This window comes from Olsenella sp. KH1P3 (assembly GCF_900167315.1).
Lineage (GTDB): Bacteria > Actinomycetota > Coriobacteriia > Coriobacteriales > Atopobiaceae > Olsenella_J > Olsenella_J umbonata_A.
Genome location: NZ_FUWQ01000006.1, coordinates 55846 through 113516 on the forward strand (window position 1 = coordinate 55846; position 57671 = coordinate 113516).

52 protein-coding genes, 1 other RNA gene and 2 pseudogenes (2 of these 55 only partly in view) are annotated in these 57671 nt (G+C 63.0%); 10 read left to right on the forward strand and 45 right to left on the reverse strand.

Translation table 11 applies throughout. The features are described from left to right. The 6 genes and pseudogenes from B5D13_RS07705 to B5D13_RS08805 form a co-directional block, all read left to right on the forward strand. A protein-coding gene (locus B5D13_RS07705) for a flavodoxin family protein (protein ID WP_078687744.1) crosses the window boundary here: on the forward strand, positions 1-32 show its 3' portion. It extends 502 nt beyond the left edge of the window; 32 of the gene's 534 nt are visible here — the last part of the coding sequence; its start codon lies off the left edge, out of view; its stop codon occupies positions 30-32. Positions 33-48: 16 nt separating this feature from the next. Next, on the forward strand, positions 49-588 hold the full coding sequence (locus B5D13_RS07710; protein WP_078687745.1) for a cyclophilin-like fold protein: 540 nt from the start codon (positions 49-51) through the stop codon (positions 586-588). Between the two features lie 24 nt (positions 589-612). Then, a complete protein-coding gene (locus B5D13_RS07715) occupies positions 613-1590 on the forward strand; it encodes an alpha/beta hydrolase (protein WP_234970823.1) in 978 nt (325 codons plus the stop codon). 667 nt (positions 1591-2257) lie between these two features. Continuing rightward, positions 2258-2659: an Abi family protein gene (locus B5D13_RS08745; RefSeq protein WP_200802634.1), complete on the forward strand. Its 402-nt coding sequence runs from the start codon at positions 2258-2260 to the stop codon at positions 2657-2659. A gap of 78 nt (positions 2660-2737) precedes the next feature. Beyond that, positions 2738-3124: a hypothetical protein gene (locus tag B5D13_RS08750; RefSeq protein ID WP_200802635.1), complete on the forward strand. Its 387-nt coding sequence runs from the start codon at positions 2738-2740 to the stop codon at positions 3122-3124. A 419-nt stretch (positions 3125-3543) separates the two neighbouring features. Further along, positions 3544-4271: pseudogene (locus B5D13_RS08805) on the forward strand (YjdF family protein). On the opposite strand, the gene B5D13_RS08655 reads toward B5D13_RS08805, so the two are convergent. From B5D13_RS08655 to B5D13_RS07735, 4 genes and pseudogenes are all read right to left on the reverse strand, one after another. Continuing rightward, on the reverse strand, positions 4207-5316 hold the full coding sequence (locus B5D13_RS08655) for an AAA family ATPase (protein WP_090991488.1): 1110 nt from the start codon (positions 5314-5316) through the stop codon (positions 4207-4209). The pseudogene B5D13_RS08805 and the gene B5D13_RS08655 overlap by 65 nt on opposite strands. A gap of 1 nt (position 5317) precedes the next feature. After that, the gene (locus tag B5D13_RS07730) at positions 5318-6097 is read right to left on the reverse strand and encodes a DUF6414 family protein (protein WP_143327768.1); all 780 of its coding nucleotides are present in this window, start codon (positions 6095-6097) and stop codon (positions 5318-5320) included. An 80-nt stretch (positions 6098-6177) separates the two neighbouring features. After that, positions 6178-6447: pseudogene (locus B5D13_RS08810) on the reverse strand (cell filamentation protein Fic); the annotation flags it as partial. A 350-nt stretch (positions 6448-6797) separates the two neighbouring features. Further along, positions 6798-7481 (reverse strand): hypothetical protein, encoded by a 684-nt coding sequence (locus tag B5D13_RS07735; RefSeq protein ID WP_143786730.1) that lies wholly within the window; start codon positions 7479-7481, stop codon positions 6798-6800. Between the two features lie 1307 nt (positions 7482-8788). Here B5D13_RS07735 and B5D13_RS07740 point away from each other — a divergent pair. Next, entirely contained in the window at positions 8789-9541 is a 753-nt protein-coding gene (locus tag B5D13_RS07740) for an AbiTii domain-containing protein (protein WP_078687748.1), read from the forward strand. 349 nt (positions 9542-9890) lie between these two features. On the opposite strand, the gene guaA is transcribed toward B5D13_RS07740, so the two are convergent. Further along, positions 9891-11480 (reverse strand): glutamine-hydrolyzing GMP synthase, encoded by a 1590-nt coding sequence (gene guaA / locus B5D13_RS07745; protein WP_078687749.1) that lies wholly within the window; start codon positions 11478-11480, stop codon positions 9891-9893. Positions 11481-11857: 377 nt separating this feature from the next. Here guaA and B5D13_RS07750 point away from each other — a divergent pair, with 377 nt between their 5' ends. After that, positions 11858-13345 (forward strand): LCP family protein, encoded by a 1488-nt coding sequence (locus B5D13_RS07750; protein WP_180363892.1) that lies wholly within the window; start codon positions 11858-11860, stop codon positions 13343-13345. Positions 13346-13587: 242 nt separating this feature from the next. Here the strand turns inward: B5D13_RS07750 and ychF are convergent, their stop codons facing one another. From ychF to B5D13_RS07870, 24 genes are all read right to left on the reverse strand, one after another. After that, positions 13588-14649, reverse strand: coding sequence for a redox-regulated ATPase YchF (ychF, locus tag B5D13_RS07755; protein WP_078687751.1), 1062 nt, complete (start codon positions 14647-14649; stop codon positions 13588-13590). Positions 14650-14703: 54 nt separating this feature from the next. Next, positions 14704-15984, reverse strand: coding sequence for a 4Fe-4S dicluster domain-containing protein (locus B5D13_RS07760; protein ID WP_078687752.1), 1281 nt, complete (start codon positions 15982-15984; stop codon positions 14704-14706). Between the two features lie 223 nt (positions 15985-16207). Next, the gene (groL, locus tag B5D13_RS07765; RefSeq protein ID WP_078687753.1) at positions 16208-17845 is read right to left on the reverse strand and encodes a chaperonin GroEL; all 1638 of its coding nucleotides are present in this window, start codon (positions 17843-17845) and stop codon (positions 16208-16210) included. Between the two features lie 70 nt (positions 17846-17915). Further along, positions 17916-18206 (reverse strand): co-chaperone GroES, encoded by a 291-nt coding sequence (groES, locus tag B5D13_RS07770; protein ID WP_078687754.1) that lies wholly within the window; start codon positions 18204-18206, stop codon positions 17916-17918. Between the two features lie 203 nt (positions 18207-18409). After that, a complete protein-coding gene (locus tag B5D13_RS07775) occupies positions 18410-20338 on the reverse strand; it encodes an NAD(+) synthase (RefSeq protein ID WP_078687755.1) in 1929 nt (642 codons plus the stop codon). 90 nt (positions 20339-20428) lie between these two features. Beyond that, positions 20429-22051 carry an amidohydrolase gene (locus tag B5D13_RS07780; RefSeq protein ID WP_078687756.1) on the reverse strand — a complete coding sequence of 541 codons (1623 nt, stop codon included), beginning with the start codon at positions 22049-22051 and terminating at the stop codon, positions 20429-20431. Between the two features lie 11 nt (positions 22052-22062). Then, positions 22063-23493, reverse strand: a complete 1431-nt coding sequence (locus B5D13_RS07785) for a M20/M25/M40 family metallo-hydrolase (RefSeq protein WP_078687757.1) — start codon at positions 23491-23493, stop codon at positions 22063-22065. A gap of 10 nt (positions 23494-23503) precedes the next feature. Beyond that, on the reverse strand, positions 23504-24280 hold the full coding sequence (locus B5D13_RS07790) for an amino acid ABC transporter ATP-binding protein (protein WP_304528589.1): 777 nt from the start codon (positions 24278-24280) through the stop codon (positions 23504-23506). Between the two features lie 12 nt (positions 24281-24292). Beyond that, positions 24293-25597, reverse strand: a complete 1305-nt coding sequence (locus B5D13_RS07795; protein ID WP_078687758.1) for an amino acid ABC transporter permease — start codon at positions 25595-25597, stop codon at positions 24293-24295. Positions 25598-25704: 107 nt separating this feature from the next. Beyond that, positions 25705-26661, reverse strand: a complete 957-nt coding sequence (locus tag B5D13_RS07800; protein WP_078687759.1) for a transporter substrate-binding domain-containing protein — start codon at positions 26659-26661, stop codon at positions 25705-25707. Positions 26662-26943: 282 nt separating this feature from the next. After that, positions 26944-29406, reverse strand: a complete 2463-nt coding sequence (tsaD, locus tag B5D13_RS07805; RefSeq protein ID WP_090991487.1) for a tRNA (adenosine(37)-N6)-threonylcarbamoyltransferase complex transferase subunit TsaD — start codon at positions 29404-29406, stop codon at positions 26944-26946. Positions 29407-29502: 96 nt separating this feature from the next. Continuing rightward, entirely contained in the window at positions 29503-30024 is a 522-nt protein-coding gene (gene tsaE, locus B5D13_RS07810; protein ID WP_078687761.1) for a tRNA (adenosine(37)-N6)-threonylcarbamoyltransferase complex ATPase subunit type 1 TsaE, read from the reverse strand. After that, on the reverse strand, positions 30021-30638 hold the full coding sequence (locus B5D13_RS07815; RefSeq protein WP_078687762.1) for a uracil-DNA glycosylase: 618 nt from the start codon (positions 30636-30638) through the stop codon (positions 30021-30023). The genes tsaE and B5D13_RS07815 overlap by 4 nt, the downstream gene beginning before the upstream one ends. Positions 30639-30647: 9 nt before the next feature. Next, positions 30648-31808 (reverse strand): alanine racemase, encoded by a 1161-nt coding sequence (gene alr / locus B5D13_RS07820; protein WP_078687763.1) that lies wholly within the window; start codon positions 31806-31808, stop codon positions 30648-30650. Positions 31809-31828: 20 nt separating this feature from the next. Next, positions 31829-33442 (reverse strand): NAD(P)H-hydrate dehydratase, encoded by a 1614-nt coding sequence (locus tag B5D13_RS07825; RefSeq protein WP_078687764.1) that lies wholly within the window; start codon positions 33440-33442, stop codon positions 31829-31831. After that, positions 33442-34020, reverse strand: a complete 579-nt coding sequence (gene acpS / locus B5D13_RS07830) for a holo-ACP synthase (RefSeq protein WP_078687765.1) — start codon at positions 34018-34020, stop codon at positions 33442-33444. The genes B5D13_RS07825 and acpS overlap by 1 nt, the downstream gene beginning before the upstream one ends. A gap of 9 nt (positions 34021-34029) precedes the next feature. After that, on the reverse strand, positions 34030-35877 hold the full coding sequence (glmS, locus tag B5D13_RS07835) for a glutamine--fructose-6-phosphate transaminase (isomerizing) (RefSeq protein ID WP_078687766.1): 1848 nt from the start codon (positions 35875-35877) through the stop codon (positions 34030-34032). Between the two features lie 194 nt (positions 35878-36071). Beyond that, a complete protein-coding gene (gene glmM / locus B5D13_RS07840; protein ID WP_078687767.1) occupies positions 36072-37409 on the reverse strand; it encodes a phosphoglucosamine mutase in 1338 nt (445 codons plus the stop codon). Between the two features lie 137 nt (positions 37410-37546). Continuing rightward, complete coding sequence (rpsI, locus tag B5D13_RS07845; protein ID WP_078687768.1) at positions 37547-37942, reverse strand: 30S ribosomal protein S9; 396 nt, start codon at positions 37940-37942, stop codon at positions 37547-37549. Positions 37943-37945: 3 nt separating this feature from the next. Beyond that, the gene (gene rplM, locus B5D13_RS07850) at positions 37946-38386 is read right to left on the reverse strand and encodes a 50S ribosomal protein L13 (RefSeq protein WP_078687769.1); all 441 of its coding nucleotides are present in this window, start codon (positions 38384-38386) and stop codon (positions 37946-37948) included. 185 nt (positions 38387-38571) lie between these two features. After that, positions 38572-39468, reverse strand: coding sequence for a patatin-like phospholipase family protein (locus B5D13_RS07855; protein ID WP_078687770.1), 897 nt, complete (start codon positions 39466-39468; stop codon positions 38572-38574). A 117-nt stretch (positions 39469-39585) separates the two neighbouring features. After that, positions 39586-40767, reverse strand: a complete 1182-nt coding sequence (locus B5D13_RS07860; RefSeq protein WP_078687771.1) for an ABC transporter permease — start codon at positions 40765-40767, stop codon at positions 39586-39588. Continuing rightward, a complete protein-coding gene (locus tag B5D13_RS07865) occupies positions 40754-41929 on the reverse strand; it encodes an ABC transporter permease (RefSeq protein WP_078687772.1) in 1176 nt (391 codons plus the stop codon). The genes B5D13_RS07860 and B5D13_RS07865 overlap by 14 nt, the downstream gene beginning before the upstream one ends. Before the next feature lie 12 nt (positions 41930-41941). Beyond that, a complete protein-coding gene (locus tag B5D13_RS07870) occupies positions 41942-42892 on the reverse strand; it encodes an ABC transporter ATP-binding protein (RefSeq protein ID WP_078687773.1) in 951 nt (316 codons plus the stop codon). Between the two features lie 139 nt (positions 42893-43031). Here B5D13_RS07870 and B5D13_RS07875 point away from each other — a divergent pair, with 139 nt between their 5' ends. Together B5D13_RS07875 and B5D13_RS07880 are read left to right on the forward strand one after the other, a co-directional pair. Then, entirely contained in the window at positions 43032-44135 is a 1104-nt protein-coding gene (locus B5D13_RS07875) for a sensor histidine kinase (RefSeq protein WP_078687774.1), read from the forward strand. Further along, the gene (locus B5D13_RS07880; RefSeq protein ID WP_078687775.1) at positions 44132-44764 is read left to right on the forward strand and encodes a response regulator; all 633 of its coding nucleotides are present in this window, start codon (positions 44132-44134) and stop codon (positions 44762-44764) included. The genes B5D13_RS07875 and B5D13_RS07880 overlap by 4 nt, the downstream gene beginning before the upstream one ends. Here the strand turns inward: B5D13_RS07880 and B5D13_RS07885 are convergent. The 16 genes from B5D13_RS07885 to secA form a co-directional block, all read right to left on the reverse strand. Then, positions 44761-45141: a class I SAM-dependent methyltransferase gene (locus B5D13_RS07885; RefSeq protein ID WP_078687776.1), complete on the reverse strand. Its 381-nt coding sequence runs from the start codon at positions 45139-45141 to the stop codon at positions 44761-44763. The two genes, B5D13_RS07880 and B5D13_RS07885, sit on opposite strands and share 4 nt — an antisense overlap. 260 nt (positions 45142-45401) lie before the next feature. Next, positions 45402-45763, reverse strand: a transfer-messenger RNA (tmRNA) gene (gene ssrA, locus B5D13_RS07890). A gap of 109 nt (positions 45764-45872) precedes the next feature. After that, positions 45873-46604 carry a YoaK family protein gene (locus B5D13_RS07895; RefSeq protein WP_078687777.1) on the reverse strand — a complete coding sequence of 244 codons (732 nt, stop codon included), beginning with the start codon at positions 46602-46604 and terminating at the stop codon, positions 45873-45875. 158 nt (positions 46605-46762) lie between these two features. Continuing rightward, positions 46763-46900, reverse strand: coding sequence for a rubredoxin-like domain-containing protein (locus B5D13_RS07900; RefSeq protein WP_078687778.1), 138 nt, complete (start codon positions 46898-46900; stop codon positions 46763-46765). 63 nt (positions 46901-46963) lie between these two features. Next, positions 46964-47467, reverse strand: coding sequence for a flavin reductase family protein (locus tag B5D13_RS07905; protein ID WP_078687779.1), 504 nt, complete (start codon positions 47465-47467; stop codon positions 46964-46966). Between the two features lie 152 nt (positions 47468-47619). Next, positions 47620-48087 (reverse strand): SsrA-binding protein SmpB, encoded by a 468-nt coding sequence (gene smpB / locus B5D13_RS07910; protein ID WP_078687780.1) that lies wholly within the window; start codon positions 48085-48087, stop codon positions 47620-47622. Continuing rightward, positions 48080-48964: a hypothetical protein gene (locus B5D13_RS07915; protein ID WP_078687781.1), complete on the reverse strand. Its 885-nt coding sequence runs from the start codon at positions 48962-48964 to the stop codon at positions 48080-48082. Before B5D13_RS07915 ends, smpB begins: the two co-directional genes overlap by 8 nt. A 129-nt stretch (positions 48965-49093) precedes the next feature. Then, a complete protein-coding gene (locus B5D13_RS07920) occupies positions 49094-51133 on the reverse strand; it encodes a ribonuclease R family protein (RefSeq protein ID WP_078687782.1) in 2040 nt (679 codons plus the stop codon). Positions 51134-51220: 87 nt separating this feature from the next. Further along, positions 51221-52147, reverse strand: coding sequence for a permease-like cell division protein FtsX (gene ftsX / locus B5D13_RS07925; protein WP_078687783.1), 927 nt, complete (start codon positions 52145-52147; stop codon positions 51221-51223). Then, positions 52134-53255 (reverse strand): cell division ATP-binding protein FtsE, encoded by a 1122-nt coding sequence (ftsE, locus tag B5D13_RS07930; protein WP_090991485.1) that lies wholly within the window; start codon positions 53253-53255, stop codon positions 52134-52136. The genes ftsX and ftsE overlap by 14 nt, the downstream gene beginning before the upstream one ends. A gap of 164 nt (positions 53256-53419) precedes the next feature. Then, positions 53420-54100, reverse strand: coding sequence for a transaldolase family protein (locus tag B5D13_RS07935; RefSeq protein ID WP_078687784.1), 681 nt, complete (start codon positions 54098-54100; stop codon positions 53420-53422). A gap of 234 nt (positions 54101-54334) precedes the next feature. Continuing rightward, positions 54335-54631: a PTS sugar transporter subunit IIB gene (locus B5D13_RS07940; RefSeq protein WP_078687785.1), complete on the reverse strand. Its 297-nt coding sequence runs from the start codon at positions 54629-54631 to the stop codon at positions 54335-54337. After that, complete coding sequence (locus B5D13_RS07945; RefSeq protein WP_078687786.1) at positions 54631-55089, reverse strand: PTS sugar transporter subunit IIA; 459 nt, start codon at positions 55087-55089, stop codon at positions 54631-54633. The genes B5D13_RS07940 and B5D13_RS07945 overlap by 1 nt, the downstream gene beginning before the upstream one ends. 160 nt (positions 55090-55249) lie before the next feature. Further along, a complete protein-coding gene (locus B5D13_RS07950; protein WP_078687787.1) occupies positions 55250-56128 on the reverse strand; it encodes a YitT family protein in 879 nt (292 codons plus the stop codon). After that, complete coding sequence (gene prfB / locus B5D13_RS07955) at positions 56125-57240, reverse strand: peptide chain release factor 2 (protein WP_078687788.1); 1116 nt, start codon at positions 57238-57240, stop codon at positions 56125-56127. Before prfB ends, B5D13_RS07950 begins: the two co-directional genes overlap by 4 nt. Positions 57241-57245: 5 nt before the next feature. Continuing rightward, positions 57246-57671, reverse strand: partial view of a preprotein translocase subunit SecA gene (secA, locus tag B5D13_RS07960; RefSeq protein WP_078687789.1) — the 3' portion only. It continues 2322 nt past the right edge of the window; only the last 426 of its 2748 coding nucleotides appear in the window; its start codon lies beyond the right edge, outside the window; it ends in the stop codon at positions 57246-57248.

A 57671-nucleotide genomic window follows, 5' to 3' on the forward strand; every position in this document is an offset into this window, starting at 1 on the left:
TCGGGCGCTCGCTTTCCGAGCGGGTCGGATAGATTAGGGGGCGCTTTCATGAGAAACACAGCGATTGCAGCCGCCATCGGGTTGACCCTGCTACTCGCGGGATGCGCGGGCGCCGGAAGCTCGCTTGCGGGCTCTTCCGGGTCTCAATCCGCTCCGCAGGAGCCCGCCACCGCGATGTCAGCGCGGCAATCCGATGCTGCAAGCGACATGCAAGAAGACAACGATGAGGAGACCACCGAGATGAAGCTGAATATCGCCGGAACCGACGTGGCCGTCGCGTGGGAGGACAACCAGGCCGTGGCGGAACTCAAGGCGCTCGCCGCTGACGGCCCGGTCACAGTCGAGCTGCACAGGTACGGTGGCTTCGAGCAGGTGGGGCCGCTCGGTACGAGCCTCACCTCAAGCGATGTGCAGATAACGACCGAGTCCGGCGACATCGTGCTCTATGCAGGCGACCAGATCTCCATCTTTTATGGACCGAATTCATGGTCCTATACCAGGCTCGGCCACATCACCAACAAGACAGTAGATGAGATGACCGACCTGCTCGCAAACGGCGACGTGAACATAACGATAACGACTATATAGGGAATCAAGAGAAAAGGCGCGGCAATGATGAAGACAGAAGAACTCGAGCTCGTACAGAAATGGGACAAGGTTTTCCCGCAAGACGAACGTGTCGACCATTGCAAGGTGACGTTCGCGAACCGCTACGGCATCACGCTGGCAGCGGACCTCTACAAGCCGAAAGGTGCAGAGGGCAAGCTACCCGCAATCGCAGTCAGCGGACCCTTCGGTGCGGTTAAGGAGCAATCGAGCGGGCTGTACGCCCAGGAGATGGCGGCACGGGGCTTTCTGACGATAGCCTTCGACCCATCGTTCACCGGTGAGAGCGGCGGCGAGCCGCGCCGCATGGCATCCCCCGACATCAACACCGAGGATTTCTGCGCGGCGGTGGACTACCTGAGCTGCCGCGGCGACGTCGATCTCGAGCGCATCGGCATCATCGGCATCTGCGGCTGGGGCGGCATGGCGATCAACGCCGCCGCACTCGACCCGCGCATCAAGGCGACGGCCGCCATGACCATGTACGACATGACCCGCGTCACCCGCGAGGGCTACTTCGGCAGCGCTGACAGCAAGGAGGCTCGCGATGAGCAACGCGCCGCCTGGGCCGCACAGCGCACGGCGGAATACGCGTCGGGAAACTACGAGCGCGCAGGTGGCGTGGTCGACCCCCTGCCCGAGGACTCGCCTCAGTTCGTGAAGGACTATCACACCTACTACAAGACTGCGCGTGGCTATCACGAGCGCTCGGGCAACTCGACCGATGGCTGGAACGTGACCGGAACCGTCTCGTTCATGAACCAGCCCATCCTGGCGATGGCGGGAGAGATCGACACCCCGGTTTTGCTCGTCCATGGCGAGAATGCGCACTCGCGCTACTTCAGCGAGGGGGCGTTCGAGCTGCTGCGCGGTGACAACAAGGAGCTCATGATCATCGACGGCGCCAGCCACGTCGACCTCTACGACAACTTCGACGCCATCCCCTTCGGAAAGCTGCAGTCGTTCTTCGACAGGAACCTATAGAACAATCTTGTAAGAGCTTATACGGGCTTAAGAAACCCCTCTGCTCAACGTTGATGAGCAGAGGGGTTTACTGTGTTTAGCTGGGGTAATAGGCTCTTATAGCCGCCGAGCGTCATTCCCACTCGGTGGCAGCGTTTCTGCCGTCTCGTCATTCCAGTTGCGCCCAGTTTTCGGTGCCGTCTCGAATCGAGTGTCGCCAGGTAACGCCATGTCGTGCTTCGTCGGCCTCGGGGACAAAAGCTGGGACAACTTCAAAAACTTTTTTCAAACTCAGGACGTTGAGTTTTGTTTTTGTCCCAAAGGCCGCGATTGGCTGCCTTTGGAGGCTCGATAGCGCCGAAAACGCCCGTTTTGAAACTCAAACGCCCTTTAGTCTGCAAGCCGCCAGCTGCAATCGCAAGTGAATTAACGCGGGTGGCTTGCGCACCGCTCGCAAAACCCCAGGTCGCAGGTCTTCGCCATTCGTGAACAAAGTGAGTAGTCTCAGGTGGCTTGCTTATGAGTTGGCGAACGGGTCTTCAGGGTTCAGAGCAAACATGCCGGTAGAATAGGATTCTCAAATCAATGACAGGAGATTGACGATGGCAGACGGCCAAAACAGGAAGCCCATCCTCACAATAGAGCAGCAAATCATGCACCTGAAGCAGAGGGGCGTCTCCTTCGAGCTGTGCGCCGAAGCGGAACCGCACGCATCCTGGCCGGCCAAGACCACTATTTCAGACTCGCTGCCTACCGCGTGCTGTTCCCCAAACGCGTGGGCAGGCCGCGAGACGGCCAATACGCCGGGCTCGACTTCGGGCACCTTGTCGACCTCGCCGCCATCGATCGCGAGCTTCGCGGCTTCCTGCTGCCCCTGACTCTCGATGTGGAGAGCTCCGCGAAGACCAGACTAATCGAGCGCATTACCGAGAAGCCGGGCGAGGATGGCTACTCGATCCTTTCCGACTACCTCGCCGCCCTCAACCACGGCGACCGCAACCGCAGGGAAGGCGAGCTCAGGCGTCTGCAGAAAGATGCCTGCCTGGGACCGCTCGTCTCGAGATACCCGATTGGCGAGATGCCGGCGTGAGTGTTTCTTGAACTTTCGTCCTTCGGCGCCTTCGCCGACTTTTACCTCTTCTGCGCCAATCGGTGGGGCAATTCCGGGATGAGGGACGAACACTACATGCTCAGGCGCGCGAACTCGCTGCGAAACGCCGCAGCGCATTCGAGCGCCATCGTGAACGGGTTTGACTCTCCGTTGAGCGCACCGCAGCTGAGGTACCCGGCACCGTTGGCCGCGGCTCGCGGCGAAATCGGCATGTCCAAGCGCCTCAGGCGCTCGAAGATGCGCAATCCGCGCATCCTGCAGATGGCCGTTCTAGCTTACGCCTACTCCAGATTCGTTCCCAGGGAGAAAGCGGAGGGAACCCCCGAGAGGCTACTCGCACTTGCCGATAGATCCAAGCTTCACGGCGACTGGTACGCGAGCAGCACCTCAATAACCTCGTCGCACGACTTCATCGCGAGGGTCTTCGAGGCTTGGCTCAGGTAGCCCCTCTTTCCAGCAGCGCGGGTATCACCGTTCACGATCAATGCGCGTGCACCCAAATACCCGCGGGATTGACAATGGGGCGTTTAGCTGCATAATAGCTACTTATTAGAAACCCTCGGGTTTGCGGGGCAGGATCGTGAAAGCGATTCTGCCCTATTTTTTCCTCTGTCTACTCCAAATCAAGTAGTTCGAAGATAGCCTGTAGGTGTCCTCATGGGCGCCTTTTATCTTCAGGGAATCAGTCGCTCGTTCATGAACGCAGCCATCGGCCGCTTCATGAACGAGCGACCGGCTTGACCTAGATCGAACCGCCTTCATCCCCGTCGGGTAGTCGTGGGCGTGCGGGAGTCCGCATCAGTAACCTGCCTCCTTGGTTGTCCCTTCACTGCATGGTCATCTACATAAAGGAGAAACCAGCCATGCAGATCAGTGTGTCGTCCACCCTGACCGTATATCACGACGGCCAATTCTGGGTCGGACTGGCGGAGCATGTCGAGGACGGCAGATACGGCGCCGCCCGCATCGTCTTCGGCGCGGAGCCGTCCGATGAGGAGATCCTGCGATCGTTACAAGCGAATGGGAGAAGCTCTCGTTCTTCGGCGATGAGTCCACTGAAACAAGCAATCCCGCGAAGAACCCCAAGCGGCGCGCCCGCGAGGCGGCGAAAGCCCTTAAACGGCCCGCGGTGAGCACCAAGGCGCAGCAGGCTCTCGCGGCACAGCGGGAAGCAATGAAGCGGGAGTCGGCTCAAGCAAGAAGCCAGCGTCGCGCGGATGAGGCGGAGACGCGCTTCGAGCGGCGAGAAAACTCCTGGAGGATTCCAAACACCTCCAGGAGTTTTCTTGTTTGGCTACGCGGCGGTTTTGACGCTTGCGATATTACGCTAGTTGTGCGTCGCTTCGACGTCACAGAAGCATGCGGGGTAATTCAGGCAAAGCGAAGGGTCTTCACCTTGACTAGTAGGTTGCTAATGGCTCGCGCTTATGTCCGAGCAGTTGAAAGTGGAAAGTCAAGTGGCGCTTATCGCACATTATCGGGAAGGCGCTTTCCGTATGCCTTTCGGTTGTACAACCAAAGCGATATTACTTGCATGGGTCGCTTTCATATAAAAGACTTTCTATGGTTGAGCGGACAGCAGCTTGAATAGTTCTTCCGTTTGATTCGGCGACGAGAATCTTCCTTGCCGCCAGCTGCATCACTTTTTGGCGATCCATGTCCGTGCCGCTGATAACCGATGACAACTGCTTGTCTGTTTCTATTTCTAAGATCTTTAATAAATCATTCGGAGAGAAGTCTTCGAAATAAACACTCTTATCAATTCTGAAATATATTGGATCCCCTAAGTTTTTCTTAATTTCTTCTTCACTAAGGAAGTTGCAAGTCAGCACGATTAGAAGGCCACTTATGTCAACTTCGTAGGTTGTGTCGATGAAAGTTGGGCTGTCGAACAAGGAATAGAATGCTGATCGATACGACGCTCCGCATTTGTCCATCTCGTCGAAAAATAAAAGGTTTGATTCACGTTCGTTTAGTTCGTACCCTAAAGAGTTGACGTTAGGTCTTCCTCCAAAAAGATAATCCGAATTCGCAAGGGAAAATTCTTCGAACATCGAAAGGTGGCGCTCTATCATCTTTCCGTCAAAGAACGTATCTGCTATTGCTTTTGCGGTTTCGGTTTTTCCCAAGCTGCTATTTCCATATAGCATTAATACGTAAGGCTTATTTCGCTTGGTGTTTGCCAAGTAATTTAGCGTTTTGGCTATTTCCTCCAAGGCATTGTCCTGCCCGACGATTTGCCGCTTGACGTCTTCGATCTTTCTTTGGACATCGGATATTCCCGCCAGAGAGGATCTCGGTTCTTCGATTATATTTAGGTCGCAACTCCCGGCTTCATGCTCGCGCCGTATGTAGCGAAGAAGAACGCTGGTCGGGTTGTGTATGTATATGCATGCATCACTTTCCGTAACGTCTTCAATTAAACCACCAAGACGAGCATGGGCGCTTTCTGCGATTCCATGGTAGTGGTTGTTCCGCACAATGAGGGAGCTTACTTCTCCGATTGATTTTCCGGCGTTTCTTGCAGTATCGAATAACGTAATGACGTCATTAAACTCTTCTCCTTCTGCAGACAGCTCTTGGAGGCTGTTCTCGAAAAATGAAACCGAGCCGATGATGATGGTGTAACTACGCATATTATTGTTCGCTTACATAGGCGCACAAAACGTCATACAGCTTTATAAGCCGGTCGTTTTGCCTGCTTCCGATATTAGGCTGCTGCTCTGCCTCTGATGAACTGTTGGAGAAGTAGATGTCTTCTAGGGTTTTACCTTGTATGGTGGGGACATCAAACAGCGACTGCATGGAATTCAACTTCTTTAGATAATCGAAGCTATCGAGAGGGTAGTCGCCAATTCGTATGCAATACAGGTCGAGGACGGACATTGATATGTCGTTTCTTTTATAGTTGCTCAAATATGCCTTTTGGTTAAATCTGACATATCGGTTGTCTCCGATGTCGTATAAGTCATACCCTTCCATCGAGCACAACAAATCTTCAGCTTCACTAGTGTTGAAATTTTGATCGTTGGATTTCACGAGCTTAAGAAAGGTTGCAGCTACTCTGAATGACGTCAGTGAGTTCTTCACGTCATGGAGCTGGACTTTGTCGAATTGAGTGAGGCTGCTTTCGATAGTGCGAAACATGCTGATATCTGTCGAGGTTACGGTCGTTCTGCTGTCCCATTCGCGAAGATATTGCAATTCGATTTTTCCGCTGAACAAGAACTTGAGCCTTCCGACAAATGGGACTCCCAATGATGTGGAAAAGCGGGATTCTGCGTTTATATCTCCATCAAGAACTGTGCTTGTACTTTGAGAATTGATTTTTTGGACAGCGCCTCTGTTCTCTCTTTGCAGAGCGTTGCTTATGGTTTCTCGGTCAAAGTAAACGATCTTTTTTAAGCTGCTTGTCAATTCATGCGTCCTTTGCTGTTGCATTTTGATGAGGTGCTAACAGTTGTCTGCTAGAGCAACGATTTCGCATTGATATGGCATTACAACGTATCCATGCCGTACGTACTGTAACCCTCACAGCCGTAGCTGGCGTCAACCCCCCTCATGCGCAGGCCTGACGGTCGTCGATTTTGTCGGTAAGAGCTTCCTTGAGCATCGCCTTTATTTTGGTGTCGCGGATGGGGCCGCGTTCTCCATGGCGAGCAGACAATCCTCTTTGTCGACGAGGCTCCAGTTCACTACTGGGCCGAGCTCATTTTCAATATAGCATCCAACCAGATACGTGTGACGCTCCCATTACCTTCTCGGAATAAGAAATCCAGTGACTTGCAGGTTTGCTGGGTGAAAAACCGGGCTAACCGAAGCCACTGGATAAAAAACAGACTACGAAATGAACCTCGCGATAATGTGCGCAGCTATTCCCACTCGGTAATCAAATCGTGCACTTCCATAACCTCTCGTCTACGTGGTGTACCGTCGTCTCCCCTTTTATCAGAGTTGGGCGATTTTCGGGTACCCAAGCTGAGCTCAAATTGAACTCAACGACGGCTTATCGGTCGGGGGCTTCCTAGCGAGAATATACAGAGGCGCACATTTCGCAGGGAACCTCCCCTTCGTTATTATATCGGGACGCTGTCAAGGCAGCGTCAATGCGTTCGACCTACACCTTCTCGCTTGTCGAGGCTTCGTCTGCAGGACCATCGGAATCGATACGGAATCGATTGGCATACCATTCATCCGAAGCAATCACCTCATGGAGCATCTGGAGATGCAGGTCGACATAGTGGCAGAACGCCTTGCCGCATTCCACGAGAGGCACATTGTTTCTCTCGTTGGGCTCGGCTCCAAAATTAAACTCGACCTCATAGTCCTCCCCAGGCACACCCATGCTCGACAGAATATCAGTGGAGAAGTGAACGAATCCAGACGTCACCTTGTATACATCTTTTACCTTTGGATCGAACTTCTCAAGTAGGTCTTGAAGTCTTCCATCGGACATCTTCTCACCCGAGAAATCTTTCAGCTTTTTCGCAGGCACACCTTGAAACACCTGCTTGAGAAAGTCATCCTGGTCTTCCGCGGCGAATAACGCGAATGTCCTCAGGCAGACTCCAACCTGTGCGCGGAGAAGCTGGGCGACGCAAACAAGATTCCTCGACTCGAGCATGGAGATGAATCCGTCTATCAGTCTCATCGCATACTCAGAGGAGGATGCCAGATATAGATCCCATTGGGTAAAGTCACCGTTCATGAAGGGAATCACTGCATTGCGCTCAGCGACTCTCAAGGCACTCAAGCTTTGTTCTATTTTCTCAGCTTCTTGTTTGAACTGTTCGCTATCCAAAATGCCCCCCAAATGCCGGCTTCTCAACAAATCAGAATAAAGCAAAAGAGACAGAGATGGGGTCATGCTCGACTGAACCCGCGCTTCCAGTCGAGGTACTCCTCCTCGGAGATCTCCCCGGAGTCCCGTCTCTCGCGCCCCTCACGGAACTGTCCATATCAGGGTAGCCAGCCCACATCGACCAACGCGATATTCGGCGCCAAGGAGGCATGCACGATGCTGCGCATAGGCCGCGACGCAATGTACCAGCTCTCGCCAAGGACCCCGACGACCCGTTCCCGATCCGGTTTCACACGCGCATCACCTTAAGTTTTACCTTAAGCCTATGCCCTCATTTGATGCTCACAACGTCCTCGGCCCAAAGTCGAGGCCGTTCGCGACGAGCTCAGGCGCGCGCTCGCGGATGATACCGCGCGCATCTGGATCGGATCCACACAGGTAAGGACAAGCTTTGGGCAATTATCGCGAGCCAGCTCCAACGATCGATTCTCTCAATCCTCGGTCTTGAGGAAGCTGCGCCTACTCTTTTCCACTCGATTAGCGTAGCGCCCTTCCTGCCAACTCCGATTGGGTTGCCGGTTTTGACTGCCTTGCCACGAAATCCCGCCACGTATCTTCGCGTGGTCGTTTGAGACAAAACATGGGTTAATTGCGCATACTATTTCGAAACCACAAGCCCGCAGTTTCCTTTTTGTCTCAGAATCACAAAGGAAGGGTTTGGGGGCTTAGAACTGCACAGATGGAATGCCGAAACGGTCGACTATCTTCTTTGCCGCCTGCTTTACGAAGCGAATCGTAGCCAGTGGCTTTAGTGATAACTAATTATACAGGTCAAAAGGCATCCGTCACAACAGTGACCTAGGGGCTTCATCTTAGCAGAAGAATACGCTTTGTCGGTCACATGTCTGAATCCAGGTATTCGCGGTCTTCGATCCTTCCGATGCGTACGCCGCACCCGCAATAGGCCGTGACGATTCCGCCTAAAGAGCAATAGGTTTCGACACCTGAAAAGTACCCGTTTGAAGCCAGCTCCACCATCCAGCAAGCTCTAATATCGTGAGCCATTAAGCCATTTGTACAAATATGCATAGCTTATAATAGGGAAAAGGGCTTCGGCAAACTCGAACAACCTTTGTAGAGAGACCATAGTGGCATACCGTGCAATGGTCATATCGCATCGATTCTCAAAGGATTGACGTCCGAATCCTTTAGGGATGATGACGCTAGATGTCGACTCGCGCGGCTCACGAACTCGAGAATCCAAACTAGGCAAAATAGTTTAACCGGCTTATCGATACGGGGATAGTATGGCGAGAAGCACAATCATAAAAGCAATCATTGATGACGATGTGAATCTCTGCCAGTCGCTTATGAGGCTTCAGGTTTTAGCCCACGATCTAAGAAACAAAGAGCTGGAAAAATGGGCCGAGAATGAGATTGTCGGTTATTCCTCAGAAGCCGAGGTGCCAGAGTACAGGCATACGAAGAGTATTAGCTTCACTTATTCGGGAATAAATAATTATGTCAATCAGGTTAAGAACGTTCCCCTCGACCCCAGTTGTTTTGGCGGAGATGTACTGGAGCAAATCGTAGATATTCGCTTTACCCAAGGCATCACCGCCCTTGAGGAGCTTCTCGAAGGCTCGGATCCTTCAGTTCACCTAGATCGTTCGATCTTTGCGAACGAGGTAAGCAAGAACACAAACGGCGGCATCCAGTGCTTTTCCATAGGTCAAACTATTCCTAAATCTTTCATACGAAATGCGCTTGCTGAAATCAAAAATCGGATTCTTAAATCATTGCTTCTATTGGAAGAAGAATTTGGTTGCCTTGACGGGCTCGTAATAGATCCCGGAACTAGGAGTGCCTCTAAAATCAATCGCATTAACAGCGAGATCAATAGCAGCGTTTTGCATATTCAGGTGGAACCCCCAGCCAAGAATGAAGAGCCGATAGGCAGTAAGATCGCTTGGAATTTAATTGTTCCAATCATTACCGCCGTAATTGGCGGCTTGCTTGTAATTGCTGTCCAAACCTATTTGGGCATGCCCACACCATAATATGAGCTGCATTACGATTGCGTGAAAACACCAACTGCCCCAAATAAAGAGATAGGGACTCACTCTCGGCCGCTCGAAATTGCCCCCGGGGACCCGAATTGTGAATTATTCCCGCAGGGCACTATTATTCCCGTACCGCCGAGTACTCCGCCGTACCACCCTGTAGGGGCATACGGGAATAATTGAGCTGTATTCCCAGGTAGGCATGCAAAAAGAAAGCCTCCGAACCAGAGGATTCGGAGGCCGTTATTCCCGTTATTTCGCTGGTGGCTTTGCTCTATGGCGACGTCGAAACAGTACCAGACGGTACTCAGCGGTACTAAAACGCGAGCTTACAAGCCAGTTCCCGCTATTCCCACTCGATGGTCGCGGGCGGCTTGGGGGTCACGTCGTAGACGACGCGGTTGACGCCGGCGACCTCATCGACGATGCGGCTGGAGATCTTGCCGATGACCTCGTAGGGAAGCTTCGCCCAGTCGGCGGTCATGGCATCGGAGGACTCGACCGCGCGGACGATCACCGGACGCTGGTAGGTGCGCTCGTCTCCCATGACACCGACGGACTTTATATCAGGCAGGACGGCGAAGTACTGCCAGCAGCTGTGCTCGGAATTGCGGTCGCCCGTCTCCTCGAAGAGACGCTCGTTGTAGGCATCGAGTTCCTCGCGCACGATGGCGTCGGCGTTCTTCAGGATCTCGAGCTTTTCGGGTGTGACGTCGCCGATGATGCGGATGGCCAGGCCGGGGCCGGGGAACGGCTGGCGGTAGACCATCTTGGCGGGCAGGCCCAGGCTGACGCCGAGCTCGCGGACCTCGTCCTTGAAGAAGTGGTCGAGCGGCTCGATGAGGTCGAAGTGGACACCGTCGGGGAACGGAATCAGGTTGTGGTGGCTCTTGATGGTCGAGGCCTTGCCGCCCGTCTTGCGGGCGCCGGACTCGATGATGTCTGGGTAGATGGTGCCCTGCGCGAGCATCTCGACGTCACCGATCTTCTGGGCCTCGTCGAAGAAGACCTTCCAGAACTCGGTGCCAATCAGGCGACGCTTCTTCTCGGGCTCGGTGACGCCAGCAAGCAGCTTGGCGTAGCGCTCCTCGGCGTGGACGTGGACCAGGGGCACGTTGAACTGCTTGCGGAAGACCTCCTCGACCATCTCGGGCTCACCCTTGCGGAGCATGCCGTGGTTGACGAAGACGCAGGTCAGCTGGTCACCAATGGCGCGGTGCACGAGAGCCGCGACGACGGAGGAGTCGACACCGCCAGAGAGGGCCAGGATGACCTTCCTGTCACCAACCTGCTCGCGGATCTGGGCGACCTTGTCGTCGATGATGTTGTCCATGGTCCAGGTCTTGTCCAGGCCGCAGACGTTGAACAGGAAGTTCTTCAGCATCTCGTTGCCGTGGACGGAGTGGCGCACCTCGGGGTGGAACTGCGTCGCATAGAAGTTGCGGCTCGCGTCCTCCATGGAGGCGACAGGGCAGGTCTCGGTGACCGAGGTGACCGAGAAGCCCTCGGGAACCTCGCTGACAGCGTCGCGGTGGCTCATCCAGATGGTCTGGGTCTCGGGCGTGCCGTCGAGGATGCGGCTCTCGCCCCTGCGAGTGAGCTGCGCGGGGCCGTACTCGCCCTTCTTGGTGTGACCGACCTTGCCGCCCAGCTTGACCGCCATGATCTGCTGGCCGTAGCAGAAGCCGAGGATCGGCAGGCCGAGGTCGAAGATCCTCTTGTCCATGTCGGGCGCGTCGTCGGCGTAGACGGATGCGGGGCCGCCGGAGAGAATGATTGCCGAGGGAGCCATGGCGGCAAGCTCGTCCGCCGAGATGTCGCAGGGGACGATCTCGGAATAGACGTTCAGGTCGCGCACGCGGCGGGCGATGAGCTGACCATACTGAGCGCCGAAGTCGAATACGGCGACAAACTGCTTGGGCCTAGAAGTCTGCATGCATTCCTCCACTGATGCCAACGCAACGGGTGTTTGCTGATCATTGAGTCTACCTGCAAATAATGACACGTAATTGACGCCTTGGGGCGGCTCTCGCGAGAAGTACAGACATTCCCCGTCCCCACGGCACCCCTCCCCCGCAAAAACGGCCGCCGTGCGCCCCTTTCGCATCCAAATTGCATCCGTTGACATAGGCTCCTCCTATGGCGGCTCCCCTACCACGCCTTTCTGGGCCAAGATTTACTTGATTACCTTGTGCTTTATGTTCTTCGTGCGGTGACTGTACCGAGCGGCTAAACTTAGTTGGTTGTAATAGTTGCTACTACTGCGATTTCCGGCCAGGCGGCAGCGCGCCGCCCGAGCCATGAGGAGCAATTTTGGGAGCACACAGCAAGCACTCGCACATGTCCCACGAGGAGCAGATGGCCCGCTCCAACGCGACATTCGCATCGTCCAGCAGGTTCTCGAGCACCGATGACGCGTCCCAGTACTCTCGAACCAACGGACTCGCGCACTACACCGCCAAGCGCAGGCAGAACCGCCGCAAGCACCGCGTGCTGCGCACCATCGGCATCGCCGCGCTCGCCCTGCTGGTGAGCGGAACCGTGGCCGTCGCGGCGTTCATCGCGAACATCAACGGCAAGATTACCCGGGGCGTCGACAGCGACCTCCTCAACGTCCTGAGCGACACCAACAACTCCGAGCCGTTCTACATGCTCCTGCTGGGCATCGACAAGGACGAGGAGCGCGCCCAGAGCGCCGACTACGGCGAGAGCTACAGCAACTACCGCACCGACACGATCATCCTTGCGAGGGTCGACCCGACCCAAAAGAAGGTCACGCTTGTCTCGATTCCGCGCGACACCATGGTCGACATGGGCGCCAACGGCAAGCAGAAGATCAACTCCGCCTACTCCTACGGCGGCGCGGCGTACGCCACCCAGGTGGTCGAGCAGTTCGCCGGCATCAAGATCTCGCACTACGCCGAGATCGACATGGACGGCTTCGCCAAGGTCGTCGACTCCATCGGCGGCGTCGACGTCGACCTTCCCGTCGCCGTACAGGACCCCAACTACACCGGGCTCGACCTGCCCGCCGGCAAGCAGCACCTCGACGGCACGACCGCGGGCCTGCTGGGCCGTTGCCGCCACGGCTACGACCAGTACGGCGGCGGTGACTTCTACCGCGAGGCCAACCAGCGCATGCTCATCGGATCGGTCGTCGACAAGGTCATGGGCTCCGACCCGCTGACCATCGCCAACTCCATCTCGACCATGGCCGGCTACGTCAAGACCGACATGGACGTGGGCGCCATCGTCAGCCTGGCGACCCAGTTCACCGGCATCGACGTCAGCAACGACATCTACTCCGGCCAGTGCCCCACCATCTCGAAGTACGTCAACAACACGTGGTACGAGATCTGCGACACCGAGAAGTGGAAGGCCATCATGAAGCGCGTCGACAGCGGCCAGCCGCCCTACGACTCCTCCAGCGACGACTTCACCGCGGGCGTTGCTGGCTCCGTCGGCCAGAGCACCGTCGGCTCCAGCGATGGCTCCGGCTCTGGCGACTCCAGCTCGGTGACGCCAATCCACAACGGCAACGTCTCGGTCCTCAACGCATCCGGCGTCTCGGGCGTCGCCTCCAACGTCGCCAACAAGCTCAACGGCGCCGGCTTCACCGCCGCCGCCGACAACGCCGACAGCAACACGAAGACGACGAAGATCTACTACAACGGCGACAACCTGGCCAGGGCTATGGGCGTCGCAGAGAAGCTCGGCCTGGACGTCGAGCCCGTCAAGAACGACGGAAGCGTGAGCACCATCGTCGACGTCGTTGTCGTCATCGGCTCCGACTACTCCTAGTTCGGCATCTCAGGCTAGGCCCACAGGCGCGCCTCCCCTTGGGAGGCGCGCCTTTTGTGGCGCCAGACCAACCATGGTCTGTGGCCGACGCTTGCCCAGAACGTCTCTCTCCCCAAGACTCATAGGGGGTACGCACGATGGCACAGCCTAGAAAAAGGGGAGTCCCCGTAGGGACTCCCCTGGAAACGATCGGTTGCCCTGCGCCCACCCCCGTCACGGGGCAGGCCGCAGCGCGAGCGAGGCTAGACGTTGAAGCGGAAGACCATGACGTCACCGTCCTGGACGACGTAGTCCTTGCCCTCCATGCGCAGGCGACCGGCCTCCCTGGCGCCCTGCTCTCCCCCGAGCGTCACGTAGTCGTCGTAGCCGATGGTCTCGGCCTTGATGAAGCCACGCTCGAAGTCGGAGTGGATGACGCCTGCCGCCTCGGGGGCCTTGGCCCCAATGCGAACGGTCCAGGCACGGACCTCCTTGGGACCGGCCGTGAAGAAGGACTGCAGGCCCAGCAGACGGTAGGCGGCCCGTGCAAGCGTCTCGAGACCCGAGTGCTCGAGGCCCAGGGACTCCAGGTACTCAGCGGCCTCCTCGGCGTCGAGCTCGCTCAGCTCGGCCTCGACCTCTGCGCAGATGGGAATCGCCTTCTGGCCGTCGATGACCGGCTCGTCGTGCAGCTGGTCCTCGTCGCAGTTGGCCACGTAGAGAATCGGCTTCATCGTCAGCAGGAACAGGTCGTGCGCGGCCGCACGCTCGTCGTCGGTCATGTCGAGGGTCGCCGCGCGGTTGCCCTCGTTCAGCCAGTCCTGAAGGCGCTTGGCAATGTCCAGGCGCGGCTTCTGGTCCTTGTCGCGCTTGGCCTCCTTCTCGAGCTTGGGGATGGAGCGCTCGAGCGAGCCAAGGTCAGCCAGGATCAGCTCGGTCTGGATGGTGTCGGCGTCAGCCGTGGGGTCGACGCGGCCATCGACGTGGATGACGTCCGGGTCCTTGAAGAAGCGCACGACCTCGCAGATGGCATCGCAGTTGCGGATGTTGGCGAGGAACTGATTGCCAAGCCCCTCTCCGGCATTTGCGCCCTTGACCAGGCCCGCGATGTCCACGAACTCGACGGTGGCGGGAACGAGCTTCTCGGGGTTGACCATCTTGGCGAGCTCGTCGATGCGCTCGTCGGGAACGTCGACGATGCCCACGTTGGGGTCGATCGTGGCGAAGGGGTAGTTGGCGGCGAGGCCACCCTTCTTGGTGAGTGCGGTAAAGAGCGTGGACTTGCCCACGTTGGGGAGACCCACGATACCAATCGAAAGTGCCACTTCTTCATCTCCTGCTTGGTCATGCCGTCCGAGGGCGGCTATCGATACGGCTCGCTATTCGTCCGCAAGGCGCTCGAGGCCGTCAAGCACCTTGTTCAGCTGCTTCTTGCCCCGCTCCTTGGCCTCGGCGATCTTGGCGCGCTGCCTGGCGGCCGCGCGCTTCTTGCGCTCGGCCTCCTCGTCCACGACGACGAGGGCCGCGGGGTCGCAGGACACCATCGTAAGCGCCCCCTCCTCGCATGCGACGGCACAGGCGCCACAGTTGACACAATAAGCGGGTTCGACCGAGAAGCGCCCCTGCGCGTCGAGGTCGCAGGCGTGCTGCGGGCAGGCCTTGAGGCAGTCGCCGCACATGGTGCACAGCGACGCGTCGCAGGCGGGGACCTTCAGGTCGAGGCGCCTTGCCAGGCGCGGGTGCGCCTGGAGTGCGGTGAGGGTTGCCTTGCGGTTCTGGGTGAGGATGCGGCGCCTGTTTGCCTGGGTCTTCTCACCCACCGTACGCTCGAGCGAGCGCTGCATCTCGTAGATCTGGTTCGAGTGCCGCTTGATCTTGTTGGCGACCGCCGCGGCGCCCGCGAGCGCGGGATTGGACGCAGCCACCAGGGACTTGCCGGCATTGGCCATGCTTCCCATGAACTGGCTGCGCTTGTAGGCGCGCGTCTGCTCGTGGTTGAGGGCGGCCTCGTCCACCTCGAGCCCCACGGAGCGGCCGCTCCACTCCTCGGCCTGGCCGATCTGGTTGACGTAGCACTCCTCGCCGGTGGTGGTGCGGCACTTGTCGCAGATGCCGACGGGCAGGTACACGCTCAGGTTGTCGTACTCGGTCAGCAGGGAGAACCACAGCTCGGCCGACATGGCGCCGACGCACGGCAGGACGATCTCGTTGTCCTTGGGCAGCCGGTGAAGGCGTCCCATGGCTCGGGTGCAGGTGACGTAGCACTGCTCATAGGCGCTGGCCACGCGCGCGACCTTGTCGTAGAGCGCCTTGGCCATGATCTTCTGGACCAGGAACACCTCGGTCGGGCAGACCGAGGTGCACAGCCCGCACTTGCGGCAGGAGTCATCGACCTTGACCGACGAGCCCTCGATCGCGATGGCGCTCACCGGACACACGTCCAGACAGCGCGAGCAGGCGGCCTCGTCCCGAGCGGCGACCCGGACGCAGAAGAGCGAGTTCGCGCGGGGACGGCCCTTGTACTCGGAGGGGTCGAAGACCTTGACGTCCTCGGGGTTGGCCGCCAGCGTGCCGGCAATGTTGCCCAACGGATTGGAGACGGCCCTCCAGTCGCTCTGGATGTCGATCAGGTCATCAATCATGTCGCGATGCTCGGCCATGCATCTCCCCCTCACTCTTCACAAGTGTTGATTGTACCAGCACGAACGGCAACCGGGGTGCTCCTTCGCGCGCATCGCAGATTGAGCGCAGCAAGAAATCCCACGCCAGATGCGCCCAAGCATAAGAAGACCCCGGCCACGGGGAGAAGGACTTGACCTTCTCGCCCAGCACGGCCGGGGTCCGAATGCCTTATGGCTTGCCTACGCTCGGGGCGTGGTGGCCTTAGTACATGCCACCCTGGCCGCCCTGGGCAGCGGCGGCGGAGATGGCCTCCTCGATGCTGGTGTTCTTGGGCTCGTCAGAGACGGTTGCCTCGGTGATGAGGATGAGGGAGGCAACGGAGGCTGCGTTCTGGAGCGTGGTGCGGGTGACCTTGACGGGGTCGAGGACGCCCATCTCGATCATGTTGCCCCACTCGCCGTTGGCGGAGTTGAGGCCCTCGCCCTCGGGCAGGCCCTTGATCTTCTCGGCGACGACGGAGCCCTCGAAGCCAGCGTTCTGGGCGATGGTCTTGACGGGGGCAGAGAGTGCCTTGCGGATGATCTCGACGCCGATCAGCTCGTCGTTGTCAGAGGTCTCGACGGCATCGAGGCTCTTGGCGGCCTGCAGGAACGCGACGCCGCCGCCCGCGACGATGCCCTCCTCGACGGCAGCGCGCGTAGCCTGGAGCGCGTCCTCGATGCGGTGCTTGACCTCCTTGAGCTCGACCTCGGTCGCGGCGCCGACCTTGATGACGGCAACGCCGCCGGCCAGCTTGGCCTTGCGCTCCTGGAGCTTCTCGCGGTCGAAGTCGGAGTCGGTGTGCTCGATCTCGGAGTTGATCTGGTTGATGCGGTCCTCGATGGCCTCCTTGGCACCGGCGCCGTCGACGATCGTGGTGTTGTCCTTGGTGATCTTGACCGACTTGGCACGGCCGAGCATCTCGGCGGTGATGTCGGTGAGCTCGACGCCGAGCTCCTTCATCGCAGGCTGGCCACCGGTGAGGATGGCGATGTCCTCGAGCATGCGCTTGCGGCGGTCGCCATAGCCGGGAGCCTTGACGGCGGCGATGTTCAGGGTGCCGCGGAGCTTGTTGAGGATCAGGGTCGCGAGAGCCTCGCCGTCGACGTCCTCGGCGATGATGAGCAGCGGGGAGCCAGACTTCTGGATGGCCTCGAGAACCGGAAGGATGTCCTGGATGTTAGAGATCTTCTGATCGGTCATCAGGATGTAGGGGTTCTGGAGCTCGGCGGTCATCGTGTCGTTGTTGGTGGCGAAGTACGGGGAGATGTAGCCCTTGTCGAACTGCATGCCCTCGACGGTGTCGATGTCGATGCCGAAGGTCTGGGAGTCCTCGACCGTGATGACGCCGTCCTTGCCGACGACCTCCATGGCCTCGGCGATCTTCTTGCCGATCGCGGGGTCGCCAGCAGAGATGGTGCCGACGGAAGCGATCTGCTCAGAGGTCGAGACGTCACGGGCGGCGGACTTCATCTGCTCGACGGCGGCGCTGACGGCCTTGTCGACGCCACGACGGATGGCGATGGGGTTGGCGCCAGCGGCGACGTTGCGCAGGCCCTCGTTGACGATGACCTGGGCAAGCAGGGTCGCGGTGGTGGTGCCGTCACCGACGGTGTCGTTGGTCTTGGTGGCAACCTCCTTGACCAGCTGAGCGCCCATGTTCTCGACGGGGTCCTTGAGCTCGATCTCCTTGGCGACAGAGACGCCGTCGTTGGTGATCGTGGGAGCGCCGAAGGAGCGCTCGAGGGCAACGTAGCGACCCTTGGGGCCCATCGTGGTAGTAACGGCGTCAGCAAGCGTGTTCACGCCCTTGGCGAGCTTAGCGCGGGCGTCGGTGCCGAAAGCAATGTCCTTTGCCATGTTCTTGTTCCTCCAAATGAAAGTATCAGTGGGCGGGGCCAAGCCCCGGAAGCGTCAAAGGGACGCGAAGTTACTCGGTGATGATGGCGTAGATGTCATCCGCGCGAAGCAGCAGGAAATCCTCGCCGTCGAGCTTGACCTCGTTGCCGCCGAACTTGCCGTAGTAGACCTGGTCGCCAACCTGGACGTCAAGAGCGACGCGCTCGCCCTTCTCGTTCGTCTTGCCGGCGCCGACCGCGACGACCTCGCCGCGCTGCGGCTTCTCCTGTGCGCCGGAAGAGATGTAGAGACCGGTGGCAGTCTTCTCCTCCTTGGGAGCAGGCTTGACGAGGACGCGATCGCCCAAAGGCTTGAGAGTCATAGCTAACCTCCTAGAAACGCGCGCTGGGGCGCGTGACGCAGCGCAGGGCAACGCGGTGTTGCGCACCCCGCTTTTCCAACGTTGTGAATCATACCCAGAATGGAAGTCTTATACAACGATATTGAAAAAATCTTACATGCAACACTTAGATTTTCTCACCGACAAGAAGTAGGCTCTGAGCTGGTATTTTATTGCCCTTTGGCCTAGTTGAGTCCCTCAAGCTCCTTAAGCCACAGGGTCGCGCAGGCGTCCGAGGGCATACGGAGGTCGCCACGGGGAGAGACGGCCACCGAGCCGACCTTCGGCCCGTCCGGCAGGCAGCTGCGCTTGAACTGCTGCGCGAAGAACCTCCGATAGAAGGTCTTGAGCCACTTGAGCATGGTCGCGTCGTCGTAGCTCTCGCCCAGGGCGTAGCGCTCGAGGCGATACACCTTGCGCGGCCCGAAGCCGCGGCGCAGCACCTGGTAGAGCACGAAGTCGTGCAGCTCGTAGGGACCGACGAGGTCCTCGGTGCACTGGGCAATGGTGCCGTCCTGCTGGGCGGGCAGGAGCTCGGGCGAGACGGGCGTGTCGAGCACGTCCATGAGCACGTCGGCCAGCTCGCGCGAGCCGCAGGTGTCGGCCACATAGCGCACCAGGTGGCGCACGAGCGTCTTGGGGATGGACGCGTTGACGCCGTACATGCTCATGTGGTCGGCGTTGTAGGTCGCCCAGCCCAACGCGAGCTCCGAGAGGTCGCCGGTACCCACGACCAGGCCGCCCTCCTGGTTCGCGATGTCCATCAGAATCTGCGTGCGCTCGCGCGCCTGCGCGTTCTCGTACGTGACGGAGTGGTCGGACTCGTCGTGGCCTATGTCGGCAAAGTGCTGGCGCACGGACGCGGCTATCGAGACCTCGCGCAGCGTGGCGCCAAGGGCGTCGGCCATGACGGTTGCGTTGCCGTGCGTGCGCTCGGTGGTGCCGAAGCCCGGCATGGTGACGGCGATGATGCCCGAGCGGTCGAGACCGAGCAGGTCGAAGGCGCGAGCGGTTACCAGCAGGGCGAGCGTCGAGTCGAGGCCTCCCGAGACGCCGATCACCGCGGAGCCCGCATGCGTGTGCGACAGGCGCTTGGCCAGGCCATAGGACTGGATCGAGAGGACGTCCTCGCAGCGCTCGTTGCGGCGCCGGGCGCTCGCGGGCACGAACGGATGGGGGTCGACGCGACGCGACAGCCTGGTCTGCCCCACCTCAAGGGAGAAGGGCGTGACCTCGTAGCCCGCGGCCTCGGGCGACGGCGCGGCCTCGTACGTGGAGAGGCGCCTGCGCTCGGCCGCGAGCATGTCGACGTCGATCTCGCTCTGGGCCTGCGCGTGGCCGAAGGGCTCGCCCTCGGCCAACAGCGTCCCGTTCTCGGCAACCATGTCATGGGCCGAGAAGACGACGTCCTGCGTGGACTCCTCCCAGCCGGCGCTGGTGTAGACGTAGCCGCAGACCAGGCGGGCACTCTGCCCCACCACAAGGTCGCGGCGGTAGGACGCCTTGCCGACGATGGCATTGGAGGCCGAGAGGTTGCAGATCACCGTTGCGCCGGCGCGCGCATGCGCGATCGAGGGAGGCTCGCTCACCCACAGGTCCTCGCAGACCTCCGCCGCGACGACGAGGTTGGGCACGCTCTCGCACGAGAACAGCTGGCTCGTGCCGAAGGGGACGCCCTTCTCGCCCGCGAAGTCGACGTAGGAGACCTCCCGCGGCCCGCTCGCAAAGTGCCGGGCCTCGTAGAACTCGTTGTAGTTGGGGATGAACGTCTTGGGAACGATGCCCAGGACGCGGCCGCCCTTGAGCGCGACCGCGCAGTTGTAGAGCTTGTTCCCAGCGATCACCGGAGTCCCGACCAGAACCAGGACGTCCAGGGCGGCGACCCTCTGGGCAAGGCGGGCGACGCCCCTCTCGGCCGCGCGCAGCAGCTTGTCCTGCCAGAAGAGGTCCTCGCAGGTGTAGCCCGTCACGGCCAGCTCGGGCAGCACCACGATCTTGGCGCCGCCCTGCGCTGCGTCCGTCACCTCGTGCTCGCAGGCCTCGACGTTGAAGTCGACGTCCGCCACCCTCACGCGCGGGGTGCGAGCCGCGACGCTTACGAATCCGTCCTGCATTGGTCCTCCTTGGCCGTTGGGTTTCACACGATGGTACCCAAAACGTGCGGACGTCGTGTGGCGGGCAGGAAGGGCTTCCTGCCGCGCCCGCTATCGCTCCCAGGCCAGCACGCCGCCCACGTAGGTGGCCGTCGCGCGCACGTCCTGGATCTGCTCGGGGTCGGCCTGCATGAGGTCGCGGTCGAGCACGACGAAGTCGGCGAGCTTGCCCGGCTCGAGCGTGCCCAGGTCGGCCTCGCGGCCGGCCACACGGGCCGGGCCCCGCGTGTAGGCGTCGATGGCCTTGGCCATGCCGATGCGCTCCCGGGGAAGCCAGCCGCCCGCCGGCTGGTTGTCCCAGGGCTGCTCCCTGGTGACGGCGCAGCTCAGGACCTGCATGGCGCTGTTGGGGACGCAGGGGCTGTCCGTGCCGAAGGCCATGGTGACGCCCGCGCGCTCATAGCTCGCGAAGGGCCACATGAAGCCCGCGCGCTCCGCCCCCAGGTCGCGCTCGGGCTGCGTCACGTCGATCACGACGTGCTGCGGCTGCACCGAGGCCACCAGGTCGATGTCGGCCATGGCCCGCACGTCGTCCGGCGTCAGGTTCTCGACGTGCTCGATGGAGTTCATCCCCTGGCGAGGACGCCCGTACTTCTGGAGCGCCTCGCGGAAGATGTCGATGGCCACGGAAATCGCGCGGTCCCCGATGGTGTGGATGCGCGTCGCGATGCCCCGCTCCGCCGCGCCCAGGACATACTTGCGCATGACCTCGGGGTCCACGGTCGGGCGACCGCAGTCGCCCTCGAAGTAGGGGTTCGCGTAGGGCTTGTGCAGCCAGGCCGTGTGCGCGCTCGAGACGCCGTCGAAGAACTGCTTGGTGCCCGGAGCGCGCAGGAGGTCCCCGCCCAGGCGGGACTGCAGGCCCTCGATGCGATCGAAGTCGCCCACGTTCTGCGGGAACATGCTGACGCGCAGCGGCAGGCGACCCTGGGCGAGCAGCTCCTCGTAGATGTCATCGTTCACGTAGTCGGCGCCCGGCAGGGCCGAAAGCGCCATGTCGCACACGCTCGTGATTCCTTGCGACAGGCACCTCTGGAAGTAGTCCTCGTAGGCTCGCATGACGCCGGCTCGCGGCAGGCTCGCGAAGACCTTCGCGACGTAGACCATGCCGGCGGCCTCGCGAAGCACGCCCGTCAGGCGACCACCCTCGTCACGCGAGAACACGCCACCCCGGGGCGGCTCGGTCTCTTGCGTGATGCCCAACGTGCGCAGGCCCGCGCTATTGAGCCAGAGCGTGTGCAGGTCCCCGGAGTACATGGCCACCGGGCGGTCGGGAAAGGCCGCGTCAAGGGAGTCGCGCGTGGGCGGAGCTGCCGGCTCCCACAGGTCGGCACGCCAGCCCTGGCCCACCAGCCACCCGTCGCCGGGATGCGACCGCGCGAAGGCGCGCAGGTGCTCCACGCACTCGGCCTCGCTGTGCCCCGGGAAGGAGCACGCGAGGTCCGAGTCGAAGAGCGCCGTGTGGAACACGTGCTGGTGCGCGTCGTGGAAGCCGGGGCAGACGAATGCGTCGCCATAGTCGCGGACCGGGGCGTCGCCCGAAAGCGCCGCGGCCTCCTCGGGGCTGCAGATGGCTTTGATGCGCGAGCCCTCCATCACAAGCGCGGCTCGCTCGTCCGGCCTCCCCTCGCTCACATAGACGTGGTCGGCACAAACGACGCTGACATCGGCCATCGGTGGTCCCCCTAGAGCATCGTCTCCTGGATGAGACGAATGAAGAATCTGATTCCCTGCAGATACGCGCGTCTGGTGATGCGCTCGTCGGTCCCATGGACGCCGCGAGCGACCTCGTCGGCGTCGGCCACGAATGCCGAGAAGCGCATGCACGTGTCGCAGACGCGCTCATACATACTAGCGTCCGTCGCGCCCGATACGATGGCGGGAATCAGTGCGAGCGGCTCGTCGGTCTGGGGGTCCACGAAGTAGCGGCTTGCGACGTCCACGAGCTTCCGGAAGCCGTAGCCGTCGGAGCGCGACGTGGCGGACGGGTCGTTGGCCGCGTCGTTCAGCAGCTCGACCTCGACGGGAAGCCCCGCGACGTCCTCGCTCACGGCACGCAGGACGTCGGCGGTCGTCACGCCCGGAAGCAGGCGAAAGTTGATGGTGGCGCTCATGTCCTGCGGCATGACGTTCGCCTGTTGGGACCCGCCCTCGATCATCGTGGGCGCGCAGGTGGTGGTGACGAACGGGTACAGCTCGCGACGGCTCGCGAACTCGCGGGCGATGGCGTCGGCGTTTGCGTCAATCGCCGCGCGGCCGCCACGCACGAGCGACGCCAGGGGCTCGGCCGTAATGGTCGGCGCCAAGCACTCGAGCATGCGGCGGTTGATGTCGATGAGCTCGACGGGCCACTCCCGTCGGGAGATGCGGGCGATCGCCTCGGACAGCGTCGCCAGGGACGTCCCCCCAAACGGGTTGGACGAATGGCCACCGGCGCTGCGGACGGTCAGGCGGACGTCGGCATAGCCCTTCTCGCACAGATTGACGCGCATGCCAAAGCGGCCGGGGGCGCCGTAGATGCCGGTGTCGACGATGTTGTAGTCGCCCTCGTCAACCAGGTACTCGAAGCGAAGGCCGCGCTCCTCGAGCAGCCTTCCCATGGCGCGGGCTCCCGACTGGGCCATCTCCTCGTCCTGGCCGAAGCACAGCATGAGCGTGCGCCTGAAGCGCCAGTCATGGGCGAGCGCGTACTCAGTCGCCTCGAGCTCGCCCATCAGCTGGTCGGTCATGTCGAGGGCACCGCGGCCCCAGACGTAGGTGTCGTCCACGTGCCCCGAGAACGCATCGTGCTCCCAGTCGTCCTCCGTCCCCTCGACCACGGGAACGACATCCATATGCGCGATGAAGAGCGCGGGCAGAAGCGAGGGGTCTTCTCCGCTGATGGTGAGCATGAGCGAGTGGTCGACGTGCTCGACCGCAGCCCGCCCGAACGTAAGCGGGAACGATGCGCGAAGGTGCGCCTCGAGCTCGTCAAACGTCGACCAGTCCGTCGTGTCGCGCGTGGGTCCGTCAACGGTCTTGATCGAGAGGGCGCGCCCCAGTCGGGCGCATGCCCCCTCCTCGCTCATGTCGGAATAGTCATCCTCGTGCGAGAAGAACTTCCATACCTGTGCCATGCCCTGCCTCCTATGCGACTCCGGTGTCCTCGAGATAGCGAGAGAGGAACTCCCGGGTGCGCGGGTGCTCAGGACTCGTGAAGAGCTTGCTCGGGCTGCCTTGCTCGGCGATGACACCCTGGTCCATGAAGACGACCTTGTCCGAGACGTTCTTGGCGAAGTCCATCTCGTGCGTCACGACGACCATCGTCATGCCCTGGGCCGCAAGGTCGCGCATGACGTTGAGGACCTCGCCCACGATCTCGGGGTCGAGGGCGGAGGTCGGCTCGTCGAACAGCATGAGGTCGGGCTTCATGCAAAGCGCGCGGGCGATGGCGACGCGCTGCTTCTGGCCGCCCGAGAGCGAGGTCGAGGGGGCGCTCGCGAAGTCCAGAAGGCCGACCGCCTCGAGGTTGCGCTTGGCCTCGGCCTCGGCCTCGGCCTTGCCCATCTTCTTGAGGGTAATGGGCGCAAGGGTGCAGTTGTCCAGCACGTTGAGGTTGTTGAACAGGTTGAAGCTCTGGAAGACCATGCCGATCTTCTCGCGCAGGGCGTTCACGTCCACGTGCTCGGCGGCAAGGTCCTGGCCATGGAACCACACGTGCCCGGAGTCGGGCGTCTCGAGCAGGTTGATGCAGCGCAGCAGCGTCGACTTGCCCGAGCCCGAGGCGCCGATGATGGTGACGACCTCGCCCGGCATGACCTTGAAGTCGATGTTCTTCAGGACCTCGTGGGAGCCGAACGACTTGCGCAGGCCCTCGACGTGGATGATGGGCTCGGCGGAGCCGTTGTTGGAAGCGTTAGTCATTGTTCTTCTCCCCTACCTCTTGGACGACGGCTTCTTGCCGTGCGCGCCCTTGTGGTGCTCGTCCAGCTTGACCTTCCTGGGATCGGCCTTGCCGCCCGCCGTGCCGGCGGTGGACGTCACGTCGGACGTGCTCAGCACGGGGCCGGGGTCAGAGGCGTCGAGTCGGAGCGCAAGCATCGAGAGGAGCTTGCTGGCCACCATCGTGAGGATGAGGTAGCACAGGGTGGCAACGGCGTAGACCTCGAGCTGTCGGTAGTAGATGCCGGCGACCGTGGTCGTCGCGAACATGAGGTCGAACACGCCGATGACCGAGAGGACCGAGGAGTCCTTGATGTTGATGACGAGCTCGTTCGAGAGGGCGGGGACGGCGTTCTTGATGCCCTGCGGGAAGACGACCTTGGTCATCGCCTGCCACTGCGAGAGGCCCAGCGAGCGCGCGGCCTCGGTCTGGCCGTCGTCGACGGCCTCGATGCCGCCGCGCAGGACCTCCATCATGTAGGCGGTCGAGTTGAGCGAGATGGTGACCAGGCCCGCGACGAACGTGGACCAGATGGCGCCAATCTGCGACGCGGACATGCCGGTGCCGCGCAGGACCGCGAAGCCCGCGAAGTAGATGAGAAGGGACTGGACCATCATCGGCGTGCCGCGCACCACGGCAGAGTAGACGCGCGCGAAACCGACGCCCAGGACCTTAAAGAAACGGACGGCGTCGTTGTCCGGGCGATCGATCTGCTGGATGCGCAGGAAGACCAGGAGTATCGCCAGGAAGAAGGCGATGATGGTGCCGAAAAGGGCAAGCTCGATGGTCGTGAGGATGCCCTGAACGAAGATGTCCCTACCCTCGAAGACCATGTAGACGGCGCCGGGCAGGAAGCCCTGGGGGGTGGAGTCGGACGCGATGGCGGCACCAACGACCGAGGCGAACCCCATGACCGCACGGTCGACGAAGAGCACGCAGGTGATCGCGGCGACCACGTACGACGCGATGCGCTCGGCGCGGCGGGCGGCAGGACGCGCGAGTGGGGACGTGGTTGCATAGTCGCGCCACTTGACGAGCTTGTTGACCAGGGCGACGGCCGCCACGGCGAGGAACAGCGCGAGCGCGTAGTACAGGACCACCTCGACGGCATAGGACTGAGCGAGGAAGCTCATGTCGCTGCGCGGCTGCATGGAGAGCCACATGCCGACGAGCGCGATGGCGCTCGTTCCCAGGAATACGTAGCGATGATCGTTGAGCACAAAGCCGGCGAAGCCGTGCCTGTCGCCCCTTGACTGTGCGGGGAGGGAGGGGTCAGAGCCCTCGTGGTTGCTGCTCATTGCGTCGCAACCTCCTTTTTCGAGTTAACGGGAACGGCGCCCGCCCGCAAGACCCATGTCTCTCGGGCGCGCGCCGCAGTACGTGCGGTTGAGAGGAGAAGTGCTTCTTACTCGGGAGTGCGATCGACGCAGGCGTCGAAGATCTCCTGGCGCTTGTCGTCCGAGTAGGCGGCAATCGCGTCGTTGATCTTCTTCAGGACGGCGTCCTGTCCCTTCTTGATGCCAGCGTTGACGGGGACGGTCTCCTTGAAGCCCTTGCCCTCGTCAAACTGGACGGCGACGAGGTCGGGGTTGGCGCGCAGTAAGCTCTTGGTGCTCTCGGTGTTGAAGGTGATGGCGTCACATGTCCCCTGGTTGAGCTGGGAAATCATGTTGGGGACGGTCTCGACCGGCGTCAGGTGGTTGACCTCGGGAATGTCATCGATGACCTGGTCGAGGAGCGTGTCCTTCTGGCCCAGGACCGCGGCACCCTTGAAATCCTCAAGCGAGGTGGCGCTTGCGTAGGGAGAGCCCTTCTTGACGAGCAGCCCGAAGCCGCCGACGAAGTAGGGGTCGGAGAAGTCGATTGCCTGCTTGCGCTCTTCGGTCGCGGACATGCCGGCGCAGATGATGTCGATCTGGCCGTTGTTGAGCGAGTCGACCAGACCCGAGAAGGCCATCTTGATGGCAACGGGCTCCATGCCCAGCGCCTCGGCAATCACCTTGGCGAACTGCACGTCGTAGCCATCGGCGTAGGCACCGGAGACGTTGTCGACGGGAATGGTGGTGTCAGAAGACTCGGAGGTCTGCCAGTTGTAGGGCGCGTAGGCAACCTCCATGCCGACGCGAAGGGTCTTGCCGTCGCCCAGGGTGGCGGCAGACGAGTCGGAGGAGCTGTCAGAGGAATCGGACCCAGAGGCGCCAGGGGCCGCAGGGCCGCAGGCGCTCAGCAAAGAGGTGCCCGCTGCGGCGGCAGCGGTGACGCCAGAAAGCCTGAGGAAGCCACGACGCGAGAGCTTGTCCAGATGCTCGCTCTCTGAGACATTTTGCAGATGCTGGTTATGGGTAGGGTTGGCCTTGGTCATGGTGGTTCCTTCTTTCCTTCTGAAAACTGCCTAAAGTCCCCTTCCGTGCTCCGCAACCGGAGGGGACCTATTCCCCTCCCCCTTGCAACCTAATGCGAGAAAGTTACGTGCACGAGGTCAGAATACGACAGCTATCAAATTCGAAAGTGAAGTCCCCGTCCTTGGTAACACGAGTTTAACCAGCGATTATATCCCTCTTTACCATATGCAATAAAACAGTGCCGCGATGCGCCCAAGCATCGCGGCACCACCCGACAGCGAAAAGATTAATCCCGCCTGACCTTAGGATTGTGTAGGCCAGCCCCCTCCTATCAGTGGCGCCGCGGTAGAGCTCCAGGCACCCAGCTTTGCATTGGGATTTGCGTCGAGCGAAAGGTCGGCCATCACGCCGTCTCTATAATTTCGCAGGGCGACGACCGCGATCATGGCGCCGTTGTCTCCGCAGACGGACAGCGGCGGAACGCTCACCCTGACCCCCATGCGCCTGAAGCGCTTCTTGTACGCCTCGCGCAGCTGGGGGTTCGCAGCAACGCCGCCGCCCACGCAGAAGTCCGAGACGCCCGTCTGCAGGACGGCCTCCGCGGCCTTGGCAACCTGGACGTCGATGACCGCCGCCTCGAACGAGGCGGCGAGGTCCGGGAGGTTGATTGGCCTTCCGGCCTTGTTCTCGCCCTCGATGTAGGTGATGACGGCCGTCTTCAGGCCGGAGAGCGAGAAGCGGAAGTCATGGCTGTGCATCATGGCGCGGGGGAAGTGGATCGCCTTCTTGTTTCCGCGGGCGGCGAGCTTGGAGATGATGGGGCCGCCCGGGTAGCCCAGCCCCAAGGCCTTTGCGACCTTGTCGAAGGCCTCGCCCACCGCATCGTCGATGGTGGAGCCCAGGACCTCGTAGTCACCCCACTCCTTTACGTGGACCAGCATGGTGTTGCCGCCAGACACGAGGCTTGCGACAAAGGGCGGCTCGAGCTCGCGGTTGGCGAAGAGATTCGCCAGAAGGTGACCCTCGAGATGGTTCACGGCCACGAGCGGAAGGTCGGTTGCGGCGCAAACGCCCTTTGCGAAGGCGACGCCGACCACCAGCGCGCCCACGAGGCCGGGCCCCGCCGTCACGCCCACGGCAGAGAGGTCCGCGGGAGTCAGTGTGTCGCAGCCAAAGTGGGCGCCGGCCCGGGCGAGCGTCTCCTCGAAGACGCCGACAATGGCCTCGACGTGCTTGCGCGAGGCAATCTCGGGCACAACGCCGCCAAAGCGGGCGTGGAAGTCGATTGAGGTCGCGACGACATTCGCGCAGATGGTTCCATGCGAGTCGATGATGGCCATGGCGGTCTCGTCGCAGGACGACTCGACCGAGAGGATCAGGTCTCCCGCGGCATCCAGCGCGCGCAGGCACTCCTCGCTCCTCTTGCCCACCTCGATGGGCCACGGGCGCACCGAGGCGCTCGGCTCGACGCGCTCCCCCTGCAGACGCGATGCGTCGAGCGGCAGATCGACCGAGAGGATGAGTGCGTCCTCGCCCTGGCCGTAGTAGTTCGGACGCTTGCCCGTCCGTCGCATGCCAAGGCACTCGTACAGCGCGCGGCCCGCCGCGTTCTTCTCCTCCACCTCGAGTGAGGCAGTCTTGGCACCGAGCATCTGGGCGTCATAGGCAATGCGCGCGAACAGGCGCGACGCCAGCCCCTCGCGACGGCGCGCGGGACACACGACCACGTCTGTCACCTCGAAGTCATCCCCCGCGAGCATGCCGCCCGCGAAGCCGATGATCTCGCCGCGATCATGCGCGACCCACCAGGAGCGTCCCGGCTGGGAGAGGTCCTCGAAGAAGAGCTGGCGAGACCACGGCGTGTGCGCCGCGTCCTGGTAGACCTCGGCCTCGAGCTCCGCGACGGCCTCGAGGTCGTTCACGGTCATCGGCCTCAGCTGCGAGTGAATGCCCGCCAGCAGGTCGTCGACGCCCGTGGTCTGCACGCTGGCCGGCTCCGCCATGCCAAGGCGCCTGCGCTCGTTTTCCTCCGCGTCGGAAAGGCGCGTGTAGATGGGAAGCACCAGCGCGGGGTCGCCGTCGCCCAAATGGGCCTCGGGCGCGACGGCTGCGTGCAGCAGACCGGAGCCGGTGGGATGCCAGATGGCCTCGTCGGCAATGCGCGAGAAGCCCGCATCCTCGAACTTCGCGCGGTACTTCTTGAGGCCGTCACCCGATATCGTCAGGTCGCCCCCGTCGCCGCGGGCGGAGAGCTCCTCGACGAACGCGTCAGCCTTGAGGACGCGCTCGGACGCGAACCGTCGGTGCGCGCCATTGTCATCGAGCGCATAGTCGCCCGGATAGACCTCTCCGCGCATGGCGTCGCCCACCACCAGGAGCTTGCCGCGCACGCCAGCCTCCCACGCGGTCCAGGCGGCCGCGTCGAGCGTCGACGCCCCGTACAGGGGCTTGCCCAGACCACAGGCCAGCCCCTTTGCCGTGGCGATGCCGATGCGGACCCCCGTGAAGGAGCCGGGCCCCCTCCCCACCAGGACCGCGTCGACGTCCGCCATCGCAAGGCCGGCCTCCTCGAGCGCGGCGCGGCAGCTGTTGGCCAGCTCCTCGTTGGCATGACGACGGCACAGGTGGTCGCGCGTGGCCAGCGTCTTGCAGCTCGGGGCCGCGTCGCCACCCTCCCATGTGCCCACGGCGCAGGCGAGCATGTCGGTCGAGGTGTCTACGGCAAGGATGGTGCGGACGCTCATCTGGGGTGCTTCGGTACTCATGTGCGATTGTCTCTTTCGTAGGCCCGCGTCACAACGACGGGCAATTTGCGGGACGAGAAGCGCATGCACGCCATGGCCCTTACCCCGCCCTTCCGGTTAGTTCATCTGCTGGGCCTGCGCCTCGAGGGCGTCCAACAGCTCTTCTCCCCGCGCGTCGTGAGCGCGCAGGGAGATCAGGCGCGGCGGCTCCTCTCCCGGGGCTGCCTCGTCGTCGAGGCGCGTGACGAACACGTCGATGCGCTCTTCTCCGATGTCGTCAGAGAACTGCTCGCCCCACTCGATGACGCAAGGACCGTCTGAGCCCAGCACGTCGAAGAGGCCCGTGTCCTCAAGCTGCGAAGCGGAGTCCAGGCGGTACAGGTCGAAGTGGTAGAGGGGAAGGTCGCGGCCCTCGTAGACCATCTCGATGGTGAAGGTCGGGCTCGTGACGTCGCCGTCGACGCCCATGCCGCGTGCGATTCCCTTGGTGAGCTGGGTCTTCCCCGCCCCCAGGTCGCCCGTGAGGACGAGCACGTCGCCCTCCCGCAGGACACGGCCCAAGGCCTCGCCCACGGCTATCGTCTGCTCGGCCGAGGTCGAGCGGAACTCGCCCCTTCCGACCCTTGTCGCGACGCTCATTGTGCCTCCTCCTGCCTCGGGTTTTCCTTCAGCCAGTCACCCAGCATCGTCAGGTCTGCCTCGAGCAGCGGCGTCCACTCCTCGTGGTAGAGCGTCGCCGCCGGATGGAACGTGGGAATGACCTTGAAATGCCCGGTCTCGTACATCTTGCCGCGAAGCTGTGTCACTCCCCTATCGGTGCGCAAGACGAACTGCGTGGCGAAGTTGCCCAGGCACACGATCACGTCTGGCCAGATGCTGCGGATCTGCTCGCGCAGGAAGGGCGAGCAGGCCTTGATCTCCTCGGGACGTGGGTTGCGGTTCGAGGGCGGCCGGCACTTGATGACGTTCGCGATGTACACGTCCTCGCGCCTCAGCCCAGCCAAGCCCAAGAGCGAGTCAAGCCTCTTTCCGGCCTGGCCCACGAAGGGCTCGCCCTGGACGTCCTCGTTCTTGCCAGGCCCCTCGCCGACGAACATCACGCGAGCATGGGGGTTTCCCGTCCCGAACACGAGGTTGGTTCGCGTCTGGCCCAGGGGACAGAGCTGGCAGTTGCCCATGACGTCACGTATCTCTTGGAGCGCGACCTCACCCGGGCGCTGGTGCTCATGCCCGGGAATGTGCATGACACCCACAAGAACCTCCTAGACGAAGACCCTGTCAAGACGCTGCGAGAAGTTGCAGACGACCTCGTAGTTAATCGTGTTGCGACGCGCCGCCATCTCGTCGGCCGTGATCTCCTCGTCGCCGTCGCGACCGATGATGGTCACGACGTCGCCACGCTCGACCGAGCGGGCCGGGTGATAGGCGCGGATGCTGTTGACGTCCACGGCGAACATGAACTGGTCCATGCAGATACGTCCGACCTGGCGGGCACGGGTGCCGTTGCAGATGACATCCATGTTGTTGGAGAGGACGCGCGAGAGCCCGTCCGCGTAGCCCACGGGAACCGTGGCGATCTGGATGTTGGGCTTCGGCACGCGATAGGTCAGGCCGTAGCCGACGCCCTCGCCCACGGCCGGGTTGATGACGCGCGTCACGCGGGCGCGCACGCTCATGGCAGGCGTCAGCGCGATGCGAGGCGCGGTGGTCTCGGCAGCCTGAAGGCCGTAGAGGCCGATGCCCACGCGGCACATGTCATAGTGGAACTCGGGATGGAGCAGAGTGCCGGGGGTGTTGTCGCAGTGCACGAGCCCCGTCTCGAACCCCGCCTGGCGAAGTGCGCCCACCGTGTCGGCAAAGCGGCGCGCCTGCTGTTTGAAGTCCCAGTCGCCGATGACGTCGGCCGTCGCGAAGTGCGTGAATGTGCCCGCGCACTCCAGGCCGCGATGGAAGTCGATGCTGTGGCGGAATTCGACCGCGTCCTCGGGAAGCACGCCGATGCGCGTCATGCCCGTGTCCACCGCCAGGTGGTACTTGCCGACCTTGTCCAGGGCGACGGCGCGCTCGCCATAGGCATAGGCGAACTCCGTGGTGTAGATGGCCGGCATGATGTCGTAGGCCAGCAGGTCGTCAATGCCCTCGAGCGGCGACTCGTTGAGCATGAGGATGGGCTGGGTCACCCCGCCCTTTCTCAGCTCGATACCCTCGTCGACCGTGGCGACGGCAAACTGGTCCGCGCCCGCGGAGTGCATGGTCTTGGCGCACTCGACGGCACCGTGACCATAGGCGTCCGCCTTGACGGCGCACATCATCTTGGTGCCGCGCTCAATCTGCGCCTTGAAGGCCCTGGTGTTCTTGCGAATGGCGTTGAGGTCAACCTCGACCCATGCCCATCGGTTCTTGGGATACTTAACGGTCGGCATCGCTGCGTTTCCTCCAGTCGCTAATCCATATCCGTGGATTCGGGGAAGGCGATCTGCTCTTCGAGCGCGTCCTCGGCGAGTCCCAATGCATCAATAATGTCACGCGCCATCACGCCGTGAGAGCCAAAGCGCTCGGCCGCAATCGAACCGGCGTAGCCATGGACCTCGCAGGCGAGTGCGGAAAGAACGGGTAGGTCATCGTTGCCCACGTTGGAGCGGGCAAGAAATGCCGCGACCACGCCTCCCAGCACGTCCCCAGACCCGGCGGTGGCCAGGGCCGCGGGGCCTGGCTTGGGCAGGACGGCCGCGTCGACGCTCACACACGCGGTTGCGGAGCCCTTGGCGACGACCGTTATCTCGCTGCCGCCATCGGTCCAGACGATGCGCCTTGCGGCCTCCATCGCTGCGGTGAGGGACGCGGGAGGAACCTCCTGCTGCCCCACAAGCCTGCCGAGCTCGCGACGGTGCGGGGTCAGGATGAGCGGCTCGTTCCTGCGAAGCAGCTCGGGGAAGTCATCCAGCTTGTTGGACGTCAGGCGAGCCAGGCAGTTCAGGCCATCGGCATCGATGACCAGCGGGACCTCGCTCGAGATCAGCTTGGAGACCACGCCGACCGTGCCACCGCTCACGCGCATGCCGGGGCCAACCAGGGTCGCCGTGCGCTTGAGGGCGAGCTCGGCCACGATGTCCGCGGCCTCGGCCGAGAAGGTGCCGTCCGGGTCGGAGGGAAGCCCCATGACCGGAATCTCGGGCATCTGCGACTGCAGGATGGGGGCGACAGGCTCGGGAACGGCAAGGGTCACGTAGCCGGCGCCGGAGCGAGCGGCCGCCTGGGCGGCCAGGAGCGGGGCGCCCGGGAAGCGGAGGGAGCCTCCGACGACCAGCACCGACCCGCGCGTGAACTTGTCAACCGCATTGGAGGGCGGCGCGAGCACGTCGACATAGTCCTCGAGGTCGGCCCTCCAGGCGACGGGGTCCGCCTCGAGCACCAGACGCTCGGTCTGCTCGGCAAGCGGGGCGACGACGATGGTTCCGCAGGCGTCGCGGCCCATGTCCGCAAGCAGGCCGGGCTTGAGCACCAGCATGGTGACCGTCATGTCGGCGATGACGCACCTAGAAGACGCAAGACCCGTCTGGGCGGAAAGACCGCTGGGGACGTCGACGGCGATGACCGTGGCGCCCGACGCGTTGATGCACTCGATCCAGATGTCAAAGGGGGCGCGGGGGTCTCCGTGGAACCCGGTGCCCAGCATCGCGTCGACAACGACGTCAGTCGAGAGCAGCAGCTCCTCGACACGGCCCTTCGGCGGGGCGACGAGCATCTTCACGCCGGCCGACTGGGCGCTCTTTGCGACCACGCGGGCGAGGTCGCCCTGGATGTCATCGGGGGCGACCGGCGTGACCACCGTCACGTCGATGTCGCGCTTGCGAAGAGACTCGGCGGCAACCCAGCCGTCGCCACCGTTGTTGCCGAGGCCGCAAAAGACCGTGACCGAGGACACGTCGTCGGTGCGCATGACCTCGTTCGCGGCGGCGGTGCCCGCCCTGTGCATGAGCTCGGAGATGCTGACGCCCACCTCGGTCAGGCCGCTCTCCACACGCTTTACGTCCTCGACGTTAAGTACTGGCTGCATTATTCGTCACTCCCCCGAGCATCCGCAAAGGGTATCTGCTCCATCGCGGGTTCTTCTTCCCCGCGCTCTTCCCCGTCAAGTGTGTCCAAGATTCCGTCCTGAAGGCGCTCGAGCTCGTCAATCACCGAGCGGGCCCGCTTGAATGAGGCCTGGAGCTCCTTGAGGGGGTCCGTCGTCTCGTCCGCCTTGGGACGAACGTCGTCCGTCATCGCCACGGCGTTGGCCACGGCAACCTCGTGGGTGTGCGAGAGCGACAGCAGGACCTCCTGGACGCCCTGCTCCGCCGCCACCTCGGCGGCCCTTCCCGTCAGAACCGCGACGGGACGGCCCCGCGAGTCTCGCCCGACCGACACGTCACGCACCTTCACGCCCTGCGAGAAGCCCGTGCCCAACGCCTTGAGCGTCGCCTCGCGCGCCGCGAAACGGGCCGCATAGTGCTCGGTGGGACGCGCGGTCCCCTCGCAATAGATGCGCTCCTCTTCGGTGAACACCCTCTGGAGGAAGGAGGGATGGCGGCTGATCGCACGCTCCATCCTCTTGATCTCGAGCATGTCCACGCCCACGCCGGCTCGTGCCACGAATAACCCCTACTCAACCGTAACGGACTTAGCCAGGTTGCGCGGCTTGTCGACGTCGCAGCCACGGCTGCGGGCGACGTAGCGGGCAAGCAGCTGCAGGTGGACGATGGCCACCAGAGGAACGATCCACTCCTCGGGACAGGGCGGGATCCAGAGCGTGTGCTCGCAGAGCTTCGCGACGCGCTCGTCCCCGTCCGTCGCGACCGCGACGACCATGGCGCCGCGGGCGATGGACTCCTCGATGTTGGAGACCGTCTTGTCGTGAACGTGGTCCGCCGGGACGATGGCGACCACGGGGAAGCCGGGCTCGAGCAGGGCGATGGGGCCATGCTTCATCTCGCCTGCGGGGTATGCCTCGGCATGCAGGTAGCTAATCTCCTTCAGCTTAAGAGCGCCCTCGTATGCCGTCGTCGAGTTGACACCGCGGCCCAGGAACAGCGCGCTCTTGGCGTTGCGGAACACCTGGGCGGCCTGCTTGTCCTGCCAGCGGCGGCTGATGACCTCGCTCATGAGGCCAGGAACCTGCTCGAGGTTCGCGAAGTGGCCGCGCACGCTGTCGGAATCCATGGTGCCCTTGGCCTTTGCGATCCTCAGGGCAAGAAGCGCGGAGGCGACCATCTGCGCGGTGTAGGCCTTGGTCGAGGCGACGCAGACCTCGGGGCCCGCCTGGATGTACATCGTGCCGTCGCTCTCGCGGGCAGCGGAGGACCCCAGGACGTTGGTGATGGCGAAGACCTTGCAGCCCATGGCCCTCATGCGACGCGCCGCGGTAAGGGTGTCGGCGGTCTCGCCGGACTGAGTGATGATGACGCAGAGCGTGTGCTCGGTAACGAGCGGCTCCTTGTAGTTGAGCTCGGAGGCGTACTCGCAGAAGACCGGCACCTTGGCCCAGTCCTGAAGCAGCTCGCGAGCGATGAGGCTGACGTGATACGAGGTGCCGCACGCGACCATGTAGACGCGATCGATGGCCGCGAGCTCCTCCTCGGTCATATCGAGCTCGTCGAGCTCGATGCCGTGCTTGCCCAGGCGGTCCTTCAGCAGGCGCTCGATGGCCGCAGGCTGCTCGGAGATCTCCTTTGCCATGAAGTCGGAGTAGCCGCCCAGCGTGGCCGCCGAGGCGTCCCAGTCGATGTCGAGGGTCTTGGGGTGGTCGACGCGGTTGCCGTCTCGGTCCTCTACGACAATGCTGCCGTCCTCGTGGAGCACGGCGATGTCGTGGTCGTCAAGCTGGATGCAGTGCGACGTGACCCGGGCAAGCGGCATGACGTCGGAGGCGGCGTAGGCGCCGTCCTCGGTCGAGGCGACGACCAGGGGGGAGGCGTTCCTGGTCACCACGAGCTCGCCGGGGCAGTCCGCGCAGGTGACGGCAAGGGCCCACGACCCCTCGAGCCTGTCGCAGGCGTTGCGCACGGCAGCGGCCAGGTCGCCCTTCGCGGGTCCGTTCCAGGCGTCCTCCACCAGGTGCGCGACGACCTCGGTGTCCGTGTCGCTCTTAAAGCCGTGGCCCTCGGCCATGAGCTGGCGCTTGAGCTGCTCGTAGTTCTCGATGATGCCGTTATGGACGACGGCGATGCGACCGTCGCAGCTGGTGTGCGGGTGGGCGTTCTTGTCCGTCGGGGCGCCGTGGGTTGCCCAGCGCGTGTGCCCGATGCCGGTGGTGCCCACCAGGTTGGCAGCCTCGCAGCGCTCGCGCAGGGCGGCAACGCGGCCAGCGACCTTTACCAGGTGAAGGTTGTTGTCGGGAGAGAGCACGGCAACGCCCGCGGAGTCGTACCCGCGGTACTCGAGCGTCTGGAGACCATAGAGAAGGAAGTCCACCGCCTGCTTCTTGCCGGTGTAACCGACGACTCCGCACATGTTGTTACCTCCTGGGTTATCCCTGCCGCCCATAAGGCGGCAATGCATACTAGCTCTTCATTCTACCAGCGAGGTGTTATCGCTACGACAGCGCCACAAAAAGACATGCCACACGCGAGAAGGGCATGCCACCAGCTGGGAGGCACGCCCTTCTCGCGAAAGCGTCACTATGCGCAGCGTCTCGAGCGGCGGAGCTACTCCTTGTAGGGCTCCAGCGCCTTGATGACGATGGCGTCCGCCTGCTGGCAGAGCTCGTCGGTGGGCGCCTCCGCGAGAACGCGGATCAGGGGCTCGGTGCCGCTCGCGCGCACGAGGACGCGACCATTGCCCTCGAGGAACTTCTCGGCCTCGGCGACCGCCGCCTTGATGTCGTCGGAAGCCATGACCGCGTCCTTGTCCTGAACGCGAACGTTGATCAGGAGCTGCGGGTACAGCTTGACGGGGCGGGTGAGCTCGGAGAGCTTCTCGCGCTCGGCACGCAGCACCTCCATGATGCGGAGGCTGGTCATGATGCCGTCTCCGGTCTTCTCGAGGTCACCGAAGATGATGTGGCCGGACTGCTCGCCGCCCAGGGTGTAGCCGTTCTCCATCATGCAGGCCCAGACGTTCTTGTCGCCCACCGCGGTCGCCTTGTGGCCGATGCCCGCGGCCTCGAGCGCCTTGAAGAAGCCGAAGTTCGACATGACCGTGGGAACGACGACGTTCTTGGCAAGGCGGCCGTGCTTGGCGAGGTACGTCGAGCACACGTAGAGGATGAGGTCGCCATCGACCACATGGCCGCGCTCGTCGACGGCCAGGCAGCGGTCGGCGTCGCCGTCGTAGGCAAATCCGACATCGAGGCCGTTCTTGACAACAAAGTCACGCAGGCGCTCGATGTGGGTGGAGCCGCAGTCGACATTGATGTTGAAGCCGTTGGGGGCGTTGTTGATCACGTGGGTCTCGGCGCCCATGGCGTCGAAGACGGGGCGGGCCACCGAGGACGCCGCGCCGTTCGCGCAGTCCAGGCCAACCTTTACGCCCTGCATCGAGAAGCCGCATGACGAGATCAGGTGGGCGATGTAGCGGTTGCGGCCCTGCATGTAGTCGACCGTGCAGCCAATGGAGTCGCCGGTTGCCAGGGGCACGTCGAACTCGCCGTCGATGTAGGACTCGATCTTCTCCAGAACGTCCTCGTCCATCTTGTAGCCGTCGGTGTTGACCAGCTTGATGCCGTTGTCGTAGTACGGGTTGTGGCTCGCGGTGATCATGATGCCGCAGTCAAAGCCGCCGTCGGCCGTCTCGTATGCCAGGCCCGGCGTGGGGATGACGTGCAGCATGTAGGCGTCGGCTCCCGACGCCACGAGGCCAGACACCAGGGCGCTTTCGAACATGTAGCTCGACCTACGCGTGTCCTTCCCCAAGATGATGCGGGCCTTCTTGCCCTCGCGGGCACCGTAGTACCAGCCGACAAAGCGACCGATCTTGTAGGCGTGATCGACGTTCAGGCCCTCGTTTGCCTTGCCGCGAAAGCCGTCCGTTCCGAAGTACTTCATTTCGCTCCCCTTCTGGTTGCGAACACTTGCTCACGTTTGGCGCGTCAACGAGGCCGCGTCAAACGTATGGTGACAGAAAAGGGGCCTGCCGAAAAGAATCGACAGGCCCCCTGACAGGTATCTGTGACCCAAAGGCCTTAGCGCTTGGAGAACTGCGGGCGCTTGCGAGCCTTCTTCAGACCGTACTTCTTGCGCTCGACCGCACGGGCGTCGCGGGTGAGGAAGCCAGCCTTCTTGAGGTCGGCGCGGTACTCGCCAGCCTCGAGGAGAGCGCGGGCGATGCCCAGGCGCAGGGCGCCGGACTGGCCGTTGATGCCGCCGCCGTCGCAGTTGGCGAAGACGTCGAAGCGATCGACGGTGTCGGTGACGCGGAAGGGAGCGAGAGCGTTGTCGACGAGCTGCTGACGACCGAAGTAGTTCAGAGCGTCGCGACCGTTAACGGTAACCTTGCCGGTGCCGGGAACGAGGCGCACGCGAGCGGTGGCCTCCTTACGACGGCCGGTGCCGGTGTAGACAGCGGAGTTGTCAGCCATCGGTTAAGCCTCCAGATCAATCTTAACGGGGTTCTGTGCAGCGTGCGGGTGCTCGGGGCCAGCGTAGACCTTGAGCTTGGTGGCCTGCTGGCGACCAAGGGTGGTGTGGGGAAGCATGCCCTTGACAGCGTGCTCGATGACGCGCTCGGGGTGCTTGGCCATAGCCTCCTTGAAGGACTCGGTCTTGAGGCCGCCGAGCCAGCCAGAGTAACGCCAGTACTCCTTGTGATCTGCCTTGACGCCGGTAAGCTGGACCTTGTCGGCGTTGATGATGACCACGAAGTCACCGGTGTCGGTGTTCGGGGTGTACTGGGGCTTGTTCTTGCCACGAAGAATCATGGCAGCCTTCGTTGCAAGGCGGCCAAGAGTAGCGCCCTCGGCATCGATGAGAACCCAGTTGCGCTGGACCTCACCCTTCTTGGCGAAACGAGTCGACTTGTTCACTTGACTCCTCCATGTACCTACGAAATGAGAACTGCTTTTTCCTTGAGATTACGGGGCTCAGTGGAAAAGCCTAAGAAGTATACAACAGCGCCCGCAGGTACGTGGCAAAACACCACATTCGTCCACAAAATGTCGAGAAGGACGTCTCGTACGCCCTTCTTGCCCTTCTTGGCCATGCGCCGCGGCTACGCCTCGTGGCCGATGAACGCCGAGATCTCCTCGATGCGTCGGGCTGCTTGCTGGCGTCCCTGGATGTAGAGGGAGTGCAGGGCCCCACCGTCCGCGCCCCTGACGTCGACCGCCACGGGCTCCTCGGGAGCAATGACCAGCACGCGCGAATCCTCCTGCTCCTCCATCTCGAACAGGCGCCTGCGCTGCTCGTTGTAGCGCAGGTGGCGCGTCTCGAGCGCATGGGTGAAGTAGGGGTAGTTGTCGTAGCGGTGGGAGCGCAGGACGAGGCCCTCGTTCCCCAGGTCCTTCTGGTAGCTTCGCTCGCGCGTGAGGACAACGACGGCCTTTTGCGCGCCCCCGTATCCCTTGACCTCGTTCGCGCCCTCGAGCCCGAGCGCCGCCTCGTACGGGATGGAGTCCGTGGTGCCGCCGTCCAGGTAGCGCCCGCCGTCGACCTCGACCATCTGCGAGACGCCGGGCATCGAGGCCGATGCGCGCACCTTGAGGACGTCCTCGGGAAGGCTCTTGCACTCGAAGTACTCCGGCGTGCCGAACACGACGTTCGACGCGACGGCGAACATGCGCATGGGGCTTTCGTTGAAGCGGTCGTTGTCGCAGGGGTCGAGCACGTTCTGGACCTCGTCGAACATGAACTCGCTTCCCGCCATGTTGCCCGTGGTCAAAAACGACCAGAGCGACATGAACCGTCGGTCGTCGCGAAATGCCAGCATGATGCGGGCGACGCGTCCGATCTGGTGGCTCTTGAAGCTCAGGGCGCTGATGGCTCCGGCCGAGACGCCCCAGACGCTCGAGAAGTCATATAGCCCGTGCTCCATCAGGACGTCGGTGACGCCCGCGGTGAACATGGCGCGAAACCCGCCGCCCTCGAGCACCAAAGCGTTGTTGGTCATGCGAACCTCCGTGCGAAAGGGCGCCCCGTGGGGCGCCCGGAGAACGTTTCGTGGTGAGGTCATTATCCCCACTTTATGTGACGCGTTTCAAACCAGCGCGGGTCGTGACGCGAACAACTAGGAGCGCTGCAGACGCGCCCTGCCGACGACAAACGCGACGATCACGAAGACGATGGCGTAGAGGGACACGATGCCGAGGCACCCCCACATTTCCACGCCCGCCTCGGTGTAGGCCGTCTCGATCCCGAGGACCTTGTCTATCGCCTGGGTGGCCCAGAACGACGGGGCCAGGTGGGCTACGGAGAGGATGCCGTCGCCGACGATGGACAGGTCGATCCACGCCCCGCCCATGAACGACATCACCATGCCGCCGACGTTCGCGAGAGCGTTGGCGAGCTCTTCTCCCACGCCCATCTGGCCCAGGAGGAATCCGACGCCGACCGAGACCATGGCGTACGCAAGGCTCGGGAGCGACAGCAGCGCGGCCGTTGCCGGGGCGTTGGCGACGAGGGCCTGGCCGTAGAACGCGAGGCCCACGATGACGACGAACGCCCACGCGACGAGGCCGGCCACGACGCAGGCGGCGAACTCCTGGAGGCTCCTGGAGAAGGAGGTGGTGGGGGCCGCAAGGAGGCGCCTGCGCACGTCGTCGCCGTTGAGGGACTTCATCAGCACTGCGATGCACACCGCACACGAGCAGAAGAGCGGGTACTCGGTCCACATGAAGTACTGGACGAGCGCCTCTGAGACGCTGGAGTCGCCCGTGTCGACGATGGAGACGTCGGCCTCCCGGGACATCGCGTCGGAGGCCAGGCGCGCGACCTCCTCCTGGTCGGCGCCGGTCGCAGACGCGTAGCCATAGAGCGACTGGAGGTACTGCTTGACCTTGATGTCCATCAGCGAGCCAGCCGCGCCCTGGTAGCTGATGACCGTGCGGAGCGCCGGGGCGTCCTGGCCGTCGGCGGCCGCGGACATCAGGTCGTCGCCGTAGCCCTCGGGAATCACGAGTATGTAGGAGGCGGCGTCCTCGGCCGTGGCGTCCTGAATGGCACGCTGGCTGTCGTCGACCTGGACCTCGGTGCCGCTTCCACTCACGTACGCGGCGATCGAGCGGGAGATCTGCGAGCCATCACGGTCGATCACGGCGACGTTTGGCTTGGCGGCGGTGTACTCGGTAACTCCTCCCGTGTTCGCCTGGGACGAGATGATCACGCCCATCGCCGTCATCATTACGAGGTAGATAAGGACGTAGAGCTTGTGGCGCCAGAGGACGCGCAATGCGGACTTAAAGATTGACATAGCTGGTCCTCCTCATACGAACCGCCGCGACCGAGCCGAGCACGAGCGCCGTGACCAGAAGGGTCGCGCAATGCGCGGCGAAAGGCTCGAGCGAGTCATAGTACATGAGCGAGTAGAAGGCCTGGGAGATCTGGCGAATGGGGTTGGCCGCCGCAAGCAAGGGCAGGTTGTGGGCGACTTGGTCGGAGAGCTGCTGGGAGTAGGTGCCGTACAGCCCCGCGAAGAACGAGAGCACGCAGGTGATGGCCGTCAGGACCCCGCTGCCCGAATCGCTGGCGAAGGTGCCGAAGATGGCGCCGGCCGACGAGGAGACGAGGGAGGCCGCGCCCAGGGCCAGGAGGGCAAGTCCTTCTCGTCCGCCGAAGTCGACGCCCAGAACGAACCGAATGAAGGCAAAGCCCACGGCAAGGCAGGCGTAGCTCGCGAGCCACGCGGCCGCGGTAGACGAGACGAGCACGCGCCAGCGCGGGAACCCGGCCAGGGTCCTGCGGGCGCCCAGGGCGGTCGCGTTTGCCTGGGTCTCGCGAATCGCCTTCATGGCCAGGACGGAGCCTATGCCCGCGGCCATGCCGAGCAGCGCGTAGTAATAGCGGACGCTCGCCTTGGGGTCGTTCGCCGTGACCGAGAGCCTTTCGGTCGAAACGGCGTCCGAGCTGAACCTCTGCAGGACGGTGGGGTCAGCCAGGAGCATGGGGTCCTTCTTCGCAAGGTCCTCCATCTCGGAGCGGACGCGGATGTAGGAGTCCAGCACCGACTGGGCCGAGGTGAGCGATCCGGAGCCGAGGCTGAACGAGGCGCGCGGCGACAGGTGGAGCGAGGGGTTCGCGTCCGCGTCAAGGCAGATGTAGCCCGAGACGTCCCCGTCGACCACCTTGCGCTCGGCCTCGGCCACGCTGCCGACGGAGCTGACGTCGAACACGTGCCACTCGTCGCCGTCGTCGTCGACCGATGAGAGCAGCTCGTCGAAGCCGGTTGCCTTGTCGTAGTTCGCGTCGCGAACGACGGCGACGGAGACCGGCTGCAGGCGATATGCCTGCTCGAGCCCCGAGAACATCATCGAGAAGACAAGCGAGAGGATGATGGGAAACGCAAGCGGCCAGAACAGGAGGCTCGGCGAGCGCACTATGGAGAGGAGCGTCGCCTTGAAGTTCGCACGCATCATGGCAGACCCTCCCTATGCCTCGTCGCGAAGCTCGCGACCGGTTATCTCGAGGAACACGTCGTTGAGGGTGGGCGGCTCGGAGAGCACGCGGCCGTAGCTCACGCCACGATCTCGAAGGACGCCCAGGATGTCGGAGAGGTTGTGGTCTCCCGCGAGGCACTCGACCAGAAGGTGACCGGACGCGTACGCCGCAGCACGCACGCACGAGAGGGAGCGGACCGCCTCGAGGGTAGCCTCGTCGGGAACAGAGCACCCGACGTTGATCTTCTCACCCGTGCCAACCATGGACTTGAGCTCGTCTGCCGTGCCGGAGGCCACGGTGCGCCCGGCGTCCATGATGGAGATGCGCGTGCAGATCTGCTCGATCTCCTCCATGTAGTGGGAGGTGTAGATGATGGTCGCGCCCTCGCGGTTGAGGCGTTGGATGCCCTCAAGAATCGCGTTTCGGCTCTGGGGGTCAACGGCGACCGTGGGCTCGTCGAAGATGATGAGCTCCGGCTTGTGGGCGATGCCGCAGGCGATGTTCAGCCTGCGTCGGAGACCTCCCGACAGCTTGCTGGGACGGAACTTCTCGAAGTCCCCGATGCCGACGAAGTCGATGGCCTCGTCCACCAACTGCCTGCGGCGCGCGCGGTCCGAGACGTACAGCGCGCAGAATGCGTCTACGTTCTCGCGCACGCTGAGCTCGTTGAACACCGCGACCTCCTGGGGAACCACGCCGACGCGGCGCTTGAGGTCGTAGCTCGTGGGGGTCGCACGCCTGCCGAAGAGCTCGACCTGGCCGTGGTCATAGGAGAGCAGCTGGAGGATGCAGTTGATGGTCGTGGTCTTGCCCGAGCCGTTGGGGCCCAGCAGGCCGAAGACCTCGCCCTCCCCGATGTTGAGGGTCAGATGGTCCACAGCCGTCAGGCTGCCGTAACGCTTGACGAGGTTGTCTACGGAAACGATTGTCGATGCGCTCATGTCTTCACCTTTCCTGAGGTTGGCACCATTCTGTCCTCCGGGCCACGCGGGCGGAAGTGAGCAGCGTCACCACTTGCCCCATGACATTTGTCATGGGGCCCGCGACGCAGTCGACGCACTTCTCCCCTACAATTGAGCCATGGACAGACTCATCGACAAGACGCTCCTGACTGCGGCCTGCACGCTCTTCGCCGTCACCCTCGACGAGCCCGACGCGCCCAAGATCGTCGCGCTCCTTCTGGCGGTGATTGCGTCTGCGGCGTACGAGCTGCTCGAGCCCCATCGCCCCAAGGCCGCCCGTGCGACGTGTGCCCTTGCGCTCCTGCCACTCGCCGTTCCCGGCGCCGCGTTCGGCGCCCCCCTGTTTGCCTACGACCTTGCGCGTCAGAGCCTGGCGCTCTCGATCGCCACGCTCGTCCCAATAGTCCTGTGGGGGCGCGCGGGCGCACTTGGCCTGGCCCCGTGCGCCACGCTGGTCGCGGTCACGCTCCTGTCCGTCGCGCTCTCGCGCAAGACGCAGCGGGCGACCAGCGCCGAGCGGGGCCTCCACGCCCTCGAGGACGACCTTCAGGACAAGGTTCTGGCACTTAGGGAGAAGAACCGCCAGCTCGAGGACGCACGCGTCTACGAGACCAAGGCGGCGGCGCTCGCCGAGCGCACGCGCATCGCCCGTGACATCCACGACAGCGTGGGCCACCTGCTCACGCGTCTGACCCTCCAGGTCGAGGCGCTCAGGGTAATTCACGCCGACGACGGCCAGGTTGTCGACGAGCTGGGCGAGATCGCCTCTGGCGTCAACGCGGCCCTGGACTCCATGCGCTCGAGCGTCCACGCGCTGGCCGACTCGGCCACGGACCTCTCGGTAGAGCTCAACCGACTGGCAAGCGGAAGCGGCATCGAGAACGTCGAGGTCCGCTGCGACCTTCCAGACGACGTTCCCGCGGACGTCACGCGTTGCGTCATCGCGGTCTCTAGGGAGGCCCTGACCAATGCGGCGCGCCATGCGCGGGCCGGCCATGCGACCGTCAGCGTAGCCTCCTATCCCGGCCTCTGGCAGGTCAGCATCACGAACGACGGATCCGTCCCAAGTCCCGGCAGCAATCTCGAGCGTCTGCTCGAGCGGGGCATGGGGCTCTCGTCCATGCGCGAGCGCGTCCAGGCCCTGGGTGGCACGCTGCGCATCTCTTCCTCCGACGGCATGTTCAACGTGTTCGCATCCATCCCCCGAAAGCAGGCATCATGAACGTCCTCATCGTAGATGACGACAAGATCGTCAGCCGCTCCCTCGCGACCATCCTCTCGGTGCAGCCCGACATCGAGATAGCAGGCTGCGGCTCAGACGGCGACGAAGCCGTATCCCTCTTCGACGAGCTTGCGCCCGATGTCCTGCTGATGGACATCCAGATGCAGGGGCGTGACGGGCTTTCCGCGGCCGAGAAGATCCTCGCGTCCCACCCGGACGCGGCGATCGTGTTCCTCACGACCTTCGCCGACGACGAGTACATAGTGCGCGCGCTCAAGATGGGCGCCCGCGGCTACCTCATCAAGCAGGACGTCTCGACCATCGCGCCCGCGCTGAGGTCCGTCATGGGCGGGCAGCGCGTCCTCGAGGGAGAGGTCCTAGAGAAGGCCGTGGCCCTGGGAGCCGGCATCTCACCCGCTCGCGACGAAGGCGCCCTCGCAGGCCTCTCCGAGCGCGAGCGCGACGTGGTTCGCCTGGTGGCAGACGGCCTCGACAACGGGGAGATCGCCCGGGAGCTCTTCATTTCCGACGGCACCGTACGCAATCACATCAGCGCCATCCTCGCCAAACTCAACCTGCGCAACCGCACGCAAATCGCCGTCTTCTACTATCGAAACTGTATGGGCTAGGCCTCGCTCCACCCTACCGGTCGCGTCTTCCGAATCGTCCCCAACGCACAGGGTAGACGGCCCTCGATGAGCTCGACATGCACTTCTCCATAGCCCGCCGCCTGGAGCAGGCTGCAATAGGAGCCCAAGTCCAGCTGTTTTCCGAACTTGACGCCAATGCATCCCAACAGCGCGGAAAGGCCTCGGACAGACCCGTCGTCACGACGGCCCAGGTACGTCGGGATGACGACCATCCCTCCATCCTTGCAGACGCGCCCGAGCTCCACAAGCGCAGCCCGGGGCTCATCGAGCAGATGAAGCACGTTGCCGGCGATGACCTTGTCGAAGCCCCCGTCGGCAAAGACGTCGTAGACGCCTGCAACGCCATTCCAAAACATATGGGCGCACCCTTCTTCCCGCGCGATCGCCTCTCCATAGAGTTTACGACAGTTAACAATTTGACGTCACGCACGTGAGCCGGAGAGCATCTTCGGCCGGCAGGCGCCGTGACATGCGCGGCGGCGTCGCACGACGAGGCCCGGGCGCTTCTAAAACGCTTGACAACAAAAAGGGCGGAGCAAGGCACAAAGCCTTGCTCCGTCCATACTTCAACGGCTGTCACGACTTTCAGAGAAGTCGTGTCCAGCTCTTCATACGCAGGTGGAGGCGCGGAGAATCGAACTCCGGTCCAAAGCAATCCCCTGGCAGGTGTCTCCAAGCTCAGTTGCCGATTAGATCTCGGGCGCGTCGCGCTCGGTAACCCGCGCTCGGCGCCCCAGTTGGTTCAGTCTTATCCCCTGGCATACCAGCTACGTCCAAAGGAGCATCTCCCTAGATGACGTCGCACCGGAAACGGGAGCAATCCCCGGATTGACGGCTGCAATATTAATTAAGCAGCGAGGGCATAGCCCTGGTAAGAATCATTGTCAATTAAATTTGACGGTACCCCTGATTAACGTGGCGAGGAGACCACGGCTTGCTGCCCACCTCAGAATCACCCTGTCGAAACCAGTCGCCCCCATGAGGTGATGGGACCGATTGTCACCATGCGAATGTCAAGGAACGCGCCCAAGAACGAGCGTGGTAGTAGTGTACCCGTCTCGCATCGCAAATGCCAGAGCAGGTTTCGTTACTCGCCGTCGCGTGTGACGCGGCGCCTCCTGCGGGCACGCAGCCACTGGCGCTCCGCCGCCGCGGCCGTGCCAACCTCTCGGTCCCAGTTCATCACCAAAAGTGCGACCACCAGAATGGCACAGCTCACCAGTATGGCGCGAAGACCAACGAGACCCAGCATTCGAGACCCCAGGATGGCGCCGCACACGAAGCAGACGATCGTGCCATAGTGCAGCAGGGAGCTCTCGAGCGCCTTGCGATTCCCGCTGTGGAAGAACTCCGTCAGCCCATGCGTTGCCGCGCGGAGGTTGCCAATGCACATCGTCGTGGCAAAGCCCACGCCGTGAATCTTCCTGAAGGCCTGGACCTGAATGCCGCACGCCAGGGAGGTCATGCTGTTGGCGAGCAGGTTCTGGCTTTCGGGAACGAACGCCACCGTCGCCAGAAGAACCACTTCGATCGCCAGGCAGATCTGCCGCCAATGCGCCCTGATGTTGTGACAGCGGCACCTTACGCCGTGCGCGACGGCAACACCCAGGGCGAAGAACACGACGGGCATGGCGTACTGGATAGTCTGCGCCCACTCGCCCGCGGCCGCGTGAACGCCCAGCAAAAGCAGGTTGCCCGTCTGCGCGTTCGCGAAGACCTTGCCACGGCCCAAATACGAGTAGGCATCCATAAGGCCGCCTGACATGGCAAGCAGGGCGGCAAGCTCAATGGACTCGGACGTTTGCGTGGCACGGCGCATAAGAGAGGATCATCCCCATCATTTCGTTAAGCATTTCTCGGCGCAAGTGGCCGGGGCGACATTGTACGCCGTCCCGGCCATCGATACGAGAATTGTCACGCACTCGTCACGCGTCGCCTTGGGGAGGCGATCATCGCCCGCCCACAAATCCGCCCGAGCTAGTCGTCGGACTTCTCGAACATCTCGGGGCCAACCCCGCACACGGGACAGACGAAGTCCTCGGGAAGCTCCGGGGTGTCGACCTCGACCTCATAGCCACATACGGTACAGACGAACTTGTACTTCTCCTCTGCCATACCCTTCCCCTCTCTCCAGGCCCGACCCAACGGGTCGGACGTCGAACGCCCGAGTCCGGGCGGCTAACCGGTATACGAAGATGCCCGAGGGGGCGTCTTGCCCTTGAGGATCGTGTGGTAGTACGCATAGGTAAGCGGAGGCTCGTCGGAAAGCGACTGCGCATCCACCACCCTGCCGACAAAGATGATGTGCGTCCCCACGTCGAGGGTCTGTACGACCTCGCAGGCAATAACCGCGGCGGCGCAAAGCGGCGTGTAGGGGTCGCCCGTTGCGGCAACCTCGCGGGCTATGCCCTCGAACTTGTCTATTTCGGCCGAGCTCCTGAACCCAAAGCGACCGATGAAGAGCATGTCGGCCTCCTGCGTTATGGGGCAGAGAGCAAAGTGGCCGGCCCTTTGCACGACATCCGCCGTGTGGTTCTGCTTGTTGATCACGACCTCAACCTGAAGGGGCGAGCTCGTAAGCTGGAGCCCTGTGTTGATTACGCAGGCCCCAGTATCGCCATCGGCCTCGGCCGAGACGACATACAGACCGCTCGAGAACCGATGCAGGGCGGACACATCCATAGACGACCTCCTCTTTGGCAGCCATTGAGTCTAGTATTCCCGCAAGGCCGCCGACAAGAGCCGCTTCCCCGCGAGCGGCATGAAAAACGGGCGGCAGAGCTCTGTCTGCCACCCGGAGGCGCTCGCCCTTCTCTTTTGCCACGCCTGCCGGCCTAGCGGCTCCGTTCCTTGAGGGCGCGCTGGATGTCGCGGTCAGTCTGCCGCTTCTTAAGGTCGGCTCGCTTGTCGTAGAGCTTCTTGCCTCGACCCAGCCCCAGCTGCACCTTGACGCGGCTGTGCTCGTCGAAGTAGATCTTAAGCGGCACCAGGGCGAGGCCCTTGTTGCGCAGCTTGCCCTCGAGCGTGTCAATCTGCCTGCGATGGAGCAGCAGCTTGCGGCGTCTGTCTGGATCGACGTTCCACACGCCGCCGTGCGAGTAGGGGTGGATGTGAACGTTGAGCATCCACACCTCGCCGTCGCGCACGATGCAGAACGAGTCCGTAATCTGGGCGGAGCGCTCGCGGATGCTCTTGACCTCGGTCCCCGTCAGCACGACGCCCGCCTCGTAAGTCTCCTCGAACTCGTACTCGTGATGGGCGGTGCGGTTCTTTGCGATCAGCTTGATCTCGCGCTTAGGCATCGTCGCCCTCCTTGGCAGCATAGCCGTCCGCGCCGCTCGGGCTCGCCTCGTCGTCTTCCTCGCGAATCAGCTTGAGCAGTGCCATGCAGGCGCCCTCGCCGACCAGGTCGCGCGCCCTGCGCGTGAGGTCGGCCGCAAGGTTGCGGTCCCTCGCGGCCGCGGCGTCGGAGGCGCACAAAAGTAGGCAGACCGCCATCTCTGCGTTGGCGCCGTCGGGGAGCCCCTCCTGCGCCAGCAGGTCGCGAGCCTCGTCGTCGTCGACGGAGTCCGGGTCGTGGTCGGTTCCCGCGGCAAGCTCGAGCGCCGCCTTGAGGGCGGAGTCCTCGACGCCGAACCTGCGTGCGGCGCGCAGCGCGGCCGCAGAGGCCTTTGGCTTTTCGGATACCTGGAAGTACTCCGAGAAGTTCACGAACGCGCGCACCAGGTGGCGCGCGTCGCTCGCGCGCTCGAACACAGAGTAGCTCAGGGCGAGGTACTCGTTGGGGTCTCCCGCCACGCGATAGAGGTCGGCCAGGTTGAGCCTGTACTCGCAGCCCATGGGGTTCCAGCGCACGGCATGGCGCAGCGCGGCCATCGCGCTGTCGTAGTCGCCGTTGCGCACGCAGGCCAGGGCGAGGTCGCCGTAGAGTCGGTCGAGGGGCTCGCCTACCGACCTCAGCTCGCGCGGGTCGTTCTCGACGCGACGGTAGGCCAGTCGCTCGAAGAGGGACGGGAAGCTGAACCACTGCAGCTCGTCGGTCGTGGGGCAGTTGCTGTCCACATACTGCTCCGCGTCCTCCGCCAGACGAGAGAGAAGCTCCTGCGCCTCCTCGTTGTGCCCCTCGACAAGAAGCCCCTCGGCATGAGCCAAGGCATCAGTCATGTTGGTCTCTTCCATATGTCCTCCAGTGCCACCGGATGCCCGGCTGCCGCTTTGGTCGTTCTTCTCGCCTTTCGCGATGGGCTCGTCACATGACGGACGCGCCGCGCGCCAGGCGCTCGTTTAGGCGTAGTGTAGCCTACCCCGTCACGCGCGGCTTGATTCTCGCACGTGACCCGCAAGCACAAAGTCTATCTGACCACGCGACGGCTCCGCAGAAACGACGGTCACCGCGACGCGCTTTCCCGGGCGCCACTCACGCCCGGTCTCCTCCCCCACCAGGCATAGCCTGCGTTCGTCGTACCAGAACCACTCGTCGCCCAGGTCGCGCACGGGAATCATCCCCTCGGCGCAGCTTTCGTCCAGCATGACGAAGAGGCCGTGGCGCGTGCAGCCGGTGACGACACCCGAGAAGGACTCGCCCACTCGGTCGGCATACATCTGGGCCATCTTGACCTTCTGGGACTGGCGGGCGGCCCGGTCGGCCACGCGCTCTTGGTCGGAGCAGGTTCGACACAGCTGGGGCAGAAGCTTCTTCGCCTGCGCCTGGTCACGCGAGTCGAGCTTCCCCTCAAGCTTCGCGCGCAGCGCACGGTGCACCAAAACGTCGGGATAGCGCCTGATGGGAGAGGTGAAGTGACAGTACGCGCGTGCGCCCAGGGCGTAGTGCCCCTCGTTGTGGGGCAGGTAGATGGCACGGCGCTGCGCCCTCAGCAGCACGGAGTTCACAAGGTACTCGCCCGCCGTCCCCCTCGCGCGCTCCAGAACCGTGCGGATGGCCTCGGGCTCGCCCGCAACCAACCCGGCAAGCGTCTTCGGGTCCGTTAGCTCCAGCTCCTCAAGAATGGGGATGGTCGAGACAAGGTCGTCGTGCGCCGGCGGCTCGTGGACGCGATAGGCCGCGGGCACGTCGGCGTCGCCCAGCACTCCGGCCACGAACTCGTTGGCCATGAGCATGGCCTCCTCCACCAGGCTCGTCGCCCTCGTCTTGCGACGCACCCTCACCCCCGTGGGCGCGCCCTTCTCGTCCAGGACCACCTTGGCCTCGCGCGTCTCGAAGTCGATGGCGCCACGACGATGCCGAATGCCCTCGCGCAGCCGGGCGATCTTGTCGAGCAGGCGAAGGGACGTCATGACTTCCAGGCGCGACGACTCCTCAACCGCAAGCCCGCTGGCATCGACATCCCCCGCAAGAAGCGCGTCGACTGCATCGTAGTCAAGCCGACCACGCGAGCGAATGACCGCCGGGCCGGCGCTTCCGCCCACGACCTCGCCCCGCTTGCTCAGGCGCATGACGACGCTCATCGTGAGTCGGTCCTCGCCGGGCCTGAGCGAGCACGCGTCGCAGCTAAGCGCCTCGGGGAGCATTGGGATGACGCGGTCGACCAGATAGACGGAGCAAGTCCTGCGCTTAGCCTCGTTGTCTATCGCGGAGTTCCACGCCACGTAGTGCGAGACGTCCGCGATGTGGACCTCTACCTCGAAGCCGTCGTCCACCTCGCGCGCGCAGACCGCGTCGTCGAAGTCGCGCGCATCAGCGGGGTCGATGGTCACCGCACACGACGAGCGCAGGTCACGGCGCAGCCGGTCGCGGACAAGAGCCTCGTCCGCATCCACGCGAACGGCGGCTGCCTCCTCGAGCGCCGCGGCAGGAAACTCCGTGACGAGGTCGTTGGAGGCGATTACGGCTTCGACGTTGAGGTCGAGCTCGTCCGCGGAGCCCACGCGCCGGTCGATGGTGACGACGCCGGCGCTCCGCCGCGAGGGGTACTCCATGATGCGCGCGACCACCACGTCGCCCGTCCGCACGCCCCTCTTGCGGGCGCTGTCGTCTTGCGGAACCACGAAGAAGTCGCGCCTGATGCGCGCATCCAGCGGAGAGACCGCACCCAGGGGGTCGATCCATTCGTAGGTGCCCAGGAACGACTCCGTGGCCCTGGTGATGACCCCTTGGACGTAGGCGCGCTTTTCTCCGCCGCGCGAAGAGATGCTTACCTGCACCTCGTCTCCGCTCATGGCCTCGCGAATGCCGCCTCGGGCCACCGGAAACGTCCCCTCCGATGTGCTGACCTCGGCCACGCCCCGCCCAAACACACGGATGGTGCCATCCAGAAAGACCTTCGGCTTGCGATGGGCGGAGCCGAACCCCCGGCGACGATTTCCCCTGTGGGGACGCTTGCGACCCATGTGTTCCCTCCTTTGCAAAATGGGCGACGCGGCCTAACGACCGCGCCGCCCACGCGCGCTTAAGCATTGGCCTCAACGAGCCCGACGCTAGACCTTGAGGTAGCGCCTCATTGCGATCATCGAGCCAAAGAGACCCAGCAGCATGCCGATGACGACCAGCGAGATGTAGGTCAGCACCAGCACGTGCACCGGCAGCTCAAACGAAAGGAACTGCAGGCTGTTCTGAAGCTTGGGCACGACCAGCCCCATGCCCACGTGAAGAACGATAACCGCGAGAATGGAGCCGATGAGGGCCTCGAGCATGCCCTCGGTCATGAACGGCCCGCGGATGAAGCCGTTGGACGCGCCGACGAGACGCATGATGGCAATCTCACGACGACGAGCGGCAATGGCCAGGCGAATCGTGTTGTTGATGAACACGAACGCGATAAAGGCCAGAAGGGCCACGAGCACGACCGCGCCGATGCGCAGGTAGTAGGTGACGCTAAACAGACGCTCGACCGTCTCGCGACCGTACTGGACCGAATTCGTCGGGTTGTCGTGGTCGTCTGCAACCTTCTTGAAGTCGGAGTCGGAGGTCAGCTGAGAAGCGACGTCCTCAACGCTCTTGGGGTCCTTGAGGGTGATGACGAGCGAGGCGGGAACAGGATTCTGACCATCGAGCGCCGCGACCGCGTCGGCGGCGTTGCGATTGCTCATCGTCTCCTTGTACTCGTTGAGCGCCTCCTCCTTGCTCTTGTAGGCAACGGAGTCCACGCTGCCCCAGCTCTCGACCTTCGCCTGGAGGGCGTCAACATCCTCCTGGTTGGCGTCGTCGGCAATAAACGCCTGGATGGTGACACGGTCCTCGACGCTGCCGACGAGGTTCGTGACCATTACGGAGCCGATGACGAACAGGCCGATGACGAACAGCGAGAGGAAGATCGTGACGATTGCGCCAAGAACCGTAGACCAGTTCCTGCGGAAGTGACGTCCCGCCTCGCGAAGCGAATAACCAATGTTAGAGGGCACCATAGTAACCGTAGCCTCCCCTCTCCTGATCGCGGACCACGTGACCCGCCTCAAGCGCGATGACGCGTCTGCGCATGGAGTCAACCATCTCGCGGTCATGGGTTGCCATGACGACGGTGGTACCGGTGCGGTTAATGCGGTCGAGCAGTCTCATGATACCGAGCGAGATTGCGGGGTCGAGGTTGCCCGTAGGCTCGTCGCAGACCAGCAGCGGCGGGCGGTTGACCATCGCTCGAGCAACAGAGACGCGCTGCTGCTCGCCGCCCGAGAGCTGGTCGGGATAGTTGTCCATCTTCTCGGCAAGGCCGACCAGACGCAGCGTCTCGGGGACCTGCGCCCTGATGACGGCGCGAGGCTTGCCGATGCACTCAAGCGCAAAGGCGACATTCTCGTAGACCGTCTTGTCGGGAAGAAGCTTGAAGTCCTGGTAGACCGTGCCAATCTGACGCCTTAGGTAGGGAACCTTCCTGTTGCGCAGCTTGGTCAGCTCCTGTCCGGCCACGATGACCTGGCCGCTCGTCGCGCGAAGCTCTCGCGTGAGGAGCTTGAGGAACGTGGACTTGCCCGAGCCCGAATGGCCGACGACGAAGACGAACTCGCCGGGGTAGATGTCGAGGCTCACGTCCTCGAGTGCGGGCTTGTTGGGCTGGGCCGGGTAGATGAGTGTTGCGTTTCTGAGCGAGATGGTCGGCTTTCCCGTGTGGGGGATAACCTGCGACCCATCATCCTGCAGAGGTGCGAAGACGCTCGTGAACCCCGGCTGCGCGGTGATGTCGTTAGACTCTGGCGCATCCGAGACGACCATTGCGCTCTGCCCCTCGCCCTGGACGGGTGCGGGCTGAGGCTCGGGCTCCGGAGCCGCGAAGGGCTCCGCCGCCGGCGCCGCAGAAGGCTCCGGTGTCTCGTCCGCCGCGTACGCAGGCACGGGATCGTCTGCAGGCGCCGCGAAGTGAGCGCCTCCCGTGCGTCCCTCGGAATAGCCGGCGGCCGTGTCATCCAGACTTGCATCTGAAGTCAGCGGTGCCTGCTCTACGTCCTGCGCATCCAGCGGAGTCGAAGCGACGTTCTCTTCGTTCCCCTGCCGCTCGCTGCTGCGAAAGTGGTTGGCCACAAGAGCTCCTTTTTCTACATAGCGATACTGACAGATATCATGATTCTACACGCAAGGCCTGCAACGACAAAGCTACCTCGCCGCTCGCACATTTAAAGCAGAGCGCAAAAGGGGCGCGGCCATCGCCGCGCCCCCCGGGGCCCAAGTTTTCCCTGTTGGAGGAGCTAGCCCTCAACAACCTTCTTCCAGTCGGCCGCAAACTTGACAAGGCCCTGGTCGGTCAGCGGGTGGTGCACGCACTTCTTGAGCGCCGCGAACGGAACCGTGGCGATGTCGGCGCCCATGAGGGCGGCCTGCGTGACGTGGTTCGGGGTGCGGACGGACGCCGTGATGATCTCGGGGCCGCCCTCCTCGTCCCAGTAGCCATAGTCAAAGTTCTGGACCGCGTTGATGACGGTCTCGAGCTGGGCCAAGCCGTCGTCTCCAATGTCATCAAAGCGACCGACGAAGGGAGAGATGTAGCGGGCGCCGGCGCGGGCGGCGAGAAGCGCCTGGGGTGCCGAGAAGACGAGCGTCATGTTGACGCGAATGCCCTCCGCCGCAAGGGCGTGGGTCGCGGGCAGCGACGCCTCGCAGATGGGGAGCTTGACGACGATGTTCGGGGCCAGCGAGGCAAGGCGCTTGCCCTCGGCGATCATCTCCTCGGTGGTCTCCGCGGTGGACTCGGCGGAGACGGGCAGCCCCTCGCAGATGCTGCAGATCTTGACCATGTGGTCCTCGAAGTCCGCAAGCTTGCCGCCAGTCTTGGCATAGAGGCTCGGGTTGGTGGTAACGCCAGAGAGGACGCCCCAGCTTGCTGCCTCGCGAATCTCGTCGAGGTCGGCGGTGTCGATAAAGAACTTCATGTACGCTCCCCCTTCGATGGCGGTCGCCCGCCAATCCGGAAAACAGTTCATGGGCTCAGCCCACAGGTAGATACCATATCGCTATTGTCGCGAATGCACAGCACCGTTTTCCGTCTGCGTGAGCTTAGGCTTGGCGAACGCTAAAAAGATGGCCGGGCAAAACCTCGTCCAACCATCTTCTAGGCATATCTCAAGGCATCAGGGGCAAGAAGGACTGCCGCCGACGCCGATTGGCTACTCGCTCTTGGAAGCAAGGAATGCCTCGAGGGCCTCCTTGATCTCCTTCTTGTCCACGATGTTGCGGATGCCCGCAACGTACTTGTGGTTGCCGTCCTCAATGAGCTCCTCGGCAAGGTCCGACATGGTGATGACCAGGTCGCCGTCAAAGCCCATCAGCGCGTCAAGGTTGCCCTGGGAGGTCTCGATGGGATAGCCCTCCTCGCTGATGACCTGGTCACACTTGATCTTGAGCATCGCGGAGGAACCCATGCCGGCGCGGCAGCAAACAAGAGCGCGGAACTTCTGAGACATTAGAGACTCCTTTCCATGTCGCGGATCATCTCCACGACCTCAACCGGGGCTTGGGCCCCATCCATAGAAGACAGGAACCGCTCTTCCGAGAGCAGGTCCGCCAAACGTGCCAAAACCTCAAGGTGCCCATCCGCCTCGGTCGCGCTGAGGGGGAACAGATACCTGACAGGATCATTCTCGCGCGCCCCGAAGCTCACTGGCAAGGACAAAATACACGCGCCCATCGCCATGCGCCTGGCCCCAGACTCGGGCCTTGCGTGCGGCAGGGCCACATGCGGGCAGACGACATAGTAGGGCCCGTACTTCTCGACCCCTGCGACGGCATCGGCGACATATGCCTCGCTCACCGCGCCCGACTCGACCAACGGGGAGAACGACTTGCGAACGGCATCGCGCCAGTCACGCGCCTCGACGCCAACCTGCACGCACTTCTCGTCGAGCAAATCGCTCAGGAACATCCTTGCCCCCGCTCTCGCGTCAAACGCAACGGGCCGCGCGGACGCGACCCGAGCACCTTGCCTCCCTAGGATGAGATCGAGTAGCTAAATTTGCGACAACCAAACACCAAAAGTCGCACAATGCCTACGAAAATGCAGCCAAGGTGTTTAGATTGTCCATTTATGAGGGGCCAATTTCGCCAAAGCCCTCGCCAAAGGCCTCGTGCACCTCCGAGACAATCACGATGGCGTCCGGGTCGAGCTCGGCAACGATTCCCTTGAGGCGCGCAGTCTCGGTTCGGCCGAGGACGCACATCAGAACCGGACGGCTGTTGCCGCTCCAGACACCCCTGGCCTGCAGCTCCGTGCAGCCGCGACCCATCTCGTAGAGGATCTTGTTGGCGATTTCGTCATGCCTGTGCGAGATGATGTAGGCCACACGCGCCGTCCGGGGACCGTCGACCACCATGTCGATCACCACGCCGCCGATGTACATTGCGATGCCGGCATAAAGCGCGTTTCGCACCGAGAACACGGGGATCGACGCCAGGACAATCGCGCCGTCGACCAGCATGCTCAGCGTGCCCAGCGGCAGGCCGGTGGGCTTGTTCAGCAGCTGAGCGACGATGTCGGTGCCACCGGTGTTGCCGCCCGAGAGGAAGACGATGCCCACGCCGGCACCGACCAGCACGCCACCCCAGATCGCAGAGATCAGCAGCTCGCCCTGGGCGAGCACGGGCACGACGGGCGCAAGCGCATCCATGAAGAGGCCCGAGATGATGATGCCCGCGATGCTTCTGGCGACGTAGCTCCAATCGCGCGTCGTGAGCACGACGTAGCTCAGGAGAAGGACATTCATGACGATGGTCTGGATACCAACGGGAAGCGTGATGCCCACGCTCGCGGCAATGGCCGCAAGAATGGTCGCCAGACCGGTCAGGCCACCGGCAGCCAGGCCGTTGGGGACCTCGAAGCAGTCAACGCCCAGGGCGAACACGAAGGAGCCGGCCACGATCAGGAAGGCCTCCTTGAAATATCGGCGCCAGTCGACCTTCTTCACGAGGCATCCTTTCTGCCAACGGCCCACCTGTGGTAGGCAATCACGAACGGATCGAGGTCACCGTCCTGCAAGACGGAGTCGACATTGCTCGTCTCGAGTCCGGTGCGCGTGTCCTTCACCAGCTGGAAGGGGTAGAGGACGTAGTTTCTAATCTGGTTGCCAAACGAGATCTCGCTCTTGGGGCCGCGCAGCGCCTCAAGCTCTGCCTCGCGCTTCTCGCGCTCCATCTCGTACAGGCGGCTCCTGAGAATCTGCATGGCGACGGCTTTGTTCTGCAGCTGGCTTCGCTCGTTCTGGCAAGTGACGACCGTCCCGGTCGGGAGGTGCGTGATGCGCACGGCCGAGTCGGTCGTGTTGACGCCCTGGCCGCCGGGGCCAGACGCGTGGTAGACGTCGATGCGAAGGTCGTTTTGATCTATCTCGACCTCGATGTCATCGGGCAGGACGGGAACGACGTCGACGCCGGCAAAGGTCGTCTGGCGGCGCTTCTTCGCGTCCGTAGGCGAGATTCGGACAAGCCTGTGCACGCCCTTCTCCGCGCGGAGCATTCCATAGGCATTCTTGCCGGAGACCGTGAAGGTCGCTCGATCCAAGCCGATGACCTCGGCGGGCGTGACGTCGTTGAGGTCGACCTTCCAGCCGCGCTTGTCACAGTAGCGCAGGTACATGCGGAAGAGCATGTCACACCAGTCTTGTGCCTCGAGTCCGCCCTGTCCGGGCGTGATGGTGACGATCGCGTCGCCATGGTCAAGGTCATCCGTAAACCAGCTGGAAAGCTCGAGTTCGGCGAGGCTCTTCCTGAGCTCCCCGGCGAGGCGCGCGGCCTCTTCCCCCAGCTCGTCGTCGCCCACCTCGTCGCCAAGCTCAAGCGCCGCGACCGCGTCGTCGAGCTTCTGGTGGGCGTCTTCGATGTTCTGGACGTCCTCGCGTGCGCGCGTCAGCTCGGCCATTGTGGAGCTGGCTGCCTCCGCATCATCCCAGAATCCTGGTTCCGCGCTCTTGCGCTCCAGCTGCGCGACATCATGCCTGCGCAGGTCGATGTGCAGGTAACCTTCCACCTCATCAAGACGGGCCTTGAGCGCCTCGATGTCTGCGTGCGTAATTCCTGTCATGCGAGCTATTTCCTACCGTGGCAGTTCTTGAACTTCTTGCCGCTGCCGCAGGGGCAGGGGTCGTTGCGGCCGACATTGACGTACGGGTTGGGGTCCTCCGACTTCCTGTAGGTGCTTGCCTTGGTGGGAGCGGAAGCGCCCCGGACGGCCTGGGCGCGCGTGACGCGCGTCCTCGTGACGCCGTCGGCATGGTCGCCGTCGACCTCGCCGGGGCCCGAGTACTTCGCACCGCGAAGTTCCTCGGCCTCGTCGCTGCTTGTTGGTGCGGGCGCGACGCCCTGAGCGAGCTCGATGCGAAGAATGGTCTGGAGGAAGTCCTCGTACATCGTGTTGACGAGCTCGGTAAAGGCGGCGTACGCCTCGGCCTTGTACTCCACGAGCGGGTCGCGCTGGCCGAAGCCGCGCAGGCCGATGCCCGTCTTCAGGTAGTC

What these genes read in the sequence shown, in the direction of transcription:
- B5D13_RS07710 (WP_078687745.1), top strand. Translation starts at nt 49, where the DNA reads ATGAGAAACACAGCGATTGCAGCCGCCATCGGGTTGACCCTGCTACTC.
- B5D13_RS07715 (WP_234970823.1), top strand. Translation starts at nt 613, where the DNA reads ATGATGAAGACAGAAGAACTCGAGCTCGTACAGAAATGGGACAAGGTT.
- B5D13_RS08750 (WP_200802635.1), top strand. Translation starts at nt 2,738, where the DNA reads ATGAGGGACGAACACTACATGCTCAGGCGCGCGAACTCGCTGCGAAAC.
- B5D13_RS08655 (WP_090991488.1), bottom strand. Translation starts at nt 5,316, where the DNA reads ATGCGTAGTTACACCATCATCATCGGCTCGGTTTCATTTTTCGAGAAC.
- B5D13_RS07740 (WP_078687748.1), top strand. Translation starts at nt 8,789, where the DNA reads ATGGCGAGAAGCACAATCATAAAAGCAATCATTGATGACGATGTGAAT.
- guaA (WP_078687749.1), bottom strand. Translation starts at nt 11,480, where the DNA reads ATGCAGACTTCTAGGCCCAAGCAGTTTGTCGCCGTATTCGACTTCGGC.
- B5D13_RS07760 (WP_078687752.1), bottom strand. Translation starts at nt 15,984, where the DNA reads ATGGCCGAGCATCGCGACATGATTGATGACCTGATCGACATCCAGAGC.
- groL (WP_078687753.1), bottom strand. Translation starts at nt 17,845, where the DNA reads ATGGCAAAGGACATTGCTTTCGGCACCGACGCCCGCGCTAAGCTCGCC.
- groES (WP_078687754.1), bottom strand. Translation starts at nt 18,206, where the DNA reads ATGACTCTCAAGCCTTTGGGCGATCGCGTCCTCGTCAAGCCTGCTCCC.
- B5D13_RS07775 (WP_078687755.1), bottom strand. Translation starts at nt 20,338, where the DNA reads ATGCAGGACGGATTCGTAAGCGTCGCGGCTCGCACCCCGCGCGTGAGG.
- B5D13_RS07780 (WP_078687756.1), bottom strand. Translation starts at nt 22,051, where the DNA reads ATGGCCGATGTCAGCGTCGTTTGTGCCGACCACGTCTATGTGAGCGAG.
- B5D13_RS07785 (WP_078687757.1), bottom strand. Translation starts at nt 23,493, where the DNA reads ATGGCACAGGTATGGAAGTTCTTCTCGCACGAGGATGACTATTCCGAC.
- B5D13_RS07790 (WP_304528589.1), bottom strand. Translation starts at nt 24,280, where the DNA reads ATGACTAACGCTTCCAACAACGGCTCCGCCGAGCCCATCATCCACGTC.
- B5D13_RS07795 (WP_078687758.1), bottom strand. Translation starts at nt 25,597, where the DNA reads ATGAGCAGCAACCACGAGGGCTCTGACCCCTCCCTCCCCGCACAGTCA.
- B5D13_RS07800 (WP_078687759.1), bottom strand. Translation starts at nt 26,661, where the DNA reads ATGACCAAGGCCAACCCTACCCATAACCAGCATCTGCAAAATGTCTCA.
- tsaD (WP_090991487.1), bottom strand. Translation starts at nt 29,406, where the DNA reads ATGAGTACCGAAGCACCCCAGATGAGCGTCCGCACCATCCTTGCCGTA.
- tsaE (WP_078687761.1), bottom strand. Translation starts at nt 30,024, where the DNA reads ATGAGCGTCGCGACAAGGGTCGGAAGGGGCGAGTTCCGCTCGACCTCG.
- alr (WP_078687763.1), bottom strand. Translation starts at nt 31,808, where the DNA reads ATGCCGACCGTTAAGTATCCCAAGAACCGATGGGCATGGGTCGAGGTT.
- B5D13_RS07825 (WP_078687764.1), bottom strand. Translation starts at nt 33,442, where the DNA reads ATGCAGCCAGTACTTAACGTCGAGGACGTAAAGCGTGTGGAGAGCGGC.
- glmS (WP_078687766.1), bottom strand. Translation starts at nt 35,877, where the DNA reads ATGTGCGGAGTCGTCGGTTACACCGGCAAGAAGCAGGCGGTGGACTTC.
- glmM (WP_078687767.1), bottom strand. Translation starts at nt 37,409, where the DNA reads ATGAAGTACTTCGGAACGGACGGCTTTCGCGGCAAGGCAAACGAGGGC.
- rpsI (WP_078687768.1), bottom strand. Translation starts at nt 37,942, where the DNA reads ATGGCTGACAACTCCGCTGTCTACACCGGCACCGGCCGTCGTAAGGAG.
- B5D13_RS07855 (WP_078687770.1), bottom strand. Translation starts at nt 39,468, where the DNA reads ATGACCAACAACGCTTTGGTGCTCGAGGGCGGCGGGTTTCGCGCCATG.
- B5D13_RS07860 (WP_078687771.1), bottom strand. Translation starts at nt 40,767, where the DNA reads ATGTCAATCTTTAAGTCCGCATTGCGCGTCCTCTGGCGCCACAAGCTC.
- B5D13_RS07865 (WP_078687772.1), bottom strand. Translation starts at nt 41,929, where the DNA reads ATGATGCGTGCGAACTTCAAGGCGACGCTCCTCTCCATAGTGCGCTCG.
- B5D13_RS07870 (WP_078687773.1), bottom strand. Translation starts at nt 42,892, where the DNA reads ATGAGCGCATCGACAATCGTTTCCGTAGACAACCTCGTCAAGCGTTAC.
- B5D13_RS07875 (WP_078687774.1), top strand. Translation starts at nt 43,032, where the DNA reads ATGGACAGACTCATCGACAAGACGCTCCTGACTGCGGCCTGCACGCTC.
- B5D13_RS07880 (WP_078687775.1), top strand. Translation starts at nt 44,132, where the DNA reads ATGAACGTCCTCATCGTAGATGACGACAAGATCGTCAGCCGCTCCCTC.
- B5D13_RS07885 (WP_078687776.1), bottom strand. Translation starts at nt 45,141, where the DNA reads ATGTTTTGGAATGGCGTTGCAGGCGTCTACGACGTCTTTGCCGACGGG.
- B5D13_RS07895 (WP_078687777.1), bottom strand. Translation starts at nt 46,604, where the DNA reads ATGCGCCGTGCCACGCAAACGTCCGAGTCCATTGAGCTTGCCGCCCTG.
- B5D13_RS07900 (WP_078687778.1), bottom strand. Translation starts at nt 46,900, where the DNA reads ATGGCAGAGGAGAAGTACAAGTTCGTCTGTACCGTATGTGGCTATGAG.
- B5D13_RS07905 (WP_078687779.1), bottom strand. Translation starts at nt 47,467, where the DNA reads ATGGATGTGTCCGCCCTGCATCGGTTCTCGAGCGGTCTGTATGTCGTC.
- smpB (WP_078687780.1), bottom strand. Translation starts at nt 48,087, where the DNA reads ATGCCTAAGCGCGAGATCAAGCTGATCGCAAAGAACCGCACCGCCCAT.
- B5D13_RS07915 (WP_078687781.1), bottom strand. Translation starts at nt 48,964, where the DNA reads ATGGAAGAGACCAACATGACTGATGCCTTGGCTCATGCCGAGGGGCTT.
- B5D13_RS07920 (WP_078687782.1), bottom strand. Translation starts at nt 51,133, where the DNA reads ATGGGTCGCAAGCGTCCCCACAGGGGAAATCGTCGCCGGGGGTTCGGC.
- ftsX (WP_078687783.1), bottom strand. Translation starts at nt 52,147, where the DNA reads ATGGTGCCCTCTAACATTGGTTATTCGCTTCGCGAGGCGGGACGTCAC.
- B5D13_RS07935 (WP_078687784.1), bottom strand. Translation starts at nt 54,100, where the DNA reads ATGAAGTTCTTTATCGACACCGCCGACCTCGACGAGATTCGCGAGGCA.
- B5D13_RS07940 (WP_078687785.1), bottom strand. Translation starts at nt 54,631, where the DNA reads ATGTCTCAGAAGTTCCGCGCTCTTGTTTGCTGCCGCGCCGGCATGGGT.
- B5D13_RS07945 (WP_078687786.1), bottom strand. Translation starts at nt 55,089, where the DNA reads ATGTTCCTGAGCGATTTGCTCGACGAGAAGTGCGTGCAGGTTGGCGTC.
- prfB (WP_078687788.1), bottom strand. Translation starts at nt 57,240, where the DNA reads ATGACAGGAATTACGCACGCAGACATCGAGGCGCTCAAGGCCCGTCTT.